The organism is Bacteroides sp. DH3716P, from assembly GCF_025914115.1.
GTDB lineage: Bacteria > Bacteroidota > Bacteroidia > Bacteroidales > Bacteroidaceae > Bacteroides > Bacteroides ovatus.
Genome location: NZ_CP083673.1, coordinates 5,359,942 through 5,417,612 on the forward strand (window position 1 = coordinate 5,359,942; position 57,671 = coordinate 5,417,612).

Annotated in this window: 45 protein-coding genes, 1 tRNA gene, 2 pseudogenes and 1 riboswitch; of the genes and pseudogenes, 22 read left to right on the plus strand and 26 right to left on the minus strand. The window is 42.0% G+C overall.

From position 1 onward, the window contains the following. Positions 1–295 precede the first annotated feature (295 nt). A complete protein-coding gene (locus KQP79_RS20355) occupies positions 296–1,504 on the plus strand; it encodes an MFS transporter (RefSeq protein WP_234120903.1) in 1,209 nt (402 codons plus the stop codon). 84 nt (positions 1,505–1,588) lie between these two features. After that, positions 1,589–3,718, plus strand: a complete 2,130-nt coding sequence (locus tag KQP79_RS20360) for a cation:proton antiporter (RefSeq protein WP_004326416.1) — start codon at positions 1,589–1,591, stop codon at positions 3,716–3,718. 56 nt (positions 3,719–3,774) lie between these two features. On the opposite strand, the gene KQP79_RS20365 is transcribed toward KQP79_RS20360, so the two are convergent. Continuing rightward, a complete protein-coding gene (locus KQP79_RS20365) occupies positions 3,775–5,082 on the minus strand; it encodes a hypothetical protein (RefSeq protein WP_004326417.1) in 1,308 nt (435 codons plus the stop codon). A 222-nt stretch (positions 5,083–5,304) separates the two neighbouring features. Between KQP79_RS20365 and KQP79_RS20370 the strand changes: the two genes are divergently transcribed. Next, on the plus strand, positions 5,305–6,150 hold the full coding sequence (locus tag KQP79_RS20370; RefSeq protein ID WP_004326418.1) for a hypothetical protein: 846 nt from the start codon (positions 5,305–5,307) through the stop codon (positions 6,148–6,150). A 43-nt stretch (positions 6,151–6,193) separates the two neighbouring features. Here the strand turns inward: KQP79_RS20370 and KQP79_RS20375 are convergent, their stop codons facing one another. Genes KQP79_RS20375 through KQP79_RS20385 form a run of 3 tightly spaced genes read right to left on the minus strand, consistent with a single transcriptional unit; the run spans position 6,194 to position 11,824 of the window. Next, positions 6,194–7,555: an efflux transporter outer membrane subunit gene (locus KQP79_RS20375; protein ID WP_061448237.1), complete on the minus strand. Its 1,362-nt coding sequence runs from the start codon at positions 7,553–7,555 to the stop codon at positions 6,194–6,196. A 12-nt stretch (positions 7,556–7,567) separates the two neighbouring features. Continuing rightward, complete coding sequence (locus tag KQP79_RS20380) at positions 7,568–10,711, minus strand: efflux RND transporter permease subunit (protein ID WP_061448238.1); 3,144 nt, start codon at positions 10,709–10,711, stop codon at positions 7,568–7,570. A 9-nt stretch (positions 10,712–10,720) separates the two neighbouring features. Further along, complete coding sequence (locus KQP79_RS20385; RefSeq protein ID WP_004326422.1) at positions 10,721–11,824, minus strand: efflux RND transporter periplasmic adaptor subunit; 1,104 nt, start codon at positions 11,822–11,824, stop codon at positions 10,721–10,723. Between the two features lie 230 nt (positions 11,825–12,054). Between KQP79_RS20385 and KQP79_RS20390 the strand changes: the two genes are divergently transcribed. Together KQP79_RS20390 and KQP79_RS20395 are read left to right on the plus strand one after the other, a co-directional pair. Then, on the plus strand, positions 12,055–13,062 hold the full coding sequence (locus KQP79_RS20390; protein ID WP_061448239.1) for a sensor histidine kinase: 1,008 nt from the start codon (positions 12,055–12,057) through the stop codon (positions 13,060–13,062). Continuing rightward, a complete protein-coding gene (locus KQP79_RS20395; RefSeq protein ID WP_061448240.1) occupies positions 13,059–13,766 on the plus strand; it encodes a LytR/AlgR family response regulator transcription factor in 708 nt (235 codons plus the stop codon). The genes KQP79_RS20390 and KQP79_RS20395 overlap by 4 nt, the downstream gene beginning before the upstream one ends. A gap of 31 nt (positions 13,767–13,797) precedes the next feature. On the opposite strand, the gene KQP79_RS20400 is transcribed toward KQP79_RS20395, so the two are convergent. Next, entirely contained in the window at positions 13,798–14,418 is a 621-nt protein-coding gene (locus KQP79_RS20400; RefSeq protein ID WP_032848942.1) for a hypothetical protein, read from the minus strand. 196 nt (positions 14,419–14,614) lie between these two features. On the opposite strand from KQP79_RS20400, the gene KQP79_RS20405 reads away from it, so the two are divergent. The 4 genes and pseudogenes from KQP79_RS20405 (at position 14,615) to KQP79_RS20420 (ending at position 18,476) form a co-directional block, all read left to right on the plus strand. Further along, entirely contained in the window at positions 14,615–15,031 is a 417-nt protein-coding gene (locus tag KQP79_RS20405) for a DUF3788 domain-containing protein (RefSeq protein ID WP_004326429.1), read from the plus strand. After that, positions 15,028–16,158: a GyrI-like domain-containing protein gene (locus KQP79_RS20410; RefSeq protein ID WP_061448242.1), complete on the plus strand. Its 1,131-nt coding sequence runs from the start codon at positions 15,028–15,030 to the stop codon at positions 16,156–16,158. Before KQP79_RS20405 ends, KQP79_RS20410 begins: the two co-directional genes overlap by 4 nt. Positions 16,159–16,188: 30 nt before the next feature. Then, a complete protein-coding gene (locus KQP79_RS20415; protein ID WP_004326431.1) occupies positions 16,189–16,659 on the plus strand; it encodes a GyrI-like domain-containing protein in 471 nt (156 codons plus the stop codon). A gap of 412 nt (positions 16,660–17,071) precedes the next feature. Then, positions 17,072–18,476: pseudogene (locus KQP79_RS20420) on the plus strand (PLP-dependent aminotransferase family protein). On the opposite strand, the gene KQP79_RS20425 reads toward KQP79_RS20420, so the two are convergent. Continuing rightward, complete coding sequence (locus KQP79_RS20425) at positions 18,468–19,664, minus strand: PLP-dependent aminotransferase family protein (protein WP_061448254.1); 1,197 nt, start codon at positions 19,662–19,664, stop codon at positions 18,468–18,470. The pseudogene KQP79_RS20420 and the gene KQP79_RS20425 overlap by 9 nt on opposite strands. 249 nt (positions 19,665–19,913) lie before the next feature. Between KQP79_RS20425 and KQP79_RS20430 the strand changes: the two are divergent. Continuing rightward, positions 19,914–20,132: pseudogene (locus KQP79_RS20430) on the plus strand (hypothetical protein). A 47-nt stretch (positions 20,133–20,179) separates the two neighbouring features. Here the strand turns inward: KQP79_RS20430 and KQP79_RS20435 are convergent. The 6 genes from KQP79_RS20435 to KQP79_RS20460 all read right to left on the minus strand — a co-directional run bounded on the left by KQP79_RS20435 (position 20,180) and on the right by KQP79_RS20460 (position 25,269). After that, on the minus strand, positions 20,180–21,136 hold the full coding sequence (locus tag KQP79_RS20435; protein WP_004299140.1) for a GNAT family N-acetyltransferase: 957 nt from the start codon (positions 21,134–21,136) through the stop codon (positions 20,180–20,182). Positions 21,137–21,274: 138 nt separating this feature from the next. Beyond that, on the minus strand, positions 21,275–22,648 hold the full coding sequence (locus tag KQP79_RS20440) for an MATE family efflux transporter (protein ID WP_004299139.1): 1,374 nt from the start codon (positions 22,646–22,648) through the stop codon (positions 21,275–21,277). Positions 22,649–22,741: 93 nt separating this feature from the next. After that, positions 22,742–23,476 carry an alpha/beta hydrolase gene (locus tag KQP79_RS20445; protein WP_004299138.1) on the minus strand — a complete coding sequence of 245 codons (735 nt, stop codon included), beginning with the start codon at positions 23,474–23,476 and terminating at the stop codon, positions 22,742–22,744. A gap of 80 nt (positions 23,477–23,556) precedes the next feature. Continuing rightward, a complete protein-coding gene (locus tag KQP79_RS20450; protein WP_004306419.1) occupies positions 23,557–24,087 on the minus strand; it encodes a GNAT family N-acetyltransferase in 531 nt (176 codons plus the stop codon). Positions 24,088–24,100: 13 nt separating this feature from the next. Next, entirely contained in the window at positions 24,101–24,727 is a 627-nt protein-coding gene (locus KQP79_RS20455; protein WP_004306418.1) for a CatB-related O-acetyltransferase, read from the minus strand. 71 nt (positions 24,728–24,798) lie between these two features. Continuing rightward, positions 24,799–25,269 carry an Lrp/AsnC family transcriptional regulator gene (locus tag KQP79_RS20460; protein ID WP_004299136.1) on the minus strand — a complete coding sequence of 157 codons (471 nt, stop codon included), beginning with the start codon at positions 25,267–25,269 and terminating at the stop codon, positions 24,799–24,801. Positions 25,270–25,447: 178 nt separating this feature from the next. On the opposite strand from KQP79_RS20460, the gene KQP79_RS20465 reads away from it, so the two are divergent. Further along, the gene (locus tag KQP79_RS20465) at positions 25,448–26,734 is read left to right on the plus strand and encodes an O-acetylhomoserine aminocarboxypropyltransferase/cysteine synthase family protein (protein WP_004299135.1); all 1,287 of its coding nucleotides are present in this window, start codon (positions 25,448–25,450) and stop codon (positions 26,732–26,734) included. Between the two features lie 68 nt (positions 26,735–26,802). Continuing rightward, positions 26,803–27,042: a hypothetical protein gene (locus tag KQP79_RS20470; protein ID WP_004306417.1), complete on the plus strand. Its 240-nt coding sequence runs from the start codon at positions 26,803–26,805 to the stop codon at positions 27,040–27,042. A gap of 102 nt (positions 27,043–27,144) precedes the next feature. Here KQP79_RS20470 and KQP79_RS20475 read toward each other — a convergent pair whose 3' ends face one another. Beyond that, positions 27,145–28,053, minus strand: coding sequence for a mechanosensitive ion channel family protein (locus KQP79_RS20475; protein ID WP_061448253.1), 909 nt, complete (start codon positions 28,051–28,053; stop codon positions 27,145–27,147). A gap of 127 nt (positions 28,054–28,180) precedes the next feature. Beyond that, a riboswitch (TPP riboswitch) is annotated at positions 28,181–28,277 on the plus strand. A 1-nt stretch (position 28,278) separates the two neighbouring features. Here KQP79_RS20475 and KQP79_RS20480 point away from each other — a divergent pair. Genes KQP79_RS20480 through KQP79_RS20490 form a run of 3 tightly spaced genes read left to right on the plus strand, consistent with a single transcriptional unit; the run spans position 28,279 to position 31,775 of the window. After that, positions 28,279–30,528 carry a TonB-dependent receptor gene (locus tag KQP79_RS20480; RefSeq protein ID WP_032855861.1) on the plus strand — a complete coding sequence of 750 codons (2,250 nt, stop codon included), beginning with the start codon at positions 28,279–28,281 and terminating at the stop codon, positions 30,526–30,528. A 12-nt stretch (positions 30,529–30,540) separates the two neighbouring features. After that, positions 30,541–31,152 carry a nicotinamide riboside transporter PnuC gene (gene pnuC / locus KQP79_RS20485; protein WP_004299130.1) on the plus strand — a complete coding sequence of 204 codons (612 nt, stop codon included), beginning with the start codon at positions 30,541–30,543 and terminating at the stop codon, positions 31,150–31,152. Beyond that, positions 31,149–31,775 carry a thiamine diphosphokinase gene (locus KQP79_RS20490; RefSeq protein ID WP_004299129.1) on the plus strand — a complete coding sequence of 209 codons (627 nt, stop codon included), beginning with the start codon at positions 31,149–31,151 and terminating at the stop codon, positions 31,773–31,775. The genes pnuC and KQP79_RS20490 overlap by 4 nt, the downstream gene beginning before the upstream one ends. Before the next feature lie 132 nt (positions 31,776–31,907). On the opposite strand, the gene thrC is transcribed toward KQP79_RS20490, so the two are convergent. Genes thrC through thrA form a run of 3 tightly spaced genes read right to left on the minus strand, consistent with a single transcriptional unit; the run spans position 31,908 to position 36,874 of the window. After that, a complete protein-coding gene (thrC, locus tag KQP79_RS20495; RefSeq protein ID WP_004309069.1) occupies positions 31,908–33,209 on the minus strand; it encodes a threonine synthase in 1,302 nt (433 codons plus the stop codon). Between the two features lie 13 nt (positions 33,210–33,222). Continuing rightward, entirely contained in the window at positions 33,223–34,431 is a 1,209-nt protein-coding gene (locus KQP79_RS20500; protein ID WP_061448258.1) for a cofactor-independent phosphoglycerate mutase, read from the minus strand. Positions 34,432–34,438: 7 nt separating this feature from the next. Continuing rightward, positions 34,439–36,874 (minus strand): bifunctional aspartate kinase/homoserine dehydrogenase I, encoded by a 2,436-nt coding sequence (thrA, locus tag KQP79_RS20505; protein WP_008649997.1) that lies wholly within the window; start codon positions 36,872–36,874, stop codon positions 34,439–34,441. 401 nt (positions 36,875–37,275) lie between these two features. On the opposite strand from thrA, the gene KQP79_RS20510 reads away from it, so the two are divergent. From KQP79_RS20510 to KQP79_RS20530, 5 genes are all read left to right on the plus strand, one after another. Beyond that, on the plus strand, positions 37,276–38,313 hold the full coding sequence (locus KQP79_RS20510; RefSeq protein WP_008777373.1) for an asparaginase: 1,038 nt from the start codon (positions 37,276–37,278) through the stop codon (positions 38,311–38,313). Positions 38,314–38,399: 86 nt separating this feature from the next. Continuing rightward, the gene (gene radA, locus KQP79_RS20515) at positions 38,400–39,767 is read left to right on the plus strand and encodes a DNA repair protein RadA (protein ID WP_008777372.1); all 1,368 of its coding nucleotides are present in this window, start codon (positions 38,400–38,402) and stop codon (positions 39,765–39,767) included. A 66-nt stretch (positions 39,768–39,833) separates the two neighbouring features. Further along, the gene (locus tag KQP79_RS20520) at positions 39,834–41,486 is read left to right on the plus strand and encodes an NAD(P)/FAD-dependent oxidoreductase (RefSeq protein WP_264386556.1); all 1,653 of its coding nucleotides are present in this window, start codon (positions 39,834–39,836) and stop codon (positions 41,484–41,486) included. A gap of 16 nt (positions 41,487–41,502) precedes the next feature. Then, the gene (locus KQP79_RS20525; RefSeq protein ID WP_004306407.1) at positions 41,503–42,105 is read left to right on the plus strand and encodes a response regulator transcription factor; all 603 of its coding nucleotides are present in this window, start codon (positions 41,503–41,505) and stop codon (positions 42,103–42,105) included. 90 nt (positions 42,106–42,195) lie between these two features. After that, positions 42,196–44,661 carry a TonB-dependent receptor gene (locus KQP79_RS20530; protein ID WP_171036043.1) on the plus strand — a complete coding sequence of 822 codons (2,466 nt, stop codon included), beginning with the start codon at positions 42,196–42,198 and terminating at the stop codon, positions 44,659–44,661. Positions 44,662–45,193: 532 nt separating this feature from the next. On the opposite strand, the gene KQP79_RS20535 is transcribed toward KQP79_RS20530, so the two are convergent. Genes KQP79_RS20535 through metA form a run of 4 tightly spaced genes read right to left on the minus strand, consistent with a single transcriptional unit; the run spans position 45,194 to position 49,682 of the window. Further along, the gene (locus KQP79_RS20535; protein WP_004314570.1) at positions 45,194–45,712 is read right to left on the minus strand and encodes a GNAT family N-acetyltransferase; all 519 of its coding nucleotides are present in this window, start codon (positions 45,710–45,712) and stop codon (positions 45,194–45,196) included. 36 nt (positions 45,713–45,748) lie between these two features. Then, positions 45,749–46,942, minus strand: a complete 1,194-nt coding sequence (locus KQP79_RS20540) for a zinc ribbon domain-containing protein (RefSeq protein WP_171036042.1) — start codon at positions 46,940–46,942, stop codon at positions 45,749–45,751. Continuing rightward, on the minus strand, positions 46,939–48,768 hold the full coding sequence (locus KQP79_RS20545) for a peptidase U32 family protein (protein ID WP_138343926.1): 1,830 nt from the start codon (positions 48,766–48,768) through the stop codon (positions 46,939–46,941). The genes KQP79_RS20540 and KQP79_RS20545 overlap by 4 nt, the downstream gene beginning before the upstream one ends. Further along, positions 48,765–49,682 carry a homoserine O-acetyltransferase MetA gene (gene metA, locus KQP79_RS20550; protein WP_004314573.1) on the minus strand — a complete coding sequence of 306 codons (918 nt, stop codon included), beginning with the start codon at positions 49,680–49,682 and terminating at the stop codon, positions 48,765–48,767. The genes KQP79_RS20545 and metA overlap by 4 nt, the downstream gene beginning before the upstream one ends. Positions 49,683–49,862: 180 nt before the next feature. Between metA and KQP79_RS20555 the strand changes: the two genes are divergently transcribed. Then, positions 49,863–50,033: a DUF362 domain-containing protein gene (locus KQP79_RS20555; RefSeq protein WP_002559159.1), complete on the plus strand. Its 171-nt coding sequence runs from the start codon at positions 49,863–49,865 to the stop codon at positions 50,031–50,033. Between the two features lie 255 nt (positions 50,034–50,288). Here KQP79_RS20555 and KQP79_RS20560 read toward each other — a convergent pair whose 3' ends face one another. The 4 genes from KQP79_RS20560 to KQP79_RS20575 all read right to left on the minus strand — a co-directional run bounded on the left by KQP79_RS20560 (position 50,289) and on the right by KQP79_RS20575 (position 55,149). After that, entirely contained in the window at positions 50,289–51,482 is a 1,194-nt protein-coding gene (locus KQP79_RS20560) for a pyridoxal phosphate-dependent aminotransferase (RefSeq protein WP_004306402.1), read from the minus strand. A gap of 82 nt (positions 51,483–51,564) precedes the next feature. Continuing rightward, positions 51,565–52,782 (minus strand): bifunctional 3,4-dihydroxy-2-butanone-4-phosphate synthase/GTP cyclohydrolase II, encoded by a 1,218-nt coding sequence (locus tag KQP79_RS20565; RefSeq protein ID WP_004309056.1) that lies wholly within the window; start codon positions 52,780–52,782, stop codon positions 51,565–51,567. Positions 52,783–52,787: 5 nt separating this feature from the next. Next, positions 52,788–54,686: an LptF/LptG family permease gene (locus KQP79_RS20570; protein WP_032812063.1), complete on the minus strand. Its 1,899-nt coding sequence runs from the start codon at positions 54,684–54,686 to the stop codon at positions 52,788–52,790. Between the two features lie 76 nt (positions 54,687–54,762). After that, positions 54,763–55,149 (minus strand): START-like domain-containing protein, encoded by a 387-nt coding sequence (locus KQP79_RS20575; protein WP_008999058.1) that lies wholly within the window; start codon positions 55,147–55,149, stop codon positions 54,763–54,765. A 224-nt stretch (positions 55,150–55,373) separates the two neighbouring features. Between KQP79_RS20575 and KQP79_RS20580 the strand changes: the two genes are divergently transcribed. Continuing rightward, positions 55,374–55,447: transfer RNA gene (locus KQP79_RS20580), tRNA-Met, on the plus strand. Between the two features lie 608 nt (positions 55,448–56,055). Here the strand turns inward: KQP79_RS20580 and KQP79_RS20585 are convergent. Together KQP79_RS20585 and KQP79_RS20590 are read right to left on the minus strand one after the other, a co-directional pair. After that, positions 56,056–56,517 (minus strand): lipocalin family protein, encoded by a 462-nt coding sequence (locus KQP79_RS20585; protein WP_061448247.1) that lies wholly within the window; start codon positions 56,515–56,517, stop codon positions 56,056–56,058. A gap of 28 nt (positions 56,518–56,545) precedes the next feature. After that, on the minus strand, positions 56,546–57,613 hold the full coding sequence (locus tag KQP79_RS20590; protein ID WP_225483723.1) for a hypothetical protein: 1,068 nt from the start codon (positions 57,611–57,613) through the stop codon (positions 56,546–56,548). Between the last annotated feature and the right edge of the window lie 58 nt (positions 57,614–57,671).

Genomic DNA, 57,671 nt, shown 5'->3' on the forward strand with positions numbered 1-57,671 from the left:
GAATCTGAAAAGACTAAAAGCCGGATGGGATGAAAAATATTTGTCACAACTTTTACAGGAAAATAATTTTTAATGCGTCTGCCCTGTATCTATCAATTCATTTTATCCGTACCTCATCTGGAACTCTCTTAGCTGGGCTTCCGTTTTTTTATTTCTTTCCTCCATTACAGGAAAACAACAAAAATCAAAGCAATTTCTCTCAATCATTTGTTTATTATTTAGTCATAATGGTATTTGCCCTCTTTATATACAGACAGGCAATCCCCTTATCATCATCCGTAATCAATAAAGTATTATGAATAATTGGAAAAAGAAATTTATCATTATATGGTCCGGACAGTTATTTTCTATTCTTAGCAGTTCTATTGCCCAGTTTGCCATTGTTCTGTGGATCAGTCTTGAGACCGGTTCGGCAGAGGTGCTTTCATTTGCTACTATCGCCGCACTTTTACCCCAAGTAGTATTAGGTCCCTTTGCCGGCGTTTTCGTCGATCGGTGGAGTAGGAAATGGACTATGATATTGGGCGACAGTTTCGTTGCACTCTGTTCGGGCATTATTGCGTTATTATTCTATCTGGACGTTATCGAAATCTGGCAGATTTATCTGCTGCTTATGCTCCGTTCTGTCGGAAGCGCTTTCCACGCACCTGCCATGAAATCATCCATACCGCTGCTTGCTCCTGAAAAAGAACTGACGCGTATTGCCAGTATTAATCAGACAATACAGGCCTTATGTAATATCTGCGGTCCTGTGCTAGGTGCCGCATTGATTGTCAGTACGAATATGAGTGTAGTTATGTTGCTCGACGTTGCGGGAGCAGCCATAGCCTGTACAACACTCATGTTTGTATTTATCCCTAATCCGGAAAAAACAGAAACTGAAACAACCAATAATGTACTCCGGGATATGAAGGAAGGCTTTCAGGCAATCTGTAGCAATTGTGGTTTGAAATGGGTGATGGTCACTGAAGTACTCATCACTTTCTTTATCATGCCTGTTGTTGCTCTGATACCGTTGATGACTCTGAAAAACTTCTCCGGAACAGCTTATCAAGTCAGTCTGATAGAACTTCTTTTTGGTTCGGGAGCATTAGTCGGTGGTATTTTACTGGGAATATGGAATCCGCGCATCCGAAAGGTCGTTATGATAAACATATCTTATATCATAATAGGAGTTTCTATTTTCGTTTCCGGAATCCTTCCTCCTTCAGCATTCATTATCTATGCTATATTTGCAATAGTACAGGGTATTTCCATGCCGTTTTATTCCGGTCCGTTTACAGCTTTGTTGCAAACACAGATTGAAGTGTCTTTCTTGGGGCGCGTATTCTCTTTGTTCGACAGTATCAGTTTGTTACCCTCCATTTTAGGATTACTGGCAACCGGATTTATTGCAGACGCTATCGGCATAGCCAATGTCTTTGTTATATGCGGTATTGCAATTGTGATAACAGGGACACTTGCATTCTTCATTCCATCAATCATGAATCTGGAGAAAAAATAAATGACTAATTTTATTAACTAATCCTTTTTTAGAAGCATTTTTTTAGGTTATTTTGCGGAACAAATATCACGAACTTGTCAAATTATGGATTGGATTGGCCTTGATTTAACATTCCCTATCACCGACCCTACATGGATATTTCTCCTTGTACTCCTAATCATATTGTTTGCTCCGATATTATTGAATAAGCTGCGCATCCCTCATATTATCGGTATGATCCTGGCGGGATTGGCTATTGGCGAACATGGATTTAATATTCTGGCACGCGATAGCAGTTTTCAGTTATTCGGCAAAGTCGGGCTCTATTACATCATGTTTCTGGCTGGTCTGGAAATGAACATGGGAGACTTCAAGGAGACGCGAAACAAAGCGTTAGTGTTGGGATTACTGGCTTTTATCGTCCCCATCGGGATTGGATTCGTGGCAAATGTATCTTATCTGAAATACGGCGTAATCACTTCTGTACTGCTAGCCAGTATGTATGCCTCCCACACACTCGTTGCCTATCCCATCGTCACCCGCTTCGGTATATCACGCCATCGTAGTGTAAGTATTGCCGTAGGAGGAACGGCGGTGACGGATACGCTCACACTGTTGGTACTAGCCGTTATAGGCGGATTATTCAAAGGAGAAACCGGTGGTTTATTCTGGATTTGGCTAGTAGTAAAAGTAATCTTTCTAGGAGCACTTATCATTTATTTCTTCCCACGCATCGGTCGCTGGTTCTTCCACCGATACAATGACAACGTGATGCAGTTCATTTTTGTGCTTGCAATGGTATTTTTAGGAGCAGGACTGATGGAACTCGTAGGTATGGAAGGTATTTTGGGAGCTTTCCTCGCTGGATTGGTACTCAACCGGCTCATTCCGCACGTTTCTCCATTGATGGATCATTTAGAGTTTGTCGGTAATGCCCTCTTCATTCCTTATTTCCTTATCGGAGTAGGAATGTTAATCAACTTACGGGTTATTTTCGGACATGGGGATGCTTTAAAAGTTGCTGCCGTAATGATAACCATGGCACTGACAGGCAAATGGATTGCTTGCTGGCTGACACAAAAGATATACAAGATGTCTGTTCTTGAACGAAATCTGATGTATGGTTTAAGTAACGCACAGGCAGCAGCCACATTGGCAGCCGTATTGGTCGGATATAACATTATTCTGCCCACCGGCGAGCGCTTGCTGAATGACGATGTACTGAACGGCACAGTCTTGCTTATCCTGGTCACTTGCGTAGTGAGCTCACTGATTACCGAACGGGCAGCCAGAAAGGTGGCAATGGATGACTCACTATCGGAAAATGAATCTTCAAAAGAAACAGAGAAGATTTTAGTATCCATAGCCAACCCGGACACTATCGAAGACATGGTGAATCTGTCTCTAATCATACGTGATTCTAAATTGAAAGATAATCTACTGGCCCTCAATGTAATCAACGACAATAATAATTCCGATAATCTACGACTTCGAAGCAAATATTACCTGGAAAAAGCGGAAACGACAGCAACAGAAGCAAATGTACCACTGAAGAAAGTCACACGGTATGATTTGAATATAGCTTCCGGCATTATACATTCAGTCAAGGAAAATGAGATTACAAGTATTATCACCGGTCTGCATCGTAAGAAAAATATCACAGACTCATACTTTGGAATACTTGCCGAACATTTATTGAATGGATTAAACTGTGAGATAATTATCTCTAAGTTTCTAATACCAGTCCATACAATCAAACGAATTGTCATTGCCGTCCCTCCTAAAGCCGAATACGAATCCGGTTTTCCTCATTGGATGGAACATTTCTGTAGAATGGGAAGTACCCTCGGATGCCGGGTACATTTCTTTGCCAATGAAAAAACGACCATACGCCTACAAGCGTGGATAAAGAAGCGACATAAACAAACGCTGACCGATTTCTCCCTTTTGGAAGACTGGAATGACTTGCTGGTATTAACAGGACAGGTAAGCTACGACCATTTATTAGTTATTATCAGTGCACGACCGGGAACTCTCTCTTACGACAGTTCTTTTGAGAAACTACCGAGACAGCTTAGTAAATATTTCTCTAACAATAGCTTAATCGTATTATATCCTAACCAATCGGGGGAACCATTAGATACGTCATTCTTCTCTAAACTATACACTGATACCGAAACCCGGCATTATGAGAAGGTGGGTAAATGGTTTTACAGGTGGTTTAAGAAAGACTGATATTTCATAGTGCCTCCCTTGTTAAAATTAAGGCTGCTCATACAAAACAAGACAGACTAATTTTGTATAGTTGTCAATTTTCCATTCTCAAAATACAAGTATTGTCCCATTCCATATACCCATTGTTCATGTATCCCCCATGCACCGGTAGTTTTATTAATACCACCCGAAGGATGCCCCCATGATTCCAAAACCATAGCCTTAGTCATCCCAATGCACACTTGGCCTTTTAATATCAAGTCCGCCGTAGCTTTTCCGTATTTCTTATATAATTCTTTAGTTCTCTGTTGTCTTTTTATACTAGCTAACTTCTTTGCCTCTTCTTGTGCTAACTTTTCCTTCATCAATAATTCTTCTTTAGCAAGTCTTTCTCTTTCCATTGTTTCCTCATAAACTTCCGCTTCGACAACATCCAAATTATAGAAATACATCTGAGTCATTCTTTTCTGATTATCAAATATGCTTACTTCGTATGAAAAAAGAGATGGACTCTCACATAATGGCATTATCAAATCGGCACTATCATTCTTCAGAACAAATGAAGGAACCATATAAGTATCTTCACTGCCTGAATAGGCTATTTCCATACATTTATATTTATTAATCGGATGAATATTTTTAATGTATATGTCTTTATTCAAATACAACTGTTTCATTTTATCCATAAATCCTAATACAATGACAGGATAGTGTTGCCTAGTATAACTGAATCCATCATACTCACCACGTTTAGCATACCAATAAAGAGTATCACCTTCTTCAGACTGTAGTGCAAAAATTGTATTTTCTTCAACTTCGGCATCAGACAGCTCTATATCTAAAATTTTAAAAGTCTTGCCTTCTATCTCATTATAAGGTGTGAAAATGCCATCACGTTTTCCCATAGGACATTTCGTTGCTCTATATATTTCAAATGGAAAAATCCTATATCCTTGTTCAAGTATATCGTGAAAAGAAGCACATAAAGTAACATAATTATCCTTCACCAACTGAGGTTTATATCTCTTGGAGGTTATTTGATTTAATTTATAATCTTTAGGTTTAGGGTTGGATCTTTTTTTTCGCCAAATAGTGTCAATGGCAACAACCTGCTCATTAGAAGTTAGAAAATTAGCATAATACTTAGGTAGTGATTCCGAAGAATTTGGATTCCGAGGATAGAACAAAATACTTTGCCCAATAAATTGTTTATAATATGAAGCATCTTTATAAGGGCGTATATTAGTTAATGAATCATATTCAATTACTACAGCATCCTTTTTATCTTTTTTCGGCATACTAGTATCAATCATTTTCATATTCTGCGCATAAGAAACAGTATAGAGCGTAAATACAATGACAGACAGCAGAACTTTCATTTTCATAATTCTTTGTTTTATTTCTACAAAGCTAATTAAAAATACAATTCGTCCACAATGATTTCAGATAAAAAGCCCCCTTTTGTTTTCCCGTATTATCTATCTGTTTATATTTGTAGAATTATGTAATTCACAAAAAACATTTAAAGAAAGGAAGCACCATGCCAAATTCCGAAGCTATTGGTGCGACTTCGATTCATGAATTGGTTAATTTCTAAATACACCGATATGGCAACTTACACTCATTTCGCAAAACAACCCGATGTCTTAAAACATCTGATACTCTGTGAAGTACTCAAGAATGAAACTCCGCAAATATATGTAGAGACCAATTCGGCATGTGCCATCTATCCGATGACACAAACCCCGGAGCAGCAATATGGCATCTATCATTTCCTGGAGAAAGCAGATGAGGTACCATCTCTAAAAGATTCTATATATTATCAACTGGAAAGCGGAGAAATGGCAAAAGGAAATTATTTAGGTTCACCTGCCTTGGCTATGAATGTATTAGGGAAGCAAGCAAAAAGGTTTGTATTCTTTGATTTAGAAAAGAGTGCACTGGAGAATGTGGGTACCTATGCCAAACAAATCGAATTAAGTGCCTCTGTAGAGATACATCATGCCGACTCTTCGAGAGGTACCATAGAGCTACTGCCTTCACTTCCCACATCCTCTTTCATCCATATCGATCCTTACGAAATAGACAAGAAAGGAGATTCTGGAGTAACCTATCTCGATGTCCTGATACAGGCTACCCTATTAGGAATGAAGTGTTTATTATGGTATGGATTCATGACCGGAGATGATAAAGCATCTTTGGACAACTATATTACATCCAGTCTGGAAAAGGCAGGTATCAAAGATTACACAGGTGTAGAGCTTACCATGAATTCAATAAGGAAAGACAGTGTATTATGTAATCCCGGCATTTTGGGAAGTGGTATTCTGGCGACAAACGTATCACAAGCGTCCAAAGATATTATCCTTGATTACAGTAATCAACTGGTTGATATATACAAAGATGCTAAATACAAAGATTATGATGGGAGTTTATATATTCAGCATCTTTGATATCAACTTATTAACAATTTTGTTTTAATCCATCTACTATCAATCAGTATCCTCCTCCCAATGCATGATAAAGATTAATAACTCCCTGTATTTCATCAAAACGATTGGAAGCGACAGATAATTCTGCCTGCAAAAGAGTCTGACGGGCAGTAAGTACTTCCAGGTAGTTTTGCGAACTGTGCCGCATCAACAGTTCGGAACTACGCACTGCGGACTGAAGCGAAGTGACCTGCTGTTTGGAGAGTGCCAAACGGCCTTGAGCCTTCTGCCATTGCACCAACGCATCGTTTACTTCCGTTCCTGCATCAAGCAAACTTTGGCGGAAGGTGAGTAACGCCTCTTCCTGTTGTGCTTTCGCTATTTTCAAATTAGCAATATTCTGTCCGCGATTGAAAAGTGGCTGAACCAATGAGCCGACAGCGGAAAGCAGCCACTGTCCGGGATTGGTTATAGCGCCACCTGCCGAGTTTGTCCATCCTGCGGAACCACCCAAGGTGATAGAGGGATAAAAAGCAGAACGTGCCTGATTCGTTGCATAAAAAGCCCCAGCCAGTTCAGCTTCCTTTTGACGAATATCCGGACGACGGTGCAACAGTTGCAACGGCACTCCGGTTGAAAGGGATTCCGGGAAACGCTGGTTGTCAAGCGTAGAACGTGTTATCAGCTGCGGAGCCATACCCAACAGGGCGGAAAGAGAATTCTCCATTTCACTGATTTGCTGTTCAATAGAAAGCACGGAAGCATCTACCGATAGTTTGCTCGCTTCTGTTTGGGCAACAGCCATTTCCGTAGTTTGCCCGGCTCTTTTCAATGCTTTCATTGCACGCAGGTTCTCATCCCATGTTTCAGCCGTGCGACGGGTGATATCCAGTTGCTTATCAAGCATCAATAAGGTGTAGTAACTATTGGCAATCGTTGCTACCAGTTGCGTCTGTACCGCTTGCCTATAGGCTTCACTCTGTTCGAGGGCGGCTTTGGCTCCTCGTTTGGCATTGGTCAACTTTCCGAAAATATCCAGTTCCCAGTCTGCCGATGCTGCCAGATCATAGGTCTTGGAAGTTTTCGAACCATCCACGCTGCTCAATGTTCCTTGCGGAGTGAGCGATACAGAAGGCAGATAAGCCAACTTGGAAGAAAGCAGTAATGCTTCTACTTCTTTCACTTTCAAACGGGCAATATTCAAATCGGTATTATTCGCGATACCCGTTTCAATCAGTTGTTGCAGTTGCGGATCGCTAAATAGTTCCTTCCATGAAAGGGAAGCAATGGAAGCGGTATCCCCCGCAACAACCGGCTGCCGGTAAAGACTGTCGGTAACCGTCGTGTCCGGACGTTCATAAGTCCGGTACACATGACAACCGCTCAATCCGGCCGACAGGAATAAACATATTATTATCTTTTTCATACACTTCAACAATTAAAGATTCTCCAACTCTGCCGGTTTACGTGCCGGCATCTGTTTTTCCTGAAGATACTGGAACACGATAAACAATACAGGTACGATAAACAACAGGGCAACCGTACCGATCAACATTCCACCTACGGTTCCTACACCGATGGAAATATTACCGTTCGCTCCTACTCCCGATGCAAACATCATCGGTAACATACCGAATATCATCGTAAGAGATGTCATCAGGATTGGACGCAGACGGACTTGCGCAGCCGAAACAGCCGCCTGTGTGATCGTCATTCCCTGACGACGGCGCTCGGAAGCATATTCCGTAAGCAGAATAGCTGTCTTCGACAACAAGCCAATCAGCATAATCAAACCTGTCTGTAAATAGATATTATTCTCCAGGCCGAACATCTTGGCAAAAAGGAAACTTCCGGCAAGTCCGAATGGTACGGAAAGAATCACTGCAATCGGAATGAACAAGCTTTCGTAGAGCGCACAAAGAATAAGATAGATAAAGACTACACAGATGATAAATACCAGTGTTGTGGTATTCCCTGTAGAGGATTCTTCACGTGACATACCTCCGAACTCAAAGCCATAACCTGCCGGTAATACCTGTTCCGCAACTTCACGTACCACCTGAATAGCTTGTCCGGAACTGTAACCGTCTGCCGGAGCACCATTGACGGAGATGGCAGAGAACAAATTGAAACGCGTCAGCGACTCTGCACCGTAGACTCGTGTCAAAGTGAGATACTGACTGACAGGGGACATCTCTCCGTCGGAATTGCGGACAAACATATTATTCAATGCTTCAGTATCCAGACGGAATTCCGGTGAAGCCTGTACCATTACACGGTAAAGTTTAGAGAAACGGTTCATATTGGATGCATAGTTACCACCGATATAGCCGGACAAAGTGCTCAATACATCCGAAGGCGACACTCCATTCCGCTTGCAAAGGGCGGCATCCACTTCTACCAGGTATTGAGGGTATTTCGTATCGAACGAAGTCGAGGCACGTCCGATTTCAGGCCGGGCATTCAACGCGTCAATCATCTGACGGGTGTATTTCAGCAAATCTTCTACCGAACCGCCTTTCTGGTCCTGAATATAAATCTCAAAACCACTACTTACTCCATACCCGGGAATCATCGGTTGTGCAAAGGCCATAATCTGTGCAGAAGAAATGTCATCCGTACGCCGATAAATCTCGTTAATAACAGCATTGATACCGTCTTCCTTTTCCGTACGTTCATCCCATGGTTTCAGACGGACGATAAACATACCGTTTGATGCTCCCTGACCACTTATCATACCGTTACCCGTCACTTTAGAGAACATTCTGATTTGCGGTATGTCATGGATACGCTTGTCTATTTCATCCATTACAATCTTGGTTTCTTCCAGACTATTTCCGGGTGAAGTACGCACATCTACAAAGATAGTTCCCATATCCTCTTGAGGAACCAACCCGGTCTTGGTGGTTTTCATCAGAAGGAACAATCCTGCACAAGCGACTAACAGCAATGCTCCCGCCAGCCATTTACGTTTCAACATGAAAAATACGCCACTCTTATATTTCAGTACTAACCGATGAAAAGCACTATCAAATGCCATATGGAAACGGGATGAGAAACTCAATTTCTCCCCTTTCGCAGCCTCCATGTGCGGTGTCATTATCAGTGCGCAGAGAGCGGGACTTAAAGTTAACGCGTTAATCAGAGATATTGCTACGGCAACAGCCATGGTCAGTCCGAACTGGGTATAGAACGTTCCGGTAGTTCCTCCCATAAAACATACGGGAATAAATACTGCCATGAAGACAAAGGTGGTAGTTACCAGTGCCGAGGTGATGCCACCCATGGCATCAATGGTGGCCCGGTAAGCCGATTTATATCCCTCGTCGAACTTTGCCTGTACCGCCTCCACCACAACAATAGCATCATCCACCACCGTTCCGATAACTAATACCAGTGCAAACAACGTCAACATATTCAGACTGAAACCTGCGGCATAGAGAAAAGCAAAAGTACCCACAAGGGAAACGATGATAGAAATGGCCGGAATAAACGTAGACCGCAAACTTTGCAGGAAAACGTAAACCACAAGTACCACTAACAGAATGGCTTCAATCAAGGTTTTTATCACATTCTTAATGGATGCATCCAAAAACTCTTTCGAACTCATCAGGTCTACCAGCTCCATTCCTTTAGGTAATCCTTGAGCAATTTCCGCTGTCACCTTATCTATTTCCTTAATAATCTCATTGGCGTTCGAACCGGAAGTCTGCGCAATCATACAGTTGGAACCGGGATGCCCGTTCACTTCACCGATGTACGTATAAGAGCTGGCACCCAATTCGATACGTGCTACATCTTTCAGCCGCAGCACCTCACCTCCTGCCTGCGAACGGATTACCAGATTTCCATAATCTTTTTCTTCTTCATAACGTCCACGATATTTCAATACATACTGAAAAGTATTCTTCGATTCAGCACCAAGCGTTCCTGTAGGAGCTTCCAGATTCTGTTCGTCAAGTACCGTCGTGATGTCGGACGGAACCAGTCCATATTTGGCCATCTTAGCCGGATCGAGCCAGATACGTAACGAATAGTCCGCTCCCATCACATTCACCTCACCTACCCCGGCAATACGTGAAAGACGGGGCTCGATATTGATCTTCAGATAGTTATTCAGAAAACTTTCATCGAACGTGTTGTCGGGACTATACAATGCCAATGCTTTGATATTACTTGTCTGGCGCTTACGGACAGTGATACCGCTGCGGGTGACTTCTGCCGGTAATAATCCTTGTGCCGTAGCAATACGGTTCTGCACGTTAACTGTCGCCATATCGGGGTCAGTCCCCTGACGGAAGTAAATGGTTATTCTCGCTGAACCGTTATTGGTAGAGGAAGAGGTCATGTACATCATATTCTCTACTCCATTGAGCGCTTCTTCCAATGGCACGACTACACTCTTCTGTACTGTTTCCGCATTAGCACCGGTATAGGTAGCGGAAACGCTGACGGTAGGAGGTGCAATTTCAGGAAACTGTTCAACGGGAAGCTGCGAAAGTCCTATCAATCCGATGATAAGAAAAACGACCGAAATTACTCCTGCGAGAATAGGCCGGTCTATAAATGTTCTGATTTTCATAACGGCATCTTATTCTTTAGTCGGATCACTCTTGATTACTGTTCCCTCACGCACCAGTCCGGCACCCTCGGCTATAATAACATCACCCGGTGCAAGCCCTGTTTCGACGATGTATTCAGTACCGTTATTCAACCGGAACACTTCTACCGGGGTTGATTTCGCTTTGCCGTCGACTACTTTATATACAAATATACGATTCTGCAATTCGTAAGTAGCTGCCTGCGGAATGATGATACCTCCTTTCTTTATGGTAGGAACAACGACTTTACCACTTCCACCGTTACGCAGGAACTGGTCGGGGTTGACAAAAACAGCCCGCAGCCCAACAGCACCGGTTCCTTCATCCACCGTACCGCTGATAGCATCTACCTTTCCGACATGGGAATAAGTTTTTCCATTGCTCATAGTCAGTTCCACTTCGTCCATGTTTTCTATCGCTTTTTTAAGTGAACCATACTGTTGCACAAAGTCGAGTATTTGATTCTCCGTCATGGAGAAATAGGCATATACTTCGCTATCGTCCGAAACAGTGACTAACGGCTCGGTGATACTGCTGTTCACCAACGCCCCTACACGATAAGGAATCATGCTGGCTACTCCGTTCACCGGGCTTTTTACTTCAGTATAAGAAAGGTCATTGCGCGCATTCACTTCCTGTGCTTTAGCCTGTGCCAATGCTGCTTCTGCCGCCGCTTGTTCATTGCGGGCTGTTTGCAGATCGAATTCGGACACAATCTGTTCTTTGTAAAGTTCAGCTTTGCTATCCGCTGTCAATTTAGCAGTGGCAAGCTTGGCTTCCGCGCTTTTTACATTAGCCACTGCTGTTTCCAACGCTGCTTTATAAGGAACCTGGTCGATAATGAAAAGTGTCTGCCCTTTATGAACGGGATCTCCTTCATTGATACATATCCGGGTAATTATACCACTCACCTGCGGACGAATTTCAACATACTGCCGCCCTCGTAGCGTAGCTGTATAATCGGATTTCAAAATCTGGTCACTTTGTGTTACGGTAAGTGTTTTGTACGTGGCATCTGCCTCTTTCTGTTGCGAACCTCCACAAGCACATAGCAGAGGCAAACAAACCAAGGCAAAAATGATTAGTTGTTTCATTGTAGCTATATTTAAATGATTGTTAATGATTTATAACCCATTATTCTATAAAAAGCGCGACTGACCAAATCTAAGAATTATCAAACAATAAAATAAGAATGTAGTGACGAACAGCAAGAATATGATGACGAACGGCAAAAGGGAATGCTTGGGGTTTCAGAACAATCTTTTATCTTTGCAAAGAAGTGAGAAAATATACTTCCGGGAGTTAAACGAGCAATGAGAAGAATATGAAACGTACTAATATACCTGTTTACATCGACTTGCTTTTCTGTCTGGTAATCATGCCGCCCATCATCATGTTAGTGCCGGTAGACAAATGGATTGTACACCACACAGTCTTTATGCTGACCCTGATTGCCTATCTCTACGGTCTGTACTTCATCTACCGTAAAGTGAAACTACCGATGCTTTTCATGCAACGGAAGTTCGGACATATCTTATTGCTCATGTTATCGCTTATCTTTATCACATGGTTGCTAACCCACTTTCCATATCCACCGGAACCCAACCATATAGACCCGATGATGCATAAAGCCCGGCAGCACATGCGGGCGCAAACTGTGTGGTTCTTTTTCCTGGTAGTGACGGGGTTCAGTCTTTCCATAGAACTGATCTTTGAACTTTTCCGGCAAATTCTTTCCAAACAGGAGATTGAAGCGGAAAAGAACAAGGCGGAACTGGCTCTCTACAAGGCGCAAATCAATCCGCACTTCCTTTTCAATACATTGAACGCCCTCTACGGACTGGTACTTACGAAGTCGGACAAAACAGAATCCGCCTTTATCAAGTTTTCCAATATCCTGAAATATATGTATGCCCAAACTACTTCTGATCTGATTTCCATCAGCAATGAAGTAGAATATATACGCCAATATGTTGATTTACAATCTTTGCGTTTAAACAAGCATACGAAAGTGGTATTTGAAACCGAGATGGATGACGAACAGATACAGATTCCTCCGATGATTCTCATTACTTTTGTCGAGAACAGTTTCAAATACGGTGTTTCGTCCGACACGGACTGTACTATTTTTATTCGTATCATCGTAAAGGAAGGGCAGCTTATCTTCGAAACCGAGAATATGATTATGAAGGAGAACCATCAAAATCCTCATGCCATCGGAATAGACAATTGCCGTAAACGGCTGGAACTTCTTTATCCCAACCGCTTTGTATTGCTTACAAAAGAAGAAAACGGATACTTCAAAACCTATCTTAACATTCAACTACGATGAAAAAGCTGACTTGTATCGCTATTGACGACGAACCGATTGCATTGCTCATCATCAGCCAGTTTTGCGAACGAAAAGGCGGACTGGAACTTACTACTTTCAGCGAATCGCTGACCGGGCTGAAGGAAATAGCCCGGTGCAAACCTGATCTGGTCTTTCTGGATATTGAAATGAACAGCATCAGCGGATTGGATATTGCCCATGCACTTCCTCCCGAGAGTTGTCTCATCTTTACGACAGCCCATGCACAGTATGCACTGGACGGCTTCGACCTCGATGCCGTGGATTTTCTGCACAAGCCCTTCGCTTATGAACGATTTGAAAAAGCAGTGGAGAAAGCGATTGTTTTTATTGAAGCACGCCAGAACAAACTACCGGAAAACATCATAATCAAACAAGAATACAATAATATATCTATTCCTATCTCCGATATTCTTTATATCGAAGCAATGGAGAATTATACGAAAATATTCCGTATAAACGGCAACTATATATTATCGCGCACAAGTCTGAAAAGTATTCAGGAGATGTTACCCGAAAAGGCTTTTCTACGTACACACCGCTCGTATATCATTCCGGTTAATAAGGTGGAACGATTTTCTAAACGGGAAATAAACCTGACCGGATGCCGGATTGTAATCCCCATAGGAAGACAATACGCAGAAAATGTCTATGCTACATTGACGGCCAGGAATATGGTGCTATAAACAAGCTTACAGAAAGCCGGAGCTTTTAAAATCAACTTCCGCCCTTCTGGGTATAAATTAATTTATCTCTTTGGCTTATTGTCCACAAGCCATCTATCAGTCGTACATTTTTCGTATCATCGTCCTCCACGTTCCACGCATAACCTCCCGAAGGCAGGCTACGTCTCTCCAATATTTCATTGGGCTGATTATTGGAAAAGAAAAGTTCCAGCTGTGTAGAATCGGGACTAAAAACAATGAAAGCAGAAGTGTCACTATCATCCACCGCCTCTGTACGAATCCCTTTCTCAAACAAGCGGATACAGTCTTTTTGCACTTCACACCATACGTATCCGGCAGAACCGATACAGCCATGTTCATCCCGGTCACCTCCTACAAGCGGAGATTGCGGATACTGAACTAATTTGGTAGCCGGCATCCCCGGTGTATATTTTCCTGTATAAAACACTTCCAGCGTATCATTCAGAAGTAAACCGTTGACTTCTTCTTTATTTGCATCCATCGTACTGAATGAAAGGGTATCATTCTTATCGGTGACAATCGTTACCGTATTCATGGTTGCATCACTTACAATTCCTTTAGAACTACTCACTTTCGACGAGCAACCTGCCATGAGGCACAGAGTACCTACCGCTAATAGCATTGTTTTCATTTTCTTTAAATTTTGCTTTATTTTAAATTAATGCAAAGATAAAGGTTATACACCAATATCCCGTTTCTACAAAATAAATTAATTTCGGGACAGTTTGTTCAGTTGCACTATCTAAAATGCCTATATTGGACAACGATCTATTAGAAATTCAGTCTACCTTTGTGATGTAGATAATCAAAAGTAAATACAGAATGCCATGAAAGAAACTTTTCAAATCCCAACTCCCGAAACACTGGAAGCCTTGACAGGTAAGGAACTTTATGATCTATGGACTTCACTTCACCAACTTATCGAACAGAAATACAATATGGAACAAATGTGGAATCATGGAGGGAAAAAATGGACTTACGAATACAAATATCGCAGAGGCGGAAAAACTCTATGTGCCCTATACGCCAAAGAACAAACGATTGGGTTCATGGTTATTTTAGGTAAAGATGAACGCACTAAATTCGAATCCATGCGAGAAATGTTCTCCAATGCGGCTCAAAAGATATATGATGAGACGACCACTTTCCATGATGGGAAGTGGCTTATGTTCGAATTAAAAGATACTTCTTTATTTAATGATATAGAGCGGCTCCTATCTATCAAACGAAAACCCAATCGATGATTGAATCAGAAATAAATAAGAGGTATTGTCAAAGTTGCGGGATGCCTCTCCGCTTTGATGTAGAGAAATATCTGGGTACTAACTCTGACGGTTCGCGAAGTGACGAATATTGCTATTACTGCCTGAAAGACGGAAAATATATCGTCGACATTCCGATGTCGGAAATGATTAATATCTGGATAAAATACACCGACAAGTACAATGAATATGCAGATACTGCTTATTCGCCGGAGGAACTTAGGCACATACTAAACGAACGGTTACCCAATCTGAAACGGTGGAAACAAAAGTTGGAAACCTGTAATATCCATCATCAGAAGATTCAGGATATAATCGTTTATATCAATAATCATTTATTCGACACTTTGGATACAGACATGCTTAGCACGATAAGCGGACTTTCCAAATATCACTTCAGAAGAGTGTTTCAAACTGTTGCCAGAGAAAATATCGGAAGCTATATACAGCGTTTACGTCTCGAACATATAGCACATTTGTTAGTATCCACCGAGTTTACATTAAATCAGATTTCGGAACAGACAAACTATCAGACCAAATTTAGTCTAGCCAAAGCCTTCAAAAAACATTTTGGCGTATCGACCTCTCAATATAGAGAGAAGTACAAGCCGATGTATGATGAGCAACATGCGGTTATCACTCCTGAAATCCGGTCGATTCTGCCAATGAAAGTATTTTGTATCGAGGTTGGTGAAAAATACAAAGATGAGCTCCGATACAAATTAATATGGAACAGACTGACCAATTACGCTAAGCAGCATAATGAAGAAAAGTTGAATTATAAGTTTGTCAGCCTTAGTATGGATGACCCGTCCATAACTCCCATGAATAAATGCCGCTTCTATCTCGGGGTGACAATTGATGCCACTGAAAATGATTCGCAACCGGGAGTGATGGAAGTTCCCGGTGGACGTTATGCTGTATTCAGGCATATCGGAGACTACTCTTTGTTGCATAAGTTCTACCGGACTATTTATGAAGAGTGGTTTCCGGAAAGTAAATATCGCCCTCAAAGTACTTTCAGTTTTGAGATGTATATGAACCGTCCCACCTCTACTCTTAGAACAGAATTAATGACCGACATTTATATTCCGGTCACAAAGAAATAAGAAATTATCAACACTCTAAAACAATGCATTATGGGAAAGGTTTCAGAAATCATGCTATTGAAACAACCGAAGCAATCCGCTTTGGCTGTTGAAGTACACACGGATATGAACGGAATGTCAGAGGCTATCGGGAAGAACTTCGTAAAAATAGACTCTTTATTTAAGGCACAAGGCGAAATCACTACTGATATTCCTTATGTCGAGTATCCCGACTTTGAGAGCCTGACTGAACACAATATAAAAATGATTATTGGTCTAAAATCATCCAGAGAGTTACAGGGTGAAGGGGATATACGATCTATAACGATACCGGAAAGAAAAATAGTTTCCTGTCTGCATAGAGGAACTTACAGTGAACTGGCTGTTCTGTACAATGAAATGATGGAATGGATAAAAAACAACGGTTACAAACCTTCGGGAACATCCATAGAATATTATTACAGCAATCCCAACGTACCCGAAGAAGAACAGGTGACGAGAATAGAAATGCCACTATTATGAATGTTTATTTCATCATGCAGATTCTTCCTAAGCTCCAATTATTATTATTTGATTCAAAACGGAAATAAGCCAAACGGTACAGAAAAAAAATCAAATGTATTGCTTGTAAAGCATCGCCAAAGATTCTCCGTCAACATGCTGTTTTTATTTGTTTCTTTACCTGATATGATTAACTTCGATACCTACTTTTATTTCGTTCCACTACTGTTTCCTTTGCGTTCCACTATAGTGTTCCGCAAGGGAGACTATAGTTATTCTTGCGGAACACTATAGTGGAACGAAGTAATAGTAGCAAATGATGTAAATCCGGATAGGCAAGCAATTATTAAAAAATGACCGAATGAATTATTTGCAATCAAACAACAACAGATACAGACATCATTTTTGTATCTTTGCCAAGTACAGAATAAACATGAAAAGAGAAATCCTATATCAAAAGATAGCCGGCACTATCGCCTGGCAAATAAAAACAGGTATATGGAAAGCAGGCGAGAAATTACCTTCTTTACGTACTATCAGCAATGAATATGGTGTAAGTTTAAACACAGCCATTCAGGTATATTATGAATTGGAAAAGGAAGGATTCATCATTTCCCGCCCCAAATCAGGGTACATTGTCAATTATAAGCCACTAAATTTGTCTGCGCCGGCAACAACACAGCCTTCCGCTCAAGAAAGGAAGAGGCCGACTTAATCATGGAAGTATATCATTCCATCGAAGACTCGTCCATCACCCGTTTCTCACTGGGAATACCGGAAGATGTTCTATTGCCTATCGCAAAGCTCAATAAAGAATTAATCAAGGCAATGTATTCACTTCCGGGAAGCGGTACCAGGTATGAAGACCCGCAGGGAAATATTCGGTTAAGAAACTATATTGCCCGTTTTGCATATAGCTGGAATGGAAATCTGACTGAAGATGATATTGTCACTACCACGGGAGTGACCAATTCCATCTCTTTAGCATTATCCGTCATTGCCCGAAAAGGAGATACGATAGCTGTTGAAAGTCCTGTTTATTTCGGCATATTGCAGTTGGCCAACAGCATGGGACTCCGGGTGTTGGAACTGCCCACCAATCCTGTAACAGGTATTGAGCCCGATGCTTTAAGAAAAGTATTGCCACAGATTAATCTATGCCTGCTTATCAGTAATTTCAGTAATCCACTGGGAAGTTGTATGCCCGACGAGCATAAGAAAGAGGTAGTGCAGATGTTGGCAGAATATAATATTCCTCTGATTGAAGATGATTTATACGGTGATGTATTCTTCAGACATTCACGCCCTAAGCCATGTAAAGCTTTCGATGAAAAGGGGCTTGTGTTATGGTGTGGCTCTGTATCAAAGACATTAGCTCCCGGTTACCGGGTAGGCTGGATTGCCCCCGGTAAATTTAAGGATGCCGTTATTCGCCAAAAACATATTCATTTAATATCCACCCCTACCCTCAATCAGGAGGCTATTGCCAACTTTATGGAAAAGGCAGATATGAGAATCATTTACGCAGGTTGCGCCATGAATTACATTCCAACAGTCTTCATCTGGCACAATCTATTACCTACTATTTCCCCGAAGACACTAAAATCATAACTCCGCAGGGAGGTTTCATGCTTTGGGTGGAACTAAACAAAAAGATTGATACCACAGAATTATATTACAAAGCCATGCAACACAAGATCAGCATTGCTCCCGGACGCATGTTTACACTGCACGACCAGTACAGAAACTGTATGCGTTTGAGCTTCGGTCAGCAATGGAGTCCTTTTATCGAAGAACGCTTGCAGGTTTTAGGAAGCGTTATCAAAGAATCATTCTGATTGGCGGATATACTCCTTTACCACCTCTCCGAGAGTCTTCAGCCCTTTCTCTATTTTGTCTTCAGGCATATTGGAGTAGTTTATTCTAAGCGTATTTTCCTTGTTGCCATTCGGATAAAAAGAACCTCCCGGAACAAAAGCAATCTTTTTCTCCAGACTTCTGACTAAAACTTCGCGTGCTGAAATCCCCACAGGAAGTTCTATCCAGGTAAATAGTCCGCCTTCGGGACGAGTAAACTTTATTGTATCCGGAAAATAACGTTCTATACTTTCAATCGCAACATTCCTGCGCTTTCTATATACTTCGACTATTTTTGCAATATGTTTATCAATATCATACCGCTTCAGATATTCGGCAATGGTCATCTGGGCAATAGTGTTGCATTGTAAATCCGTACCTTGCTTGACTAATACATATTTACGGATAATATCTTTATCCCCCGCAATCCAGCCAATCCGGAAGCCGGGACAGAATATTTTCGAAAAACTGCCTGTACACAAGATATTTCCAGCCTCATCAAAAGACTTTATAGACGGCAAAGGTTCTCCCTCAAATCTTAACTCGCCATACGGATTATCCTCAATAACTGCAACACCGTATTTGGCAGATAATTCAGCCAATTTCCTGCGTCTTTCCAGACTCCACGTTTTTCCTGTAGGATTCTGAAAGGTAGGTATGGCATATATCAGTTTTATATGCAGAGTGTTACTCAAAACATCTTCCAAAACGTCCATCATCATCCCTTCCTCATCCGTGGGAATTTCAATAAAGCTACACCCATACGCTTTGAATGCGCTAATCGCAGCCAAATAGGTTGGGCTTTCACAAAGCACGACATCTCCTTCGTCCAAAAAGACTTTTCCGGACAAGTCCAACCCTTGTTGCGAACCATGGGTTATCAAAATATTGTCTTTATCGAAAGCGGTGCCCAAACGCCCGTTCATCCGGTTGGCAATCCATTCCCGCAAAGGAGCATAACCTTCCGTTGTGGTATATTGAAGTGCTTTTGTACCTGCTTCTTTCAATACGATCTGATTGATCTCATTGATTTCATCTATTGGAAAAAGTTCCGGAGCAGGCAGACCACCAGCAAACGAAATCACATCTTCCTGTTCAGTCACTTTTAATATCTCTCTTATTTCCGAAGCCTTTATATAAGACATTCTTTTAGCAAAATTCAACTTCATAACCTTTAAGTATATTAGGAGATTAAAACAACACTGCAAAGTAAAGCAAAAAAGAAAGACGAGAACAGATACACTTTTTTATATATTGACAGGTACAGATGAGGGAGTTTTCAAAGGATAGCTATATGAAGTTAATCTCCCATATTACTTATTTCGTCATGAGGAATCAGGGCGTTCGTCGAATAATCCTATACAGAACCCTGTTTAAACTTACCTTTGCACAGAAAACAAAAGTAATCGATAGCAACTATGGAAGAGCAAATACTAATTTTTCGCACCTCGGTAAAGAATGTACGGGATATCAAACATATCGCAGCGCTGTTCACCCTATGTCCCCAAATCTACAAATGGAATGTAGATATGGAGGACTAGGAAAAAGTGTTGAGAATAGAATGTCAGGGAATCACCCCGACTGAAATATCAAAGGCATTACGCGCTATCAACATTTATGCGCAGGAACTGGAATGAAGGGGCAATGCGCCCCTTAATAAATTCACCATCCACCTTTTTCATTTTCACTCTTCAATCATTAATTCCATCTGTATGTCTCCTCTTTCATAAGTCGTGTGATATTCGGGAAGTTCCTTGAAGCCCAACTTATGATAAATATGGATAGCCGGTTTCAGACGCGTATTGCTCTCTATAAAGATTCTTTTACCACCAAGCTCCTTCGCTTTATTTACAACTGCTTCGCAAAGCAGTACTCCAATACCTTTGCCCTGAACCTTAGGGCTGACAGCCAGTTTGGCCAACTCATAATCATAAAGCGGATGATCCATCTTACACAAAGCACATACACCGACCGGCTCATCTTTATAAAGAGCCACCAAAATAGCTCCTCCCTTATCCAGAATATATTCCTTTGGATGATCCAAAGCCTTGTAATCGGCCTCTTCCATCCGAAAATAAGCAGTTATCCACTCTTCGTTAAGGGTCCGGAAGGCAGATTGATAGCAAGGTTCATAAGGAACTATTTTGATGTCCTTACTCTCTCGTTCCTTTTTCGCTTCCTTCACCCGCTCCAACAGGGATTTATCCAACAAAAGATTCTCCCATTCTTCGATAGCCTCCCAAAGGTCATTCCGGGTTTGCTGCGTGATTTGCTCAATAGCTGCCGTAACATCTATACACTGTTCCGAAAAAGAGTCGGACATTCTTTTTCCTTTGGCAGATAACATGACCATGTTTCTTCTCCCGTCGGATTTGTCCTTTGTCTCCTTCACTAATCCTTTAGCTACCATTTCTTTAATAATATTACTCACGGAAGGATGAGAATGACCAATCTCTTTGGCTATGGACGTAATGGTTTTTGCCTCCCCACGTGATAATACAAAAAATACAGGAAACCATTTCGGTTTGAGGTCTACTCCAAACATTTTATAGATGGCGGCTGCATCTACTGTTATTTTATCGGTCAACATGCGTAATCTGCTACCGATGGCTAATTTGCCTGTCTGATTAAAAAAGTCCATGTTTTTATTAGTTGCGTCACTAAATACGTAATTGATTACGCAAATATATTAGCTTTTTATAATATGAACAAACATTTTTCGCAAAAATACGTAAGCCGTTACATAATTAGTTATATTTATGGATAAACATCAGGAAATTTAGCTTATGTGCAAAGTGCTCCTTTGGATTTTTCCCAATATTTTGGGGAACTGCCAGAAGAACAACAAAGTACAACAAATTGCCGCTGTCGCATCGGATATTGCTTCAGCCGCATATACACCGGCTACTCCCATAAAATGTGGCAATATTAATGCCAATGGGATCAATAGGATTGCTTTGCGCAACAAGGCTATGAAAATAGAAATTTTTGCTTGTCCCAAGGCTACAAACATATTTTGGCAGGCTCGTTGCAATCCGAAAATAGTCATACCACCCAAGAAAACAGGCATTGCCCAGCGGACTGTTTCTATCAATCTTTCATCACTCGTAAAGGCGGAAGCTACTGTTGAGGGGAAAAGAATCATAAACAACATCAGCAGTAAGTTGAATGAGAACATGGTTATCAATGCGACACGGAAACAGTCTTTGACGCGTTGTTTATCGCCGTGCCCATAATTATAACTCACAATAGGAACGAACCCTTGCGCAAATCCTGTTAATGGGACACTTGCAAATTGCATCGCACTTTGCAAGATGGTCAATGCGCTGACATAAATATCTCCAAAATCTTTCAGGCTGCTGTTCAGAACAAAGCCGACCAGGCTTTCGGTACTTGCCATAATAAACGGTGATACGCCCAAAGCAAATATAGAAAGTATTATTTCCCGGTTCAACGCCATATAACGTTTTTCTAAAGGGAGAGAGGCGTGCCGGGAGAAAAGGAAAGTTAAAACCCACACTGCACTACATGCCTGTGAAAGCACTGTAGCCAGAGCTGCACCTTTTACTCCCATATCGAGCCAAAAAATGAAAATCGGGTCGAGGACGATATTCAACAGTGCTCCTATTAATACCGAGTACATGGCGATAGCAGGACGCCCTTGTGCATTGATAAAAGAATTTAATCCTGTGGATATTTCTACGAAGATAGTTCCTAATAAATAGATAGAAAGATAGTTGACTGCATACTCCAATGTATTTTCTGAAGCTCCTGTAAAGAGTAGAATCGGCTCCATAAAGGTATATGCGATGAGAGAAGTAAACAAGGTAAATAGTATTAACAGGATAAAGCCATTACCCAGAATTTTTCCGGCACGTGAACGATCCCCCTGTCCGAGTGCGATAGCCGCTAACGGCGCACCGCCACCTCCTACTATCGCTGAAAAAGAAGAAATCAGTATAACAAGAGAAGTCGTTACTCCTACACCCGCCAATGCATCCGTACCAATCCCAGGGATATGACCAATATAAATACGGTCGACCATGCTATAAAGCAAATTAACAAATTGCGCTGCCACAGCCGGAAGTGCCATCTTAAAAACAAGCGGTAACATGCGCTCTGTCCCCAGTCGTTCTTCATATTTATTTATCATCCCAAACTTCTTTTTCTAAAATCAGTTGCAAAGTTATAAGAAAAACAGGCTTCCGATTTAAAACCATTGGATAAAATAAATATAATACATCAGTTATCTCCGTGTAAGAAATCCATAGATATACTGATTGATAAGGTTGTGTTGTTCTTCCGTTCCATTCTCCCCCATATTACTATGCGTTATTCCGTCCAATTTCACAACCTTCATCCGGAATTGTTCCTGCTCCTTTTCAGTGGGTAATACTCCTGAATCCGCATCATAATCGCATCCTCTTAACGTATAAAGTCGAGGATTCCGTGTTCTAGGCATTATCATTCTGCGATGATCCATAGATATGGCTTTATTTATCAACTGCGGATATCGGGTAGCAAATAACATGGTCATATCTCCGCCATTGGAATGTCCTATCAATATAAAGTCATTCCAATTTAATTGTGGCTTCAATTTCTTAAATTCCTGAATAGTAAAAAGAATATTTGCCACTCCCCTTTCCCAATTTGGCATGCGTGTTTCCATGAAATTACCTTCCATGGCCAAAAGAGGATCATCTGCCAATTCATGTTGTATGCTTATTACGTAAAAGCCTTTCTGGGAAAGGAATCGTGTTAGATAGGCATAAGTCTGATTGGACTTATTATTTTTATTTCCATCGTAGCCGTGGCTAAATATAATGACTTTTGTTTTCGAATTCACTTTGTGCGGCTGATAGACGGCTAGCGGTATCACTCTGTTTCTTGAAGCATCAAAAAGGCAAGTCGAAAACTCTATTTGTGAGAAACAAGAGAGTGCTGATAATAAAAGAACAAATACAATAATTAGTTTCTTCATGTCTATGATGTGATATTTATTATTCTATAAATCTAAGAGCAACTGAATTATAACAATGAATGCATAATGTAAGGAAGGGATTATAAAATGATTTTCTCATAAAGTTTGAACCACTCTAAACCGTAATGACCCAATCCTAAATCTACGGTATCAATGTATTCGAACCCACACTTTTCGTACAATGAAATAGCCGGAAGATTTTTCTCGTAAACATCTAACCGCACAGACTTTATCCCCGAACTTTGAGCCAATTCCAATGAATAATCCATTAATGCATGCCCTACTCCTATTTTCAAAAAAGAAGGATGTACAACAAAAGTATGTATCACAAAGATATGACTATAGTCCAGTTCTATTTTCCATTTGACATTCTCATAAGCCTTTTCCGGTTGATGATTTAAAATGACTGAACCGACAATTCTTCCATCATATCTTGCTACGTAAAGCGTTTCATCATTTACACCGGCAACCGCATCTTCCCGAACAGGATAAACACCTTTTATCCACCCGGGATAATTAGTCGTAGCAGCCAGATAATCATTCAGTTCATCATACAGCTTTTCCAGTTCATCTATATCAGCAGAAGTTCCGGGCTCTATTGTAAATTTCATATATACACACTGTTTATCTTTTTATCAGTTCTTCAATCTTTCCACCTGTAATATAAGGTATACATTCGGATATCTTCTCAATACTCCAATCCCACCATTGCAATTTCTGCAATTGGACAATCGTATTCTCATCAAAACGCTTCCGGATTTCTTTGGCTGGTGTCCCACCTACTATCGTATAAGGAGGAACATCTTTAGTAACCACTGCCCGCGACGCAATAACCGCTCCATCTCCGATATGAACTCCTGCCATGATAACAGCTTCATATCCAATCCAGACATCATTACCTATTACTATATCCCCTTTATTATCCCAAGCAGAAGTTACATCTCCTTTATCTAAATTCCATTCCTCAAAAAAGATAGGAAACGTATAATTGGATAAAGAACCCAATGTGTGGTTTGCGCTGTTAAAAAGAAATTTGGCTCCACAAGCAATGGAACAGAATTTGCCAATTATCAATCGGTCTTTATTAATCGGATAATGATATAATACATTGTTCTTCTCAAAAAGAACAGGATCATTTACAAAGTCATTGTATATTGTATAATCACCTACCATAATGGCAGGATTCTTAATCACTGTATTCAGATAAACAGTCTGGAAATCATTGGTGCGAGGATATGTTTTTGAATTCATTGTGTCAGCAGAAGAGGATTTATATTACATAGCAAATATACAAGATAAATTTCAGACTATCACACAACGAACTAAATATGTATCCCATATTGATGCTTCACTTCAGCCATTACAAACGTGCTTTCCAGTGATCCTAAGCTATCAATCGTCCCCAACACATTCAGAATAAACTCCTGATAGTATTTCATATTGGGAGCATGAATCTTCAACAGGTAATCATAACTTCCTGATATGTTATAACATTCGGTTACTTCAGGAATATCCTGTATAATCCGTGTAAACTCGGCTGCTATATCCCTGTTCAGACGTCTAAGCTTCACACTGCAGAATACGACAAATCCCTGATTCAGCTTTTCCGCATCCAATACGGCAATATACTTCTTTATATATCCTCCACTCTCCAACCGTTTAAGACGTTCAAAAACAGGAGTTGAAGAAAGGCTCACCCGTGCAGCCAACTCTTTTGTCGTCAATCGGGCGTTTTCTTGCAAAGTACGGAGTATTTGCAAATCGACTCTATCCAGTTTATCAAAAGTATCCATAAGAAAAATATTCTTCTAAAAGGTGATTTCTAGGAATAGCACAGTTATATTATTCCATATAATGGCACAAAAATAGCATTATTTTCTATATTTTAGATATATATTGTTCGATATATCTTCATCCAATAACTTTGCAAGAAAATAAAGAAAGAATATTAAACTTAAAAAATATACGATTATGGCAACAAAGAATTTACATTTCGAGACTTTACAAGTTCATGTAGGACAAGAACAAGCAGATCCGGCAACAGATGCCCGTGCAGTACCTATTTATCAGACTACTTCTTATGTATTTCACAACTCCGCTCACGCAGCCGCACGTTTCGGCCTGCAGGACCCGGGAAACATCTACGGTCGTCTGACCAACTCCACTCAAGGAGTTTTTGAACAACGCGTAGCCGCTCTTGAAGGAGGAGTAGCAGGGCTGGCAGTTGCTTCGGGTGCCGCTGCTATCACTTATGCTTTCGAGAACATCACTCGTGCAGGCGACCATATTGTGGCAGCCAAAACTATTTATGGAGGAAGCTATAACTTACTGGCTCATACCTTACCCAGTTATGGCATCACAACAACATTCGTTGATCCAAGTGATTTATCGAACTTTGAAAAAGCCATTCAGGAAAATACGAAAGCCGTATTTATCGAGACATTGGGAAATCCGAACTCAAATATCATTGATATAGAGGCAGTAGCTGAAATAGCCCACCGCCACAAAATACCTTTGATTATTGACAACACATTTGGTACCCCGTATTTAATCCGCCCTATCGAACACGGAGCAGATATCGTAGTACATTCCGCAACAAAATTCATTGGCGGACACGGTTCGTCATTAGGAGGAGTCATTGTAGATTCGGGCAAATTCGACTGGGTAGCTTCCGGCAAATTTCCACAACTAACCGAACCTGATCCATGCTATCATGGCGTACGCTTCGTTGATGCAGCCGGTCCGGCTGCCTATGCCATCCGTATCCGGGCTATTCTGCTGCGCGACACAGGTGCCACCATCAGTCCATTCAACGCTTTTATCCTGTTGCAAGGCTTGGAAACTCTTTCCTTGCGCGTAGAACGCCATGTAGAAAATGCATTGAAGGTAGTGAATTTCTTAAACAATCATCCGAAAGTGAAGAAAGTGAACCATCCGTCATTATCCAATCATCCTGACCATGCACTGTATCAACGTTACTTCCCGAATGGTGCCGGTTCCATTTTTACTTTCGAGGTAAAAGGCGGACAAGAGGAAGCACACCGCTTCATCGACAGCCTGGAGATTTTCTCCCTGCTTGCCAATGTTGCCGATGTGAAATCATTGGTGATCCACCCGGCAAGCACTACCCATTCACAGCTCAATGCACAGGAACTCGCCGAACAGGAGATTTATCCGGGCACCGTACGTTTATCAATTGGAACGGAACATATTGATGACCTGATTGCGGATTTGGATCAGGCGCTTGCCAAAATCTAACATTCAATCATTGAACTTTCCATGACTGCAAGATGTTATACCTATATAACATTAAAAACATTGCAGTCATGGAAAAATATTTAATACACAGCAACGAACTGCATCTGATAGACGCAGAGAAAATCCATCAAGCCGTAGAAAAGATGGTGGAATCACTCGATTTAGCCGCAGGATCAACCACTAACTTCGATCTCTATCAGGTTGTGGAAAACTACTTTAAAGATCTCGAGAAAAGGAGAAAAATTAATCATGTACTGGGAATCAAAGAAGATAGATATGAACTAGCCGAAGATTTCGGTATAAAATAAAAAAGAGATTTATTCAATCACACCAGACAAGTTTTCCAAAAAATAAGGGAGTTGCACGTTAAGTACAACTCCCTTATTTTTTGAATTATCAGAGTATAACAATCAATTTCCCTGATGCACAGTAAGCTGTGGGAAAGGGAAGTTGATACCTTTTTCATTGAAGGTTTCGTAAATAGCTTTATTGGTATCGAAATAAACACCCCAATAATCTCCGCTATTTACCCATACACGTACCACCACATTCACACTGCTGGCATCTAGCGCATGAAGAGCTATAAACGGAGCAGGTTCATTCAAGATACGTTTATCTTCAGCCAGAATATCACGAACTATCTGCTGAACCTTATTGTAATCTTCCCCATAATCTATACCAATAATCCATTCTACACGGCGGGTTTCCTGGTGACTGTAATTAATCACTACTCCACTACTTAATGAACCATTCGGTATATAAATCAGTTTATTATCCCCAGTAGTAAGGATGGTATGGAATATCTGAATTTCTTTTACTGTACCGGCTGATCCCTGCTGTGTTTCTATCCAATCGCCAACTTTATAAGGTTTGAACAAAAGAATAACCAGTCCACCGGCAAAGTTTTGCAGATTACCGGATAAAGCCATACCGACAGCGACACCGGCGGAAGCCAATAAAGCCGCAAATGAAGTTGTCTCAACTCCCAAGGCACCGACAACAGAAATGATTAACAGGATTGTCAACAGAATATTGACCAGACTTCTAACGAAAGTTTTGATACTTACATCTACTTTTCGGTTATCCATCAGACGCCTGATGAATTTGTTGAGCAGCGAGATGAGGAAACGTCCGACGACAAAGACAAGGACCGCAATCAATATACGTTCTCCGGCACGAATACCGAAGTCTATCAATTGTTGAGTAATCAGCGAAAGCTTATCCAATCCGTCAGCATTGGCAATCGCCTCTTTCATTAATTCGTCTGCAGCCACTTGCACAGAGTCCGCAGCTTGTGTTGCTTGCAATAATAGTAGCATAATTAAATATATATTAAGTGAATAAATGCAGTTTTGTTATTTCAACAATTTACAAAGTTATATTGTTTTTAGTGAATCTAAAAGTTTTTTTTGCTTTCCTCCTGCAAAAGCAGTATTTTTGTCACCGATTCACTGGTAGGGGTGCCTTAACATGACGGGCTGAGAACATACCCATAGAATCTGATCCGGGTAATGCCGGCGTAGAGAACTAATTAGTAAGCAAAAATGAAAAGAATTGTATGGATGGCCGTCGCCTTATTGGGCGCAGGTATCACTGTTCATGCACAGACGAGTGCAAAGGATAGTATGAGAGTAGTAAACCTGCAAGAGGTGCAGGTAGTGTCCACACGTGCCACAGCCAAAACTCCCGTGGCATTCACCAATATAGGCAAAGCAGAACTCAAAAAGGTAAACTTCGGACAGGATATCCCCTATCTGCTAAGTATGACTCCTTCCACACTGACCACATCGGATGCAGGAGCTGGTATCGGCTATACGACACTTCGCGTACGTGGAACCGATGGCACACGAATCAACATCACGGTAAACGGCATACCGATGAACGATGCCGAAAGCCATAACCTGTTCTGGGTGAATATGCCCGACTTTTCTTCTTCCGTAAAAGATATGCAGGTGCAGCGCGGAGCAGGTACATCGACGAACGGAGCAGGTGCTTTCGGAGCCAGTGTCAATATGCAAACCGAAGGTGCATCTATGAAACCATACGCCGAATTCAATGGTTCATACGGTTCGTTCAACACGCACAAGGAAACAGTGAAAGTGGGAACCGGCCTACTCAATAACCACTGGACGTTTGACGCCCGCCTTTCCAATATCGGTACGGACGGATACATAGACCGTGCTTCGGTGGACTTGAACTCTTACTACCTGCAAGGAGGTTATTTTGCAGAAAACACATCTGTGAAGCTCATTGCATTTGCCGGAAAAGAAAAAACATATCATGCTTGGGGATACGCAACAAAAGAGCAAATGGAAAAATTCGGCAGACGCTACAATCCTTGCGGGGAAATGTACACTGATGCCAACGGCAAAAAATATTATTACGACGACCAAACAGATAATTATCTGCAAAAGAATTATCAGCTTCTCTTCAATCATACTTTCTCGACAGCCTGGAATCTGAACGTTGCCTTACATTATACCAAAGGTGACGGTTATTACGAAGAGTACAAAGACGGCAGATACCTGATAGAATATGGTTTAAAATCATTTACAATAGATGGAACCGAAGTATCTAAAAGCGATTTAGTCCGTCAAAAGAAGATGGACAACAAATTCGGCGGCGGCGTTTTTTCTCTCAATTACACAGCCAACAGGCTAAGTGCATCCCTGGGCGGCGGATTAAATCAATACCGGGGCAATAACTTCGGAAGAGTTCCCTGGGTGAAAAACTACGTAGGTTCTCTATCTCCCGACCATGAATATTACCGCAACAAATCCAAGAAGACCGATGGAAATATTTATCTGAAAGCGAACTACGATCTTACTAGAGGACTAAGTGCTTATGCCGATCTCCAGTATCGCCACATCAACTATACCATCGACGGAAACAATGATAAATATGACTGGAGTAAGAATGCGCTGCGTCCACTGGCAGTAGATAAAAAGTTCGATTTCTTTAATCCGAAAGTAGGATTAAACTGGAACATCACTTCCAACCATCGTGTCTATTCCTCTTTCTCGGTTGCTCAAAAAGAGCCAACAAGAAACAATTATACGGATGGTGATCCGGACTCGTACCCCAAAGCAGAAAAGCTGCTCGACTATGAAGCAGGATATACCTTCGCCAACCAATGGCTGACAGCAGGTGCAAACTTCTACTACATGGACTATACCGACCAACTGGTTCTGACCGGAGCCTTAAACGATATAGGTGAAGCACTGACCGAAAACGTGCCGGACAGTTATCGCATGGGAATCGAAATCATGCTGGGAATCAAACCGTGCAAATGGTTTCAATGGGATATCAACGCTACATGGAGCAAAAACCGTATTCAGGATTTCGTAGAGAGCCTGCCGGGCTACCACTATAATGACGACGGTAGCTCTACTTCTCTCCCGACTATTCAGATAAAGCATAAAGACACTCACATTGCTTTCTCACCGGACTTCTTACTCAACAATCGTTTCTCATTCAATTATAAGGGATTCGAAGCTGCCCTGCAATCACAGTTCGTGAGCAAACAGTATATGACAAACGCAGAAGTTGAAGAACTGACTCTTGATAAGTATTTTGTCAGCAACCTCAATCTGGCGTACAGCTTCCGTCCCAAGAAAGTACTGAAAGAAGTCACCATAGGATTTACTGTATACAATCTGTTTAATGAAAAATATGAAAACAACGGCTGGGCATCAAGTGACTACACCGATACGCTGGAAAATCGGGGAAACTATGCCGGATATGCAGCTCAAGCAGGAACAAACGTTATGGGACATGTTTCTTTCCGCTTTTAATCACACAGAGTTATGGAATTGAATTTTCTGGAAATATTCGGTACGATTGTCGGGCTAGTCTACCTTTGGTTAGAGTACCGGGCAAGTATCTACCTTTGGATAGCGGGTATTGTGATGCCTGCCATCTACATCTTCGTATATTACAAAGCCGGATTGTATGCTGACTTTGGCATCAATATCTACTACCTGATAGCTGCCATCTACGGCTGGTTCTTCTGGATGTGGGGACACAGGAAAAAGAAAGGTCAACTGACGACAGCAGATGCTTCAACCGGTGACACCCCTAAAGATCTTCCTATCGTACATACTCCGGGAAAATGTTACTTGCCTCTTTTTCTGGTATTCGTCGTTTCTTTCCTCGGTATTGCATGGATACTGATAGCATATACGGATAGCAATGTTCCCTGGCTAGATAGCTTTACTACCGCATTGAGCATTGTCGGTATGTGGATGCTGGCACGCAAATACGTCGAGCAATGGTTTGCCTGGATTTTTGTGGATATTGTCTGCTGCGGACTTTATATCTACAAAGACCTTTATTTTACTTCCGCTTTATACGGACTTTACTCCATTATAGCTATCTTTGGCTACTTTAAGTGGAAAAAATTAATGAGCATACAATGAAATACGAACACTATACTCCCGAAGCCGTGATACTTGCCAATGGCGAATATCCCAGCCATCCTCTTCCCCTGCAAATGCTGGAAAATGCAGAATTTGTAGTTTGCTGTGACGGGGCTGCCAATGAATATATCCTGCGTGGGCATACCCCCGATGTAATTATCGGTGACGGGGATTCTCTTTCCCCGGAATATAAAGAACTTTTCTCCCCTATTGTACATCAGATAGCGGATCAAGAAACGAACGACCAAACCAAAGCCGTTCATTTCCTGCAAAAGAAAGGATTCCGGAGAATTGCCATCGTCGGAGCCACCGGCAAACGGGAAGATCATACGTTAGGAAACATCAGTCTGCTGATCGACTACATGAAAGATGGTATCGAGGTACGTACCATTACCGATTATGGTATGTTTATCCCCGCCAAAGACACGCAAACCTTCGCCTCTCATCCGGGGCAACAAGTTTCTATTTTCAATTTCGGAGCGAAAGGATTGCAAGGAGAGGGATTAGTTTATCCTCTTAGTGATTTTACTAATTGGTGGCAAGGAACGCTTAATGAAGCAACAGCAAATGAGTTTACTGTTCATTGTACGGGAGAATATTTAGTATTCTTAGCTTCTATATAAACTATATTGCAATTATCCGGTTTATGCCACCCTATTGTCACAATTGTGCCACCTTGTTGGCACGACCGTGACACTTCGATGGCACAACCGTGCCAACAAGGTGGCACAAATTCATTCATAGGAAGAAGAGGATTAAAGCGTCAACAAATACTTCTTGAAGTCCGCAAAGTCTTTTGTCATTTGAAGGCTTTTTTTCTCGCCTTTCATAAATTCCTGCAATTTGGCAGGGATTTCTACCGCTTCTCCAATAATGCTTTCCACTGTTTCGAGGAACTTGGCAGGATGAGCCGTTTCAAGGAATACACCTGTTTCTCCCTCTTTCAAGCCTTCTACCAACGCACGATATCCACAAGCACCATGAGGATCAAGGAGATAATGATGTTCTTTCCAGGTTTCCTTCACCGTTTCGCGGATTTGCTCATCGGTATAAGTTGTTCCTGAAATCTCGGCAGAGATATCAGCATGTGAACCACTATATAAATCGAGTACGCGGGCAAAGTTACTCGGATCGCCTACGTCCATAGCATTAGCAATCGTTGCGATAGACGGACGGGGATTATATTTACCTGTCTGCAGATATTGATAGAAAATATCGTTGCGGTTATTAGCAGCAATGAAACGCTTCACGGGTAAACCCATCTTCTTGCCAAACAATCCGGCGGTGATATTTCCGAAGTTTCCACTAGGTACACAGATTACAGCATTATCAGCTTTTCCGGCACGTTTCAATTGTGCATAAGCATAGAAATAATAGAATGCCTGCGGCAAGAAACGGGCTACATTGATGGAGTTGGCAGAAGTCAACGAAAGGTGTTCATTCAATTCTTTATCCATGAAAGCAGATTTCACCAATGCCTGACAATCATCAAATGTTCCGTCCACTTCAAGCGCAGTAATATTCTGTCCGAGCGTAGTGAATTGCTTCTCCTGTATTTCGCTCACTTTTCCTTTCGGATAAAGCACATACACATGAATACCTTCCACACCCAGAAAGCCGTTGGCAACAGCACTTCCCGTATCACCGGAAGTAGCTACCAATACATTGACATTCTTTTGTCCTTCTTTTTTAATGAAGTATCCCAAAAGACGCGCCATGAAACGACCGCCTACATCTTTAAATGCTAACGTCGGTCCGTGGAAAAGTTCAAGTGAATAGATGTTATCTGCCACCTTAACCAAAGGTACATCGAAACTTAATGTATCATATACAATCTGTTTCAGCGTATCGGCAGGAATATCCTCACCGAAGAAAGCATCGGCTACGCGATAAGCAATTTCCTGAAAGGATAAACTATCAATCGTATCGTAAAAGTCCTGTGGAAGAGGTTTGATAGACATAGGCATAAACAGCCCTTTGTCGGCAGCAAGCCCTTTTACCACCGCTTCTTGCAGTGAGGCAACAGGTGCTTGTTTATTCGTACTATAATATTTCATAATCTGTGGTGACTTATTTCATGAATTCTTTTATAAACTCGTCTTCTTTCAGAAGTCCGTAACTACCGTTGCAAGCGGCTATTTCATCATACGTCTGCACTTCGTCCGGCTCGATACCCGGATACCAGATAAGAAACGGAATGGGATCAGATGTATGAGTACGAAGCTCACAGGGAGTAGGATGATCGGGCAATACAGCAATGGCTACCGGTTCGTCCCAATCTTTCACTGCTTCATAAATAGGACCTACGGCACGTTTATCAAGATTCTCGATAGTGAGAAGTTTCAAGTCGATGTCTCCTTCGTGTCCGGCCTCATCACTGGCTTCGATATGCAGATAAACAAAATCATCCGTCTTCAATGCTTCCAAGGCAGCGGTCACTTTGTTTTCATAGTTCGTATTATAAAGTCCGGTTGCTCCCTCTACTGCGATGCGACGTAAATCAGCATAATAACCGATTCCGTTTATCAGATCGACAGCCGAGATGACTACTCCTTTCTTTACCTGTGGGAAAGTCTCGGAGAAAGTAGGCATCTGCGGACGGTAACCGGGGCTCCAGGGCCAAATACTGTTCGCAGGATCTTTACCTTCTGCCATACGTTTCAGATTCAATGGATGATCTTTCAGCAGTTCCTGTGATTTCAGAATCAGGTCGTTAATCAGATCTGCCGTTTCTTGTGCTTCCAGAACCAATGGTTTCACCATCAATGGACGGAAAGGTTTCAAAGGTACATCATGCGGAGGTGTACAATCCAGTTCTTTATTACCTCCCTTGATAACCAATAGATGGCGGTACTGAACTCCTGTATGAAAGCGTACGCGGTCATTGCCCAGTTTTTCTTGCAAATATTGAATCAATACATCTGCTTCTTCCGTAGATATATGTCCGGAGGAGTGATTCTTCAGAATATCTCCTTCCACACAAATCAAATTACAGCGCATTGCCATCTCACCCGGTTTCAGATCCACACCAATACTGGCAGCTTCCAGCGGTCCGCGACCTTCATATACCTTTGGCAAATTATATCCCAACACGGACATATTGGCAACTTCACTACCCGGATGGAAACCTTCCGCCACAGTAATCAGGCGGCCGTTACGTCCCATGCGAGCTAGCTTATCCATATAAGGCGTCTTTGCATATTGCAGGAGCGTCTTGTCCCCTAATGACTTCACTGGCCAATCGGCCATTCCGTCTCCCAATATGATAATATGTTTCATAAGGCGTTTAAACATTTGCGATGCTCATGATGTCGGCAAATACTCCGGCAGCCGTTACGCCGGCACCGGCACCGTATCCTTGAATCATCATCGGATATTCTTTATAGCGTTCCGTAGTGAGCAGGATAATATTGTTGCTGCCTTCCAAGCCGTAGAACGGATGGTTGGCTCCTACTTCCTGCAGGCCGACGGAGGCTTTTCCATTCTCCAGTTTGGCGACGAAACGCCAGTGCTTGTTTTCTTTTTCCAATACCTGGCGACGGGCTTCAAAGTCTGCGTCGAGACTTGGAACACGTTTCCAGAAATCTTCCAGAGAACCTTCGAAGAAGTCATTCGGAACAAAGAGGTTCTTTTCAACATCTTCCTGTTCCAGACGGTATCCGGCTTCACGTGCCAGAATCACCAGTTTACGGATCACATCTTTTCCACTCAAGTCAATACGTGGGTCCGGTTCAGAGTAGCGTTCTTCCTGTGCCATTTTGATGGTACGGCTGAAAGGAATATCGGCGCTGATTTTATTAAATATATAGTTCAGTGTACCGGAAAGCACCGCTTCAATCTTCAGAATCTTGTCACCGCTATGAATCAGGTCATTAATTGTATTGATGATCGGAAGACCTGCACCTACGTTTGTTTCGAACAGATACTTCACACCCCGTTGGCGGGCAATCGTTTTCAGTTCACGATAGTTTTCATAAGCGGAAGAAGCCGCAATCTTATTGGCTGCTACCACAGAGATATTGTGTTGCAGGAAATCTTTGTAAAGCGATGCGATGTCAGCGCTGGCCGTACAGTCTACAAATACAGAATTAAAGATATTCATTCCGATAATCTCGTCGCGGATGGTTTGCAAGCTGCTGTCCTTACCCTTTTCCAACAGTTCTTCACGGAAGTTGGCGAGGTCGAAACCTTCACGGCTGAACATTGCCTTGGCTGCATCAATGATGCCTACTACATGGAGTTTCAGTCCGTTTTCCATCATCAGCTTTTGTTGCTGGCAACGAATCTGTTCTACCAGACTACCCCCTACCGTACCGACACCACAGATAAAGAGGTTCAATACCTGATATTCGGAGAGGAAGAAAGAGTCGTGGATTACGTTCAATGATTTACGCAAGGATTTGGAATCGACCACAAAAGAGATATTAGTTTCCGAAGCTCCCTGTGCACAAGCGATAACGTTGATACCATTACGTCCCAGTGTACCGAAAAGTTTACCTGCGATACCCGGTGTATGTTTCATATTCTCACCTACGATAGCCACTGTTGCCAGATTTCTTTCCGCCAGAATCGGAGAAATCTCACCCATCTCTATTTCTTTCGCAAATTCTTCGTTCAGCACTTCACAAGCCAGGTCGGCATCGGCATTACGCACACCGATAGAAGTACTGTTTTCCGATGAAGCCTGTGAGACGAGGAACACGCTGATTCCATTCTTTGCCAATGCTTTAAAAATGCGGTAGTTTACACCGATCACACCTACCATACCAAGACCCTGAACAGTAATCAGACTTGTGTCGTTGATGGAGGAAATCCCCTTGATAGCCTTGCTCTGCGGGTTGGAAACTTCTTGTTTGATAACCGTTCCCACTCCATCCGGGTTGAATGTATTCTTTATTATAATAGGAATATTCTTGTGACATACGGGATAGATAGTCGGCGGATAAACCACCTTTGCGCCGAAGTTACAAAGTTCGGTCGCTTCTACGTAACTCAATTCCGTAATCGTATAAGCAGTCGAAATGACACGCGGATCAGCCGTCATAAATCCGTCTACGTCCGTCCAGATTTCCAGACTTGTCGCATCTAGCGCCGCAGCAACAATGGCAGCCGTATAGTCCGAGCCACCGCGTCCGAGGTTTGTTACATCCCCTGTCGTTTTATCCGAAGAGATGAATCCCGGCACCAGCGCTACTTTAGGAATAGACTGGAAAGCCTCTTTCACCAGTTTATTAGTCAATTCGGTATCCAGCGTGTGCTTGCTATGCTTTCTTTCCGTCTTGATAAAAGTGCGCGAATCGAACCATTTTGCTCCCTCAATCAGTGCAGTGACGATGATCGATGAAAGGCGTTCACCATAGCTGACGATTGTATCCGAAGTCTTCGGGGAAAGGTCTTTAATCAGGTAAATTCCCTGAAAGATATCCTTCAATTCGTTCAGTAGTTCGCCAATCTGACGTTGCAACGATACTTGCTTTTCTCCGGCAGGAATCACCTCCTTAATCATCTCCACATGACGGTAAACGATTTCGCGGAACTCACCCTCATAGGCTGAATCTCCCACTGCCGCCATCTTCGATGTATTTATCAATTTGTCAGTGATGCCTCCCAATGCGGAAACAACTACAATTACCGGCTCATTTGCCGACTCTACAATTCTCTTTACGCTTAAAATGCTGTTCACGGAACCTACGGATGTTCCGCCGAATTTCATTACTTTCATGAAGATACTTATTTAAATGCAATGTCCTGCAGTTTGCTTTTTACAGAACGATTGGTTGTTTACGAATAAAATTGAATTTGAATTTTGCCTGCTTATACAAGCGTGAATCACGTAGATACACAAAAACTATCCATTAACCCCTAAGGGTCATGGTACACATGGATGTGACTGTATGTGGATAGTACTTCATCATAGTCCTTGTTTCTACTCTTGTTTTTGATAAGTGTCGCAAAAGTAATAATAAAAACGTTCAATCTATCACTTTTTTCGGTTTTTTTCTGATAAAAAGAATCTTTCGCCTGCGCTTTATCCGGTCATCCGCCTTCACTTTTATGACATTTTGTTACTTATTTATCAAATCTATTATTATATTTGCGAAAACAATCGCACAAAATCAGCTTATGAGCCCATTAAATACTTCCGTATTGTTAATATACACCGGTGGAACAATTGGTATGATTGAGAATGCCGCGACAGGTGCTCTGGAGAACTTTAACTTCGAGCAACTGCAAAAGTATATCCCCGAACTGCAAAAGTTCAATTTTCCAATTGACACCTATCAGTTTGATCCTCCGATGGATTCGTCGGACATGGAACCGGATATGTGGCGGAAGCTGGTACGCATTATTCATGACAACTACAATCGTTACCACGGCTTCGTCATCCTGCACGGAACGGACACGATGGCTTATACCGCTTCCGCCCTAAGTTTTATGCTGGAAGGACTGGACAAACCCGTCATTCTCACAGGCTCACAGCTTCCCATCGGCGTACTCCGCACGGACGGAAAGGAAAATCTGATGACCAGTATCGAGATTGCCATTGCACAAAACAAGGAAGGAAGGACACTGGTGCCCGAAGTATGCATCTTCTTTGAAAATCACCTGATGCGGGGAAACCGTACGACAAAGATGAATGCAGAAAACTTCAATGCATTCCGTTCTTTCAATTATCCGGTATTGGCGGAAGCGGGAATCCATATTAAATATAATAATGTACAAATTCACGGAAATGGTGAAGAACGGGAATTGAAACCGCACTATTTGCTGGATACCAATGTAGTGGTACTGAAGCTCTTTCCGGGCATCCAGGAAAATGTAATTGCCACCATTCTGGGGATTGAAGGTTTAAAGGCGGTTGTGCTCGAAACATACGGTTCGGGGAATGCTCCCCGAAAGGAATGGTTTATACGCCGGCTCTGTCAGGCCAGTGAACGTGGAATTGTGATTGTCAACGTAACACAATGCAGCGCAGGAATGGTAGAAATGGAACGTTACGAAACGGGATACCAGTTATTGCAGGCAGGCGTTGTCTCCGGATATGACAGTACAACGGAATCGGCAGTCACTAAATTAATGTTCTTACTGGGACATGGATATACCCCGGATGAGGTACGCGACCGGATGAACCGTTCGATAGCGGGAGAGATAACTCTGTAGGCTTCATCTATTTCTATTAGGCAGGGATAACTTATTTCTAATAAATTATCCCTATTTTTGTACCCTACAAGAAGAAAGGAATTTCGATGGCAAAAGAGAAAACCGTATATGTATGCAGTAATTGCGGACAGGATTCACCCAAATGGGTGGGTAAATGTCCGTCGTGTGGAGAATGGAATACGTATGTTGAAGAAATCGTACGGAAAGAACCCACTAACCGCCGTCCGGTGTCGGGCATTGAAACACAAAAGCCCAAGCCACTGGCACTTAGCGATATAGAGGCAGACGACGAGCCACGTATCAATATGCACGATGATGAACTGAATCGTGTATTGGGAGGCGGACTTGTACAGGGTTCTCTTGTCCTGATAGGCGGCGAACCGGGAATCGGTAAATCGACGCTCGTCATGCAGACCGTACTGCACATGCCGGAAAAGAAGATTCTTTATGTATCCGGTGAAGAGAGTGCACGACAGCTGAAACTTCGTGCTGACCGTCTCTCTGACACTTCCAGCGATTGCCTCATCGTTTGCGAGACTTCACTCGAACAGATTTATGTGCATATCAAGAATACGAATCCCGATTTAGTGATTATCGACTCTATACAGACTATTTCCACCGAAAGTATCGAATCGTCTCCCGGAAGTATAGCGCAAGTCAGAGAGTGTTCGGCGTCTATTCTTCGTTTTGCGAAAGAAACGCATACGCCTGTATTGCTGATCGGACATATTAATAAGGAAGGAAGTATTGCAGGACCTAAAGTGCTGGAACATATCGTAGATACTGTTCTTCAATTTGAGGGCGACCAACATTATATGTATCGTATTCTACGCAGTATCAAGAATCGTTTCGGTAGTACGGCAGAATTAGGTATTTATGAAATGCGTCAGGATGGGTTGCGCCAAGTGAGTAATCCTTCCGAACTTTTGCTAAGTCAGGATCATGAAGGGATGAGCGGGGTAGCCATTGCCTCCGCCATTGAGGGGATTCGCCCGTTTTTGATTGAGACACAGGCTTTGGTAAGCTCTGCAGTCTACGGAAATCCGCAACGTTCGGCAACCGGTTTCGATTTGAGAAGAATGAATATGCTGCTAGCTGTTCTCGAAAAGCGGGTGGGATTTAAGTTGGCACAGAAAGATGTGTTCCTGAATATTGCCGGAGGATTGAAAGTGAATGATCCGGCTATCGATCTGCCGGTTATCAGTGCAATCCTTTCTTCCAATATGGATGCAGCCATTGAGCCGGAAGTTTGCATGGCGGGAGAAATCGGATTGTCGGGAGAGATACGTCCTGTGAATCGAATTGAACAGCGTATCGGTGAAGCTGAAAAGTTAGGTTTCAAACGTTTCTTGCTACCTAAATATAACTTGCAAGGGATCGATACCCAAAAACTGAAGATAGAATTAGTACCGGTGAGAAAAGTAGAAGAGGCGTTCAGGGCTTTATTCGGATAAGACACTGATGCATAAATAGCCCGTTTTTCTAATTGGATAATCGAAAACAATATCAATAATAACTAAATGACACAAGAATACCAACTCCGTATACTTCCCGAAATCGCAGCAAACGAACAGAAATTAAAGGAATATCTTTCTAAAGAAAAAGGTCTGAATTTACGTGACATCACCGCTACCCGAATCTTGAAACGGAGTATTGATGCACGCCAGCGGACTATCTTCGTCAATCTGAAGGTAAGGGCATACATCAAGGAAATGCCGCAAGAAGATGAGTACGAACGTACTATATATAATAATGTAGAAGGAAAACCGCAAGTGATTGTCGTTGGCGCAGGTCCCGGCGGATTATTCGCTGCATTACGCCTTGTTGAACTTGGATTACGCCCTATCGTCATCGAACGTGGAAAAGACGTGCGCGAACGTAAAAAAGACCTGGCACAAATCAGCAGGGAACACACTGTTGATCCAGAATCGAATTACAGTTTCGGAGAAGGAGGTGCAGGAGCTTACTCGGATGGGAAACTCTATACCCGGAGCAAGAAGAGAGGAAATGTAGATAAGATTCTGAACGTATTTTGCCAGCATGGAGCTTCAACTTCGATATTGGTGGATGCGCATCCGCATATCGGAACAGACAAATTGCCACGTGTCATTGAAAATATGCGGAACACCATTATCGAATGTGGCGGAGAAGTACATTTCCAGACACGAATGGATGCATTGATTATTGAGAACGATGAAGTCAAAGGTATCGAAACAAATACAAGAAAGACTTTTCTCGGACCCGTGATACTGGCAACCGGACATTCGGCGAGAGATGTATATCGTTGGCTGGCTGCGAATCATGTGGCGATTGAAGCGAAAGGCATTGCAGTCGGTGTCCGTTTGGAGCATCCGGCAATGTTGATCGATCAAATACAATACCATAATAAGAATGGACGGGGCAAATACCTGCCCGCTGCTGAATACAGCTTTGTAACACAGGCAGAAGGCAGAGGAGTATATAGTTTCTGTATGTGTCCCGGAGGTTTCATCGTTCCTGCCGCCAGCGGACCGGAACAAGTGGTAGTAAACGGCATGTCTTCTGCCAACCGTGGGTCACGGTGGAGTAATTCGGGAATGGTAGTGGAAATTCAACCGGAAGATTTGGGAAATGAAGAATTAAAAATGAGGAATAAAGAATTGGCTGCGCAACAAGATGAACAGCTGATGGCACTAAACCCGAATTTGAAAAGTTCACAACTTTCAGAGATTAATTCACAGTTACTATCTGTTCTTCACTTTCAAGAGGAATTGGAACGTCAATGCTGGTTGCAGGGAGGCAGACGACAGACTGCTCCGGCACAACGCATGCTGGATTTTACCCGCAAGAAATTGAGTTACGATCTGCCCGAGTCATCCTATAGTCCGGGATTGATTTCGTCTCCACTTCATTTCTGGATGCCATCATTTATTAGCAAAAGGCTATCTCTTGGTTTCCAACAATTCGGACGAAGCAGTCACGGATTCCTGACAAATGAGGCAGTAATGATTGGTGTGGAAACACGAACTTCTTCCCCCGTTCGTATCATACGCGATAAGGATACTCTACAACATGTCACCGTTCGCGGATTATTTCCTTGCGGAGAAGGCGCAGGCTATGCCGGAGGAATTGTGTCTGCCGGGGTGGACGGCGAACGATGTGCAGAAGCAGCAGCCAACTATTTCAATCATTAATTAAACTTACACTAAAATGAATTATCAACCCGAAATAGCAATCGTAGAAGCCAATACATTGACCTGTCTCGGTCTGAAAGGAATCCTGGAGGAAATGATTCCTATGGCAACCATACGGACTTTTCATCACTTCAGCGAACTGATGGACGATACTCCCGATATGTATGCCCACTATTTCATTTCCGCACAGATTTACGTGGAGCACAATGCTTTCTTTCTCCCCCGGAAACGAAAAACGATTGTATTGGCAAGCGACAGTCCGCAATTCCAACTGTCCGGCGTACCTGTACTCAACATTCACGAATCCGAAGAAGAGCTGGTGAAAAACATATTGAAACTTCACCAACATGCTCACCATGACGGTTATCCGGTAAAAGATATGCCACCCATGCCTCCGATGCAGCCTCATCAGGAAATTCTATCCGCCCGTGAAATAGAAGTGCTCGTACTGATAACCAAAGGATTAATCAACAAAGAAATAGCAGATAAACTGAATATCAGCCTGACTACCGTTATCACTCACCGAAAAAATATCACGGAGAAATTAGGCATTAAGTCCGTCTCCGGGCTGACTATTTATGCTGTAATGAACGGATATATCGAAGCTGACCGAATCTGACCTCTTAAAAAATAAGTCATAATCCTAATAAATGAGGATTGACTGTCATCTATATTTGCCGTTACTTTGCACCAGATAAATTAACAGCAGATGAAGACAAAGAATATTATGATTGCCCTCACGCTCCTGACGACAGGTACAGCATGGGCGGAAGATTTCCCGAAAGACTCACTAAAAATAGTAGACATCGAAGAAGTGGTAGTGATTGCCACTCCGAAAGAGAATCGTAAGTTGCGTGAATTACCGGTGGCAGCCACTGTTTTATCGCAAGATAATATGCGCGCCAATCAGGTGAACTCTGTGAAAAACCTGACAGGCATCGTCCCTAATCTGTTTATCCCCGATTATGGTTCCAAACTGACCACTTCCATTTATATCCGCGGAATCGGCTCACGTATCAACACTCCGTCCGTAGGACTTTACGTAGACAACATCCCTTATATCGACAAATCCGCTTTCGACTTCAACTATGCTGATATCGAACGTATTGACATTCTCCGAGGACCACAAGGTACTCTCTACGGACGTAATACGATGGGAGGACTTATCAAAGTGCACACAAAATCGCCTTTCACTTATCAAGGTACTGATATCCGCATGGGAGCAGCGACCTACAATAATTATAATGTGTCACTCACCCACTATCACCGGACATCCGACCGCTTCGCTTTTTCTACCGGAGGTTTCTACGAACACACAGGTGGCTTCTTTGAAAATTCGGCAAGAAACAACGAAAAGGTAGACAAGAGCAATGCCGGTGGCGGACGTTTCCGTGGTATTTACCTGCCTAGTTCGAACCTGAAAATAGATATGGCCCTTAGCTATGAATATAGCGATCAGGGCGGATATCCGTATTACTATACCGGGATTACCCCCAGTGCGATAGCTAAAGCGAAAGAAAATGGTAAAGAAATGACAGAAGACCGGGCAGATTATATCGGTAAGATTTCATATAACGACCGCAGCAGTTACCGCCGTGGATTGCTCAACTCCGGTGTTAACATCGAATATCAAGCCAACAACTTTATATTAAGTGCCGTGACAGGTTATCAGAACCTGAACGACCGCATGTTTCTCGATCAGGATTTCACAGAAAGAGATATTTTCAATATTGAGCAAAAGCAACGTGCCAACACCATTTCCGAAGAGATTGTGTTGAAAGCCAAACCCGGAAAAAGATGGCAGTGGGCTACGGGCGCTTTCGGATTCTATCAATGGCTGCATACTACGGGACCTGTTTTGTTTAAAGAAGAAGGAGTGAAGTCGGTCATTGAAAACAACGCCAATGCAGCTTTTGAAGAAGTATCTGCCAAACCCGGAGCTCCCACCATGGGAATGACTGTGCACAACCCGACTTTAAGCGTAGGAGGAACTTTCGACACCCCGACTCTTAGCGGTGCACTTTATCATCAGTCTACTTTCAACAACTTGTTCATAGAAGGACTGTCCGTTACAGCCGGCCTCCGGCTCGATTACGAGAAAATCAGTATGAAGTATAATTCTCTTAGCACTCCTATCGATTTTGGTTTTGATTTTCACTTAGCTATGGGACCCAACCAAATAAACTTGTCTGATCAGAATATGAAAGCCCCTGCCTCTTTCGTTGGCAAGCTCTCTACTGATTATGTACAGCTCCTACCCAAATTTGCTATTCAATATGAATGGAAGAATCAAAATAACGTTTATGCCACCGTCACCCGGGGATATCGTTCGGGAGGATATAACATCCAGATGTTCTCTGACTTATCACAAACAGAATTGAAAAATTCGATGATGAATGCCATCAAAGAAAGTCCGACAATAGGGCAAGATGCCACCTGGGGAAAAACCATCATTAATATGATGAACCAAATGGTACCTACAAAAGAGATTGATGTAAAAGCATCCACCACTTACAAACCCGAATATTCGTGGAACTACGAAGCAGGTAGCCACCTTACTTTATGGGAAGGCAGACTTTGGGCCGACGTCGCAGCATTCTATATGGATACCCGCGACCAACAACTCTCCCAATTTGCAGAAAGTGGTCTGGGACGTATCACGATCAATGCAGGAAAAAGTCGCAGTTATGGTGCAGAAGCAGCCCTTCGTGCCAGTGTGACAAAAGAACTTAGCCTGAATGTCAGTTACGGATATACGTATGCCACCTTTACGGATTATGTAATCACCGAAGAGCAAAAAGACGGCACTTTTAAAGTAACCGCAGATTATAATGGCAAATATGTTCCCTTTGTCCCCAAACATACCTTAAATATCGGAGGAGAATACGCCATCACCTGCAGTCCGCGCTCTATCTTCGACCGGGTTGTATTCCAAGCTAATTATAACGCTGCCGGACGTATCTACTGGACTGAACAAAACGATGTCAGCCAATCTTTCTATGGCACACTCAACTGGAGAACGAATCTGGAAATCGGTGACGCAATGATTAGTTTCTGGGCACGCAACTTCTTGAATAAAGAATATGCCGCCTTCTATTTCGAAACAATGAACAAAGGTTTTATGCAAAAAGGACGCCCAATGCAATTTGGAGTAGATCTCCGCTGCCGGTTCTAATCATTTTCACTCATAGAGATATTATTTAGTCATTTTATTGTCAGCTAAAGATTTTATCCATATAAAACAATGATTATCAATCCATTGACACCTGACAATAAGTGCTGACAATAACCCAAAAACAGGCTGACAATAAAAGATTCGGACTTTTATTGTCAGCCTGTCTCTTATAGATTGATGGCATGGAATACGTGATAGAAGAACGTATGCCTCTATGAAGTATGCATTATAAAGTCGTTATACTTAATTAATCCAATAGGCATTGTTCTCTTAACCCTACGCTATCTTTACCTTTCCATGGCTGTGGTAGCTTCTCTTCACGGCCGTGGAGAGATCTCGTCACGGCTGTGAGAAGAAGTCACCACGGCCGTGGGAAGGTAAAGATAGCGGTACCTTCACACAACTATACCGGCATCTTAACGGAACTTTACCGGTACTCTGGCATTACTTTACCTACAGTTTCCTATTGGTTTGCTTATATCTAAGATTATCTTGTCTACATCTAATACACTTCAACTACACTCCACCACGATTAAGCAAGTTTCTCTGTTCCATCAGACACACGCGTCATTTGATAAGCGATACGCTCTGTACCGTTCTTTACATAAATGATACCACAACGTTGAAAGCCATACTTCGTCAATATATGCTGCATGACTTTATTGTCCCGATGAGTATCTACCCGGAGATTGGGCCAACGTTCGAAACACCAGTTCAAGCAGGTTTCCGATACCCCCTTCTGTTTTCCGTTCGTTGCCAGCCGATGAATCACTCCATAAGGTTCATTATTGAGCCATGTTCCTTCATAAATCTGTTGATAAGTAGGGTCGTCGCCCAAGATAAAACAAAAAGTCCCCAAGATTTCTCCCTGTTCATCTATGCAGACAAAGCTATGTCCATCTTCAATTTCCTGACGAATCAATACTTCAGAAGGATAACCGTCAATCCATTGAGTAGTATTTCCGGTTGCACGCATAAAGGCACGGGCATAGTCATAAATCTCCATCACTAAAGGGAGATCTTTTATTTCGGTAGATCTGATTTCCATCATTTGAAAAGTTATTCAAGAATAAAACAGATAATAAAATTACTCATTGATAGCTCCACAATGGGGGCATACACCTTTTTGCTTCAACTTTTCCCCACAACGCCCACAACGATACTTATACCCAATGTTCCGATGGACTTTCTTCGCAAAAACCAGCATAAAAAAGGCAAGGAACAGATAACCGATATAAATATGTGTCATCAGGATAAAGAAGAAATAGCAGAAAATACAGCAAGACATCAACCCCAGCAGATAAAAGATAGCTGCAGCGGGAGTCAACTGTCGGAACAAATCATCCAGCACCGCCAAAGCGACTATCAAAAACAGCCAAATACTCAACAAGAAGACAGAGAGAATAAAAGGAACTTTGAACGGCGACAAAGTAGGATTGAAATAAAAATGCTCCCACGTTTCCGGCACAAAGACCTGCATCGATTCGTAAATCGTTGCACTGAAAGCCATCAACAAACAGAGAAATAACGGATAAACACTATCTATATCATTAAAATAGACCATCTGCAACTGCTTTCGACGAAAAGCGCGAAACAGATATACACCGACGAATAAAGCGAAGATGATAATGAAATAAGAAGCATGCGTATCACTGAAAAGATGAATGGCCTGCGAAATACTATCAGTCGGCACAAATGACTTCTTGAGTTCTTTTTCACGTATCCAGCCCTGTTCATCCTGTGTGTGAGCCAGCTTCACCCAAACACTGTCTACACTATCGGCAGGGTGAACCGCAAACTCTGCCACCACTACCCTATCCCCTTTATTCAACTGAATAAAAGTATCTTTTATCGGAAGACATTCCAAAGAGATGGAATCATCGACTACTTCCAAGTTTGTATTCCATGTATAATGCCGTTCGTACAAGTAAGTCAACGAGTCTTTCGTCTTCTTCGACAGTTCTTCCGAATCCAAAGCCGGTGCTTTATAATAACAAGATGAGAGCAAAAGTAAACATAGTAGGAGGTTCATCACTGTTTTCATCACTATTTTCACCACAGAGGACGCAGAGGACACAGAGGATAAAAAGGATAAAGAGGGTAAAAAGGGGAAAGAAGGTAAAGAGAAAAACTTTCTACACTTTTTCCAAAAAACACTCAAACAGTCTGTATCAGAAGAATGAGTGAAGATGTTACCTCCACTATATCCTCTGTGTCCTCTGCGTCCTCTGCGTCCTCTGTGGTGAAAACGGTGGTGAAAATTGTGAATAATGATTCTCATTGAGCCGCTTTTACTTTCATTTGACAATTCTTACAATCAAATTCCAGACGAAAACGTTTGCCGTCATTTGACACCAGGTAATAGGGTTCTTTATAAGGTGAACGTACCCGTTGATGGATGGGACACCATCCCATACTGTAACGCAAACAATGTTTGCAGAACATCAGTACCGCATCTTCCACCGCTTCTTTTTCGTAAGCCGCTGCTACCTGTTGAACCCCATGCTCCTGATAGAAAGAGGCTGCACGAGTATTCATGACATTTCCCAGATAGGTTAGCGTCGTTTGTGGAAAAGCATGATTGGTTGACTTCCATACCGACAATTCCTGACGGTAATTGATTCGACGGGCAGTTATTAACCGGTCGATTGCCTGCCGGCGGAAATCGGCTAATACCGAAGCCGGCAGAAACCAGTTGCCGGTAAAAGAGATTTCTATTTCTTTTGCTTCGAAAGGCGTATTCCCCAATTTGGACAGTTGCGTTTTCAGGTTGTCCGTTTGTGGAGTCCGAGCCGGCTCTTTCTCACGTGGAAGGGTGATTGTGACGCTATTATCATCTTCGTCAGTCAATGTCAAAGAGAAACCGGAATGATGGTCGGCAAGCAACATTCGCACTGCGATTTTCCTTTCGGCAGACTTACGGGAAAGCACTCGTTCAAATTCTTGGTCGAAATTACGATACAATGTGGTACGAGGCTTGATGCGAGGCATTTCCTGTGGGTATAGTTTGTTGCTGTCCACCCGGTTGATGCGGAAGCCCTGTAAACGTCCCTGTTCGTCGATATAACAAACACCGTCTCCATTGTTAAAGGATTTAAGTCCCGCAACCGTCAGATAATTGCCGCGAATCTCCTTCACAGTCCCCATCTCCTCGCCCAACGACTTGGGAGTGTCGAAAGAGAAAATCTCTTTGTCACGTCCATGCAGGAAATAATGTGTGAATCCACGACTGAAACTCTTATCCAGTTGTGGCTTAAACTCGAAATTGCACGTACCCGAAGAAGCCCTTACATATTCCGGACGACGGGCAAAGATGGCATCCAGCTTCTGACGATAAGCGGCCGTTACATTCTTCACGTAAGAAACGTCTTTCAGTCGCCCTTCTATCTTGAACGAGGAAGCTCCGGCATCCAGCAATTGCTCCAGTTCGTCACTTTGATTCATATCTTTCAGGGAAAGCAGATGTTTGTCTTTGACAATCACTTTCCCGTCCGCGTCTACCAGACTAAAAGGTAACCGGCAGAATTGCGCACATTCTCCCCGGTTGGCACTACGACCGAAACAGGCTTGGCTGACATAGCACTGCCCGCTATAGCTGACACAAAGTGCCCCATGTACGAATACCTCTAAAGGCACTTCCGGACAATTTTCGTGTATCTTTTTTATTTCACGCAACGATAGTTCCCGCGCCAGGACTACTTGCCGGAAACCCGCCTTCCAAAGGAATTTTACTTTTTCCGGTGTACGGTTGTCCATTTGTGTACTGGCATGAAGCGGTATCGGAGGAAGATTCAACTTCGTGATCCCCATGTCCTGCACAATCAGCGCGTCTACGCCAATCCGATAAAGTGCATGAATCATCTCCTCCGTCTCTTTCAACTCTTCTTCTTTCAGAATCGTATTGACCGTGACATAAATACGTGCATGATACAAATGGGCATGCTGCACCAATGCTTCAATATCTTCCAATGAGTTCACAGCCGCCGCACGGGCACCGAACTTCGGAGCACCGATATATACTGCATCTGCCCCATGATTGATAGCTTCAATGCCACATTCCAGGTTTTTCGCCGGAGCGAGAAGTTCTATTTTACGCTGCTTTATCATTGAATATCGTTGATGTTGTAAGGTGTTTCCTGATAAACGAAGTAGTTCAGCCAATTGGAGAACAACAAATTGGCATGAGCACGCCAACGTACCAACGGGCCTTTTTCAGGATCATTGTCTATATAATAATTGCGGGGCATCTCTATCGGCAAGCCTTTATCGAGATCGCGACGGTATTCCGTGTCCAGTGTCAGCGGAGAATATTCGGAGTGTCCCGTGACAAAGAATTCACGACCGCCCCGTGCCATTGCCATATAGACACCGGCATCTTCCGATTCGGAAAGCAACGTCAATTCCGGAACTTTCAGAATGTCTTCCCTGCGTACTTCTGTATGACGGCTATGCGGCACATAGAAACAATCATCAAAACCACGGAAGATGGAGTGGAAAGGTTCCAATACCCGATGTTCAAAGATACCGAACATCTTCTCTTTCAACGGATATTTAGGAACTCCATAATGATGATACAATCCGGCCTGCGCAGCCCAGCATATATATAAGGTAGAAGTGACATGCGTACGTGCCCAATCAAAGATTTCCGTAATCTCATCCCAATAGGTCACCTCCTCGAAGTCCATCTGTTCTACAGGAGCTCCGGTGATAATCATACCATCATACTTCTCGTGACGCATCTGGTCGAAATCCGTATAGAACGTTTTCATGTGTTCTATCGGCGTATTCTTTGACGTGTGGCTCTTGATCTTCATAAATGAAATCTCCACCTGAAGAGGTGTATTGGAGAGTAAGCGCACCAAGTCTGTTTCCGTTGTAATTTTCAACGGCATCAGATTCAGAATCACAATCCGTAGCGGACGAATATCCTGTTGCGTAGCGCGGGAAGTGTCGATCACAAAAATATTCTCTTCCTTCAAAAGCTCTATCGCAGGTAGTTTATCGGGTAAATTTAAAGGCATAATCGCTATATATTAGTAATTTGAGTGCAAAAATACGAAAAATATAGCAGATTATAGGGAGGTAGCTTATTTAGAAGACGTACAAATTAAGTCAATTTAAACATAGAAGCATAACAACCAATCAATAAAAGCCTTATTTTTGCCGGAGAAATTAGTACTAATAATTTAAATCTTAGAAAAATGGCATACGTAATTAGTGACGATTGTATTGCTTGCGGAACTTGCATTGACGAGTGTCCGGTAGAAGCTATCTCTGAAGGTGATATCTATTCTATCAACCCAGATGTATGTACTGACTGTGGTACTTGTGCAGACGTTTGTCCGTCTGAAGCAATTCACCCGGCTGAATAATACAAGTTACAAAAAGAGTATAGGCTGCTTTCTATGGAAGGCAGCCTTTTTTTATTCCTCTTTCTTCACCACAGATTACACAGATTAACACAGATTAATTCACAATCACACGGATAGAAAAATACAAAGAAGTTCCTTAAACAAAAAATCACCCTTACTGCATACTGTAGTAAGGATGATTTTATTAATCTAATATTTTTCAGACAGACAATCTCTTTTCAATCTGTGTCAATCTGTATAATCTGTGGTGAACTATTATTTCAACTTAGCCAATGCTTCTTTGATACGACGGATAGCCTCTACGATATTTTCATCGCTTGTAGCATAACTCATACGGATACATTCAGGAGCACCGAAAGAGGCACCACCTACACAAGCCACGTGAGCTTCTTCAAGCAAGTACATTGCCAAATCATCTGAATCTGCAATCTTACGTTCGCCGTTGCTCTTTCCAAAGAAAGCATCGCATTTCGGGAACAGATAGAAAGCACCTTGCGGAACGTTTACCTCAAATCCCGGAACTTCCTTAGCCAACTTCACAATCAGGTCACGACGGCGTTGGAATGCTTTCTGCATTTCTTTTACCGGTTCTTGTGTTCCTGTATATGCCACTTCAGCAGCTTTTTGAGAAACAGAGCAAGGACCTGAAGTGTACTGACCTTGCAACTTGTTGCAAGCTTTTACAATCCATTCCGGACCGGCAATGAAACCGATTCTCCATCCTGTCATAGCGTAAGCCTTGGATACACCGTTTACAATCACTGTACGTTCCTTCATTTCTGGGAATTGAGCGATACTCTGATGTGCACCAATATAATTGATATGTTCATAAATCTCATCAGCGATTACTATCACCTGCGGATGTTTAGCCAATACTGCTGACAATCCGGCCAATTCTTCTTTTGTATATACAGAACCTGTCGGATTAGACGGAGAACAAAGAATCAATGCTTTCGTCTTCGGAGTGATGGCTGCCTCCAGCTGTTCCGGAGTAATCTTGAAATCTTGTTCGATACCTGCTGAAACAATTACAGGAGTACCTTCTGCCATTTTCACCATTTCCGGGTAACTTACCCAGTAAGGAGCCGGCACGATGACTTCGTCACCCGGATTTACCAATACAAGGATGGTATTACAAACAGATTGTTTGGCACCATTGGCACACGAAATTTGAGCGGCTGTATATTCCAGACCGTTTTCTTTTTTCAGTTTCTCAACAATAGCATTGCGCAAAGCCGGATAACCCGGTACCGGAGAGTAACGAGAAAAGTTATCATCTATGGCTTTTTTCGCAGCTTCTTTGATGTGGTCAGGAGTATTAAAATCCGGTTCTCCTACACTTAAGTTAATAACATCAACACCCTGTGCCTTGAGCTCGTTGCTCTTTTGCGACATGGCAAGCGTCGCCGATGGCGACAAGCTGTTCAAACGATCTGATAATTGATTCATTTTGTATCTATTTTATTGTTGTTGAGTGAAAATCGTTGCAAAATAAGCGATAATATTTGATATATGAAAACAAATTGGCAATTTACTTATTAAAATGTAAAGTATGCCCCATTCTTTCTTTCTTTGTTCTCAAGTATCGTTCATTATACGGATTAGGAACTGTTTCAACAGGTACATTTTCTACTATCTCCAATCCGTATGCTTCCAAACCAACACGTTTCACCGGATTATTTGTCAAAAGTCTCATTTTGTGTACTCCCAGTTCACGAAGGATTTGTGCGCCTACTCCATAATCACGTTCGTCGGCAAGGTGTCCCAAACAAATATTCGCGTCAACGGTATCCATACCGTCTTCCTGCAACTTATATGCTTTCATCTTTTCCATCAGACCGATGCCACGTCCTTCCTGATTGAGGTAAACCACCACACCTTTTCCTTCTTTTTCGATCATTTCCATCGCTTTATGCAGCTGCTCGCCACAGTCACAACGTTGTGAGCCAAGGATATCCCCAGTAGCGCAAGAGGAATGGACACGTACCAAGATCGGTTCGTCTTCACTCCATGTTCCTTTAAATATAGCCATGTGCTCCAATCCGTTTGATTTCTGGCGGAAAGGAATCAGACGGAACTTTCCGTGTTCGGTAGGCATATTTACTTCTACTCCTTTTTCTACAATGGATTCCTGTTTCAGGCGATAAACGATCAGGTCATGGATAGAAATCAGTTTCAGCCCGTGTTCGTCTGCCATCTGACGGAGTTCGGGCAAACGTGCCATTGTTCCGTCTTCACTCATGATTTCCATCAAGGCACCTGCGGGGTAAAGTCCTGCCAGACGAGCCATATCAATCGTAGCTTCTGTATGTCCGGCACGGCGAAGTACTCCTTTTTCTTGCGCGTACAACGGATTGATGTGTCCGGGACGCCCGAAAGTAGCCGGTGTAGAAGTCGGATCGGCCAACGCCTGAATAGTAGCGGCACGGTCAGAAGCGGAAACACCTGTTGTACAGCCTTCCAATTTGTCAATAGTAACCGTAAAAGGAGTTCCCAACACGGAAGTATTATCACTTACCTGATGCGGTAAATCCAACTCCTTGCAACGAGACACTGTGACAGGTGCACAAAGTACGCCACGTGCATGCTTCAACATGAAATTTACTTTTTCGGGAGTTATCTTTTCAGCTGCAATAATCAAGTCGCCTTCGTTTTCGCGGTCTTCATCATCCACTACTATGACAAACTTGCCTTCTTTGAAGTCGGCAATCGCATCTTCTATTCTATCCATTTTAATAGTCTCTTTCATAACACTTATTTATTGATTTTCTGTATGATGAATTGAATTTGTTCATTGTTCTTTATAATCCGTTCCATATCCTTAGCCAGACGAACGCGGAACGCCCAGATGCGGAAATAGAAAAATAAACCGATAGGGAAAATGACTCCGGCTACCAGATTCAACCAATATATATGGAACGGGCGCACATGAGCAGAAACGGAAATAACCGGATAATTGTTTAATGCACCGATCAAAGTGGCAGATTTCGTATTGGACATTTCTTCGACCAACGCTTCCAGCTTTTCATTGATTGCCATCACCTCGTTATCATCCTCACTCGCCATCCACAACTTAAAGTAATTCGGTGCTTTTTCCAATCGTTTCCTGGCGGCATACGCTTTACACTCTGCCGAAAGTTGTTCCAAATCACCCGTCAGACGTGCGTAATCAGGATCATGAATAATCACTTCTTTCTTAAATATATGACGCACACTACGAATTCCCACAATCTTTTTAAACCAGTTGATATAAGCATCTGCATTAAGCACCACAGAGTCTTTATTCGATTTATAAGTAAGGAAGATTCCTAACGGGGCAAGGACTGCGCTACTTGTCCACATCCCCATCCAAACAATCCACTTACCGTCGCGGGCCATTTTATATCCTGTATTATCAATGATATAATAAATGATAAACACCAACACTGATACGATGACCGGCATTCCCAGACCTCCTTTACGGATAATACCGCCCAACGGAGCTCCGATAAAGAAGAACAGCAGACAAGAAAGTGAAATTGTTATCTTCTTATGCCATTCCGTCTTATGTTTTCGAATACTATAATCATTGTTCTCCATCGTGAATTTCTTGAACCCAAGATCGTTAGCCACGTTCTCCGCACGACTGACAGCAGAAGAAATCACCTTCTGTTTCTGCGTTAAAGAGGCTACTTCGTAAAGGCTGTCTACATTATATTCATGAATATCCGCCTTTTCTATTTTGACCGTATCTTCTTTTGTCAATCCATAAGAAGGACGGAAATTTCCTTCTGCCACTTCCCTGTAATACTGTCGTCCGATACTGTCTCCCACAACCGTCATCGAGTCAATGGAACTCTGCAACTGCGCCATGTCCTTAGCACTGGACTGTTTACCCATAATCTCACCGTCAACCATATTGAAATCGGAATTAAACTCAATAATGGTATGTTTTTCCCTAAATTCCTCGCGTCGGTAAGGTACATTCTCCGATTTCATACTTTGAGCTTTCAGATTCTCAAATAAATCTCCGCTATACAAATGCAGCCAAAGATGCTGTTTATCCGCGGTCATCTCCAAACGCCCGGAATCAGCATATATAATACGTGCTTTCTCAAAGCCATCTTTCATACTATAAATCAGCACATCATATAGCATACCGGTCTTCCGGTTCTTCTTAGCTACCTTTAAATTATAGTCCTTGATTTCAGAATAGAAAACTCCTTCCGGAATGTCCAACTCCGGAGATTTTTGTTTCATCGAAAGGATCAGGGTTCCCAGCTTAGCCTGGGCGATAGGACCTACTACATTTTGGAAATAGAATGAGACACCGACAAGCCCGCAAACGAAGAAAGCAAGCGGACGCATGATTTTAAGGAGAGAAATACCTGCGGCTTTCATCGCAAGCAATTCATAACGCTCGCCAAAGTTACCGAAAGTAATCAAAGAAGCCAGTAGCACTGCCAATGGCAACGATACCGGCACTAATGTTAACGCGGAATAAAAGAAGAATTGAGCCATTACGCTCATCTCCAATCCCTTTCCGACCAATTCGTCTACATATCTCCACAGGAACTGCATCATGAATATGAACAGACAGATGAAGAATGTACCAATAAAGAGCATCAAAAAACTCTTTACGATGAATATATCTAATTTCTTTATGCGTAGCATCTTAATAGGTTCGTGCAATTAGGATGCAAAATTAGCACAAAAAAAGGAGCATCGAAAATTTTTAGTTGAAAGTTAACTAAAAACCACAAGTTCTTCTTAATTTAGCTACTTGCGACTCCCACAATTCTTTCATATCGGCTACTTCATCCGGCTCTGCGAAATCGGTAATTTCCAACACATAGTCACTAGTCAGCTCATTATAAGTCATCTTGATTTCAAAATAATCGCGTTCGTTTTCATCATCCTGCCAACGGAAGCGGATAAAAGAGAAAGAGCGAATGGCAATAATTTCTGCTTTCCTCTGTTCTGTCTTGCCCCAATGAAACTCTACTATTTTATCGTCAGAAATAACTTTGTCTGCAAACCAGTCCTCCAACCCGGTCGGTGTGCTAATAGCTCCCCAAAGTATATTTTTAGATGTTGCATTCAACAAATACTCCAAATGAATCTTTTCCTTTTTCATAGCAATTTCGAATTGTTTTTACGTGTGCCAAGATAAATACTTTTTTCTAAATACACCGCATAAATCAGACACTTTATTTAATTATTCTTTCATTATCGAGCCTCAAACTCCCTGTTTATAGGGAAAACCAAGACCCGTATTAAAGAAAAAACACAAAAAAGTTATGAATTGTTTTGGAGATTATAAAAAATCATCTATCTTTGCACCCGCAATCGAGAAACGATGGCGGGATAGCTCAGCTGGTTAGAGCGCATGATTCATAATCATGAGGTCCCCGGTTCAATCCCGGGTCCCGCTACTTGATAAGAATAAGGCATTTGGGAGGCTTCCACTTCTGGGTGCTTTTTTCTTTTATACATCAATTGGTGGCGGTTTACACTATGGTTTACACCAGTGCAAATCATATATCAATCAGATTAAACATTATTCATTATTAAACATATCAAATTGACTTTACCCAAACAAGTTCCAGTCAATATTATCCTTCCCACTTATCCATTAAACCATAATACTCCAGTTTCATCCAAAGGGATATTTGAGCAATGATAGATTAACGCTAATAAGCAACTTTACATCATTTATTTAAGATTCCATTCTTACATTATGTTCACCCCCCCTTCTTTGTAATTTTGTAGTAGATAAATCAATCACTAATCTATTAACATTAATTCTAATATGAGAGTAACAGAGAAGACTAACACAATTCATTATTTACCACAAGAGATTAAAGAAACCAAACTCACAGAAGTAACATACCTACCTATTACAAGGGAAATGTTAGAACAACTATTCTCAAATTCAGCTAAGAAGAATAAGCATAAATTAGTTAAGAAGAGAAGGAGGTAATTAATAAGGCAGCAAATGAATGTTACTTCAAATGCTGCCTTTATTTGTTGGATTAAGAGGTCAACCTCTCTTATAGGTCATCTTAGCATAATGTTCAGATGTTTCATCCTTATCATGAAATTCAAGTACTAACTTATTGGAACTGATTTCAAGAACCTTTAAATCATACTGTTCATATTCATCTTCAATAAGAGTTATAACATTACCATTCACTTCCCATTTCTCAATACTCTGCGGGTTACTTGTACCGTCCAAATCATATTCACTGTAAGTACCGTCTTCTCTAAAGGTGAAGTTACCGAAATATTCACATTCATCTTTAGGCGCATGACTCCATGCTTCATCATCTTCGGGATATTCAGAATCCTTAATGAATCCTTCCTCATAAGTAAGTACCCAATGCCCTATAATCTTCTCTGCAAGAGGTCTGTTGTCCTCTTCATCGTCATCACTACAAGCAACGAAATTTACACTCATAATAATGGCTACTATAGCCATACCAATAAATCTTAATGTCTTCATCTTTAAATTGTTTTAGTTAATTAATAAATTATACATTAGGGTTCACCTCATTATCATTTAAATCACCACCGTTGAAATTCATATCAACATTCTCGTTTCCCATTGGAGTATCATCCTCTTTAACTCCTAAAGAAGAATCTGTAGTACCACCATTCACATTTACATTGACAGTAGTCATTACATTGCGTTTTACAGTAATTACCTCCTCAAACGTTTGGGTTGCTCCATTAGCCCGTTTCCATTTTAACCGTATGGTGAAGTCTTTAGTATAGTTCTCTGCTTGCCAACATTCATAAACCTCATAGAAGGTGTACATAGAAGAAGATTCCAATATATTATCGTCTGCTGATACCTCCACATTGGAATTTATGGAATGGTAAGAGTTATCATTTGTTGTAATACTGCTAATATACAGTTTACCGTCTACAGGTGGAGTTACTATAAATTTAAGTCCAAAGGCTGTACGTTTTAGATCTATATTAGCAACTCCGTCTTTAGTAGGAATATAATCGGTTAACTCGCCATAGAATCTATCTGTTTTAGGATAATTGCTTCTGACAAAACTTGACTCCGTACATACGTCCGTAGTACCATATTTAATGTAATCTAAATATCGGTAAGTCGTTGTTGAGACATGGAATTTATTAGTCAGTTGGGTAACTGTGTTTGCGTTATAATCTCCATTATAATTATCTCCAGACATAAAAGGTCTTCCATAATATCCATTCTTATCATGATAAATTATATCATTGTCATTCTGTATCATGGTACATTCAAACTTATACCTATATCCACTAATCAGGGATATAGTCATATCTTGAATGTTGTCAAACAATCCATAGGCATAATTATCATACCACGTATTTCCGTCCTTCTTATAATACACATTAATCCCATATATCTTCTTTGGTGCAACTTCTGTTCTGCTTAAAGGAGTTTCAGAAGTGGAGATAAACTCTCCGCCCAAATTGAATGAGATAGTGTAGGTTTCTTGGTTAGTCTGCTCCTTAGGTGGTAGTTCATCCTCATTATTACTACAAGAGAATAGAGTACTACTTCCTATGAGAAGCATACCAATTAATCTGAATATCTTCATTGTAATAATCTGTTTGTGCTTCTACGTTCCCAATAGAGAGCGTTAATAATTTAGATAT

Excerpts from the sequence above, each read along its gene's own strand:
- KQP79_RS20490 (WP_004299129.1), top strand. The coding sequence starts at position 31,149 with ATGAAATACGAACACTATACTCCCGAAGCCGTGATACTTGCCAATGGC.
- radA (WP_008777372.1), top strand. The coding sequence starts at position 38,400 with ATGGCAAAAGAGAAAACCGTATATGTATGCAGTAATTGCGGACAGGAT.
- KQP79_RS20450 (WP_004306419.1), bottom strand. The coding sequence starts at position 24,087 with ATGAAATTTACAATAGAGCCCGGAACTTCTGCTGATATAGATGAACTG.
- KQP79_RS20565 (WP_004309056.1), bottom strand. The coding sequence starts at position 52,782 with ATGAAAGAGACTATTAAAATGGATAGAATAGAAGATGCGATTGCCGAC.
- KQP79_RS20390 (WP_061448239.1), top strand. The coding sequence starts at position 12,055 with ATGAAACGTACTAATATACCTGTTTACATCGACTTGCTTTTCTGTCTG.
- thrC (WP_004309069.1), bottom strand. The coding sequence starts at position 33,209 with ATGAAATATTATAGTACGAATAAACAAGCACCTGTTGCCTCACTGCAA.
- KQP79_RS20460 (WP_004299136.1), bottom strand. The coding sequence starts at position 25,269 with ATGGATACTTTTGATAAACTGGATAGAGTCGATTTGCAAATACTCCGT.
- KQP79_RS20355 (WP_234120903.1), top strand. The coding sequence starts at position 296 with ATGAATAATTGGAAAAAGAAATTTATCATTATATGGTCCGGACAGTTA.
- KQP79_RS20475 (WP_061448253.1), bottom strand. The coding sequence starts at position 28,053 with ATGCTACTATTATTGCAAGCAACACAAGCTGCGGACTCTGTGCAAGTG.
- KQP79_RS20530 (WP_171036043.1), top strand. The coding sequence starts at position 42,196 with ATGAAGACAAAGAATATTATGATTGCCCTCACGCTCCTGACGACAGGT.
- KQP79_RS20410 (WP_061448242.1), top strand. The coding sequence starts at position 15,028 with ATGATTGAATCAGAAATAAATAAGAGGTATTGTCAAAGTTGCGGGATG.
- pnuC (WP_004299130.1), top strand. The coding sequence starts at position 30,541 with ATGGAATTGAATTTTCTGGAAATATTCGGTACGATTGTCGGGCTAGTC.
- KQP79_RS20375 (WP_061448237.1), bottom strand. The coding sequence starts at position 7,555 with ATGAAAAAGATAATAATATGTTTATTCCTGTCGGCCGGATTGAGCGGT.
- KQP79_RS20500 (WP_061448258.1), bottom strand. The coding sequence starts at position 34,431 with ATGAAACATATTATCATATTGGGAGACGGAATGGCCGATTGGCCAGTG.
- KQP79_RS20425 (WP_061448254.1), bottom strand. The coding sequence starts at position 19,664 with ATGAAGTTGAATTTTGCTAAAAGAATGTCTTATATAAAGGCTTCGGAA.
- KQP79_RS20545 (WP_138343926.1), bottom strand. The coding sequence starts at position 48,768 with ATGATAAAGCAGCGTAAAATAGAACTTCTCGCTCCGGCGAAAAACCTG.
- KQP79_RS20540 (WP_171036042.1), bottom strand. The coding sequence starts at position 46,942 with ATGAGAATCATTATTCACAATTTTCACCACCGTTTTCACCACAGAGGA.
- KQP79_RS20435 (WP_004299140.1), bottom strand. The coding sequence starts at position 21,136 with ATGGACTTTTTTAATCAGACAGGCAAATTAGCCATCGGTAGCAGATTA.
- KQP79_RS20440 (WP_004299139.1), bottom strand. The coding sequence starts at position 22,648 with ATGATAAATAAATATGAAGAACGACTGGGGACAGAGCGCATGTTACCG.
- KQP79_RS20400 (WP_032848942.1), bottom strand. The coding sequence starts at position 14,418 with ATGAAAACAATGCTATTAGCGGTAGGTACTCTGTGCCTCATGGCAGGT.
- KQP79_RS20535 (WP_004314570.1), bottom strand. The coding sequence starts at position 45,712 with ATGATGGAAATCAGATCTACCGAAATAAAAGATCTCCCTTTAGTGATG.
- KQP79_RS20520 (WP_264386556.1), top strand. The coding sequence starts at position 39,834 with ATGACACAAGAATACCAACTCCGTATACTTCCCGAAATCGCAGCAAAC.
- KQP79_RS20415 (WP_004326431.1), top strand. The coding sequence starts at position 16,189 with ATGGGAAAGGTTTCAGAAATCATGCTATTGAAACAACCGAAGCAATCC.
- KQP79_RS20590 (WP_225483723.1), bottom strand. The coding sequence starts at position 57,613 with ATGAAGATATTCAGATTAATTGGTATGCTTCTCATAGGAAGTAGTACT.
- KQP79_RS20480 (WP_032855861.1), top strand. The coding sequence starts at position 28,279 with ATGAAAAGAATTGTATGGATGGCCGTCGCCTTATTGGGCGCAGGTATC.
- KQP79_RS20455 (WP_004306418.1), bottom strand. The coding sequence starts at position 24,727 with ATGAATTCAAAAACATATCCTCGCACCAATGATTTCCAGACTGTTTAT.
- KQP79_RS20465 (WP_004299135.1), top strand. The coding sequence starts at position 25,448 with ATGGCAACAAAGAATTTACATTTCGAGACTTTACAAGTTCATGTAGGA.
- KQP79_RS20445 (WP_004299138.1), bottom strand. The coding sequence starts at position 23,476 with ATGAAGAAACTAATTATTGTATTTGTTCTTTTATTATCAGCACTCTCT.
- KQP79_RS20560 (WP_004306402.1), bottom strand. The coding sequence starts at position 51,482 with ATGAATCAATTATCAGATCGTTTGAACAGCTTGTCGCCATCGGCGACG.
- KQP79_RS20385 (WP_004326422.1), bottom strand. The coding sequence starts at position 11,824 with ATGAAACAACTAATCATTTTTGCCTTGGTTTGTTTGCCTCTGCTATGT.
- KQP79_RS20405 (WP_004326429.1), top strand. The coding sequence starts at position 14,615 with ATGAAAGAAACTTTTCAAATCCCAACTCCCGAAACACTGGAAGCCTTG.
- KQP79_RS20555 (WP_002559159.1), top strand. The coding sequence starts at position 49,863 with ATGGCATACGTAATTAGTGACGATTGTATTGCTTGCGGAACTTGCATT.
- KQP79_RS20570 (WP_032812063.1), bottom strand. The coding sequence starts at position 54,686 with ATGCTACGCATAAAGAAATTAGATATATTCATCGTAAAGAGTTTTTTG.
- KQP79_RS20585 (WP_061448247.1), bottom strand. The coding sequence starts at position 56,517 with ATGAAGACATTAAGATTTATTGGTATGGCTATAGTAGCCATTATTATG.
- KQP79_RS20395 (WP_061448240.1), top strand. The coding sequence starts at position 13,059 with ATGAAAAAGCTGACTTGTATCGCTATTGACGACGAACCGATTGCATTG.
- KQP79_RS20360 (WP_004326416.1), top strand. The coding sequence starts at position 1,589 with ATGGATTGGATTGGCCTTGATTTAACATTCCCTATCACCGACCCTACA.
- thrA (WP_008649997.1), bottom strand. The coding sequence starts at position 36,874 with ATGAAAGTAATGAAATTCGGCGGAACATCCGTAGGTTCCGTGAACAGC.
- KQP79_RS20365 (WP_004326417.1), bottom strand. The coding sequence starts at position 5,082 with ATGAAAATGAAAGTTCTGCTGTCTGTCATTGTATTTACGCTCTATACT.
- KQP79_RS20510 (WP_008777373.1), top strand. The coding sequence starts at position 37,276 with ATGAGCCCATTAAATACTTCCGTATTGTTAATATACACCGGTGGAACA.
- KQP79_RS20575 (WP_008999058.1), bottom strand. The coding sequence starts at position 55,149 with ATGAAAAAGGAAAAGATTCATTTGGAGTATTTGTTGAATGCAACATCT.
- KQP79_RS20370 (WP_004326418.1), top strand. The coding sequence starts at position 5,305 with ATGGCAACTTACACTCATTTCGCAAAACAACCCGATGTCTTAAAACAT.
- KQP79_RS20380 (WP_061448238.1), bottom strand. The coding sequence starts at position 10,711 with ATGAAAATCAGAACATTTATAGACCGGCCTATTCTCGCAGGAGTAATT.
- KQP79_RS20525 (WP_004306407.1), top strand. The coding sequence starts at position 41,503 with ATGAATTATCAACCCGAAATAGCAATCGTAGAAGCCAATACATTGACC.
- KQP79_RS20470 (WP_004306417.1), top strand. The coding sequence starts at position 26,803 with ATGGAAAAATATTTAATACACAGCAACGAACTGCATCTGATAGACGCA.
- metA (WP_004314573.1), bottom strand. The coding sequence starts at position 49,682 with ATGCCTTTAAATTTACCCGATAAACTACCTGCGATAGAGCTTTTGAAG.